The 57,671-nt window shown below is 43.7% G+C and carries 47 protein-coding genes and 2 pseudogenes (2 of these 49 running past the window's edge); 39 read left to right on the forward strand and 10 right to left on the reverse strand.

The window, feature by feature from the left end:
* The 5 genes and pseudogenes from H735_RS16885 to H735_RS16905 all read left to right on the forward strand — a co-directional run.
* Positions 1–2,508: the 3' portion of an ATP-binding protein gene (locus H735_RS16885; protein ID WP_020196314.1), read on the forward strand. Its footprint begins 1,143 nt before the window's first position; 2,508 of the gene's 3,651 nt are visible here — the last part of the coding sequence; the start codon falls outside the window, past its left edge; the stop codon is at positions 2,506–2,508.
* The gene (locus H735_RS16890; protein WP_020196313.1) at positions 2,501–3,655 is read left to right on the forward strand and encodes an EAL domain-containing response regulator; all 1,155 of its coding nucleotides are present in this window, start codon (positions 2,501–2,503) and stop codon (positions 3,653–3,655) included. Before H735_RS16885 ends, H735_RS16890 begins: the two co-directional genes overlap by 8 nt.
* Before the next feature lie 4 nt (positions 3,656–3,659).
* A pseudogene (locus H735_RS16895) lies at positions 3,660–4,259 on the forward strand (response regulator).
* Positions 4,260–4,332: 73 nt separating this feature from the next.
* Complete coding sequence (locus tag H735_RS16900; RefSeq protein WP_051122834.1) at positions 4,333–5,634, forward strand: GGDEF domain-containing protein; 1,302 nt, start codon at positions 4,333–4,335, stop codon at positions 5,632–5,634.
* A 208-nt stretch (positions 5,635–5,842) separates the two neighbouring features.
* Positions 5,843–6,730: a LysR family transcriptional regulator gene (locus tag H735_RS16905; RefSeq protein ID WP_027726705.1), complete on the forward strand. Its 888-nt coding sequence runs from the start codon at positions 5,843–5,845 to the stop codon at positions 6,728–6,730.
* 21 nt (positions 6,731–6,751) lie between these two features.
* Here the strand turns inward: H735_RS16905 and H735_RS16910 are convergent, their stop codons facing one another.
* Positions 6,752–7,360, reverse strand: coding sequence for a response regulator transcription factor (locus H735_RS16910; protein ID WP_009705265.1), 609 nt, complete (start codon positions 7,358–7,360; stop codon positions 6,752–6,754).
* Between the two features lie 427 nt (positions 7,361–7,787).
* Between H735_RS16910 and H735_RS31670 the strand changes: the two genes are divergently transcribed.
* A complete protein-coding gene (locus tag H735_RS31670) occupies positions 7,788–8,345 on the forward strand; it encodes a hypothetical protein (RefSeq protein ID WP_020196308.1) in 558 nt (185 codons plus the stop codon).
* Positions 8,342–9,259 (forward strand): methyl-accepting chemotaxis protein, encoded by a 918-nt coding sequence (locus H735_RS31675; RefSeq protein ID WP_238320687.1) that lies wholly within the window; start codon positions 8,342–8,344, stop codon positions 9,257–9,259. Before H735_RS31670 ends, H735_RS31675 begins: the two co-directional genes overlap by 4 nt.
* Here H735_RS31675 and H735_RS16925 read toward each other — a convergent pair.
* Positions 9,225–9,928, reverse strand: a pseudogene (locus H735_RS16925) (outer membrane protein transport protein). The gene H735_RS31675 and the pseudogene H735_RS16925 overlap by 35 nt on opposite strands.
* A 450-nt stretch (positions 9,929–10,378) precedes the next feature.
* On the opposite strand from H735_RS16925, the gene H735_RS16935 reads away from it, so the two are divergent.
* Entirely contained in the window at positions 10,379–11,356 is a 978-nt protein-coding gene (locus H735_RS16935) for a ribonuclease Z (RefSeq protein WP_020196305.1), read from the forward strand.
* An 87-nt stretch (positions 11,357–11,443) separates the two neighbouring features.
* On the opposite strand, the gene H735_RS16940 is transcribed toward H735_RS16935, so the two are convergent.
* Positions 11,444–11,923 (reverse strand): aminoacyl-tRNA deacylase, encoded by a 480-nt coding sequence (locus H735_RS16940; RefSeq protein ID WP_020196304.1) that lies wholly within the window; start codon positions 11,921–11,923, stop codon positions 11,444–11,446.
* A gap of 111 nt (positions 11,924–12,034) precedes the next feature.
* Between H735_RS16940 and H735_RS30970 the strand changes: the two genes are divergently transcribed.
* From H735_RS30970 to H735_RS16950, 3 genes are all read left to right on the forward strand, one after another.
* Positions 12,035–12,202, forward strand: coding sequence for a hypothetical protein (locus tag H735_RS30970; protein ID WP_155399401.1), 168 nt, complete (start codon positions 12,035–12,037; stop codon positions 12,200–12,202).
* A gap of 113 nt (positions 12,203–12,315) precedes the next feature.
* The gene (gene parS / locus H735_RS16945) at positions 12,316–12,768 is read left to right on the forward strand and encodes a type II RES/Xre toxin-antitoxin system antitoxin (protein ID WP_005426938.1); all 453 of its coding nucleotides are present in this window, start codon (positions 12,316–12,318) and stop codon (positions 12,766–12,768) included.
* A gap of 1 nt (position 12,769) precedes the next feature.
* Positions 12,770–13,240 carry an RES family NAD+ phosphorylase gene (locus tag H735_RS16950; RefSeq protein ID WP_020196302.1) on the forward strand — a complete coding sequence of 157 codons (471 nt, stop codon included), beginning with the start codon at positions 12,770–12,772 and terminating at the stop codon, positions 13,238–13,240.
* Positions 13,241–13,291: 51 nt separating this feature from the next.
* On the opposite strand, the gene H735_RS16955 is transcribed toward H735_RS16950, so the two are convergent.
* Positions 13,292–15,139, reverse strand: coding sequence for an acyltransferase family protein (locus tag H735_RS16955; protein ID WP_027726703.1), 1,848 nt, complete (start codon positions 15,137–15,139; stop codon positions 13,292–13,294).
* A 255-nt stretch (positions 15,140–15,394) separates the two neighbouring features.
* Here H735_RS16955 and nifW point away from each other — a divergent pair, with 255 nt between their 5' ends.
* Positions 15,395–15,670: a nitrogenase-stabilizing/protective NifW family protein gene (gene nifW, locus H735_RS16960; RefSeq protein WP_005441361.1), complete on the forward strand. Its 276-nt coding sequence runs from the start codon at positions 15,395–15,397 to the stop codon at positions 15,668–15,670.
* A gap of 153 nt (positions 15,671–15,823) precedes the next feature.
* Here nifW and H735_RS16965 read toward each other — a convergent pair whose 3' ends face one another.
* Both H735_RS16965 and gloA read right to left on the reverse strand, forming a co-directional pair.
* Positions 15,824–16,924, reverse strand: coding sequence for an alkene reductase (locus H735_RS16965; RefSeq protein ID WP_020196300.1), 1,101 nt, complete (start codon positions 16,922–16,924; stop codon positions 15,824–15,826).
* A gap of 11 nt (positions 16,925–16,935) precedes the next feature.
* On the reverse strand, positions 16,936–17,322 hold the full coding sequence (gene gloA / locus H735_RS16970; RefSeq protein ID WP_020196299.1) for a lactoylglutathione lyase: 387 nt from the start codon (positions 17,320–17,322) through the stop codon (positions 16,936–16,938).
* Between the two features lie 291 nt (positions 17,323–17,613).
* On the opposite strand from gloA, the gene H735_RS16975 reads away from it, so the two are divergent.
* The 4 genes from H735_RS16975 to H735_RS16990 all read left to right on the forward strand — a co-directional run bounded on the left by H735_RS16975 (position 17,614) and on the right by H735_RS16990 (position 19,557).
* A complete protein-coding gene (locus H735_RS16975) occupies positions 17,614–18,129 on the forward strand; it encodes a hypothetical protein (protein WP_020196298.1) in 516 nt (171 codons plus the stop codon).
* Positions 18,130–18,216: 87 nt separating this feature from the next.
* Positions 18,217–18,555, forward strand: coding sequence for a DUF3465 domain-containing protein (locus H735_RS16980; protein WP_020196297.1), 339 nt, complete (start codon positions 18,217–18,219; stop codon positions 18,553–18,555).
* The gene (locus H735_RS16985) at positions 18,552–19,073 is read left to right on the forward strand and encodes a GNAT family N-acetyltransferase (RefSeq protein WP_020196296.1); all 522 of its coding nucleotides are present in this window, start codon (positions 18,552–18,554) and stop codon (positions 19,071–19,073) included. Before H735_RS16980 ends, H735_RS16985 begins: the two co-directional genes overlap by 4 nt.
* Before the next feature lie 46 nt (positions 19,074–19,119).
* Positions 19,120–19,557, forward strand: coding sequence for a GNAT family N-acetyltransferase (locus H735_RS16990; RefSeq protein WP_020196295.1), 438 nt, complete (start codon positions 19,120–19,122; stop codon positions 19,555–19,557).
* A 96-nt stretch (positions 19,558–19,653) separates the two neighbouring features.
* Here H735_RS16990 and H735_RS16995 read toward each other — a convergent pair whose 3' ends face one another.
* From H735_RS16995 to H735_RS17010, 4 genes are all read right to left on the reverse strand, one after another.
* Complete coding sequence (locus H735_RS16995; RefSeq protein ID WP_009705290.1) at positions 19,654–19,833, reverse strand: hypothetical protein; 180 nt, start codon at positions 19,831–19,833, stop codon at positions 19,654–19,656.
* Between the two features lie 45 nt (positions 19,834–19,878).
* Positions 19,879–20,214, reverse strand: coding sequence for an Hpt domain-containing protein (locus tag H735_RS17000; protein WP_020196294.1), 336 nt, complete (start codon positions 20,212–20,214; stop codon positions 19,879–19,881).
* A gap of 3 nt (positions 20,215–20,217) precedes the next feature.
* Entirely contained in the window at positions 20,218–21,762 is a 1,545-nt protein-coding gene (locus tag H735_RS17005) for a response regulator (RefSeq protein WP_020196293.1), read from the reverse strand.
* 122 nt (positions 21,763–21,884) lie between these two features.
* Positions 21,885–24,029, reverse strand: a complete 2,145-nt coding sequence (locus tag H735_RS17010; RefSeq protein WP_020196292.1) for a serine/threonine-protein kinase — start codon at positions 24,027–24,029, stop codon at positions 21,885–21,887.
* A 318-nt stretch (positions 24,030–24,347) separates the two neighbouring features.
* Here H735_RS17010 and tagH point away from each other — a divergent pair, with 318 nt between their 5' ends.
* The 23 genes from tagH to H735_RS17130 form a co-directional block, all read left to right on the forward strand.
* The gene (gene tagH, locus H735_RS17015) at positions 24,348–25,517 is read left to right on the forward strand and encodes a type VI secretion system-associated FHA domain protein TagH (RefSeq protein ID WP_020196291.1); all 1,170 of its coding nucleotides are present in this window, start codon (positions 24,348–24,350) and stop codon (positions 25,515–25,517) included.
* A gap of 9 nt (positions 25,518–25,526) precedes the next feature.
* Positions 25,527–25,982, forward strand: coding sequence for a type VI secretion system lipoprotein TssJ (gene tssJ / locus H735_RS17020; protein WP_020196290.1), 456 nt, complete (start codon positions 25,527–25,529; stop codon positions 25,980–25,982).
* A gap of 20 nt (positions 25,983–26,002) precedes the next feature.
* Positions 26,003–27,328 (forward strand): type VI secretion system baseplate subunit TssK, encoded by a 1,326-nt coding sequence (gene tssK / locus H735_RS17025; protein ID WP_080641593.1) that lies wholly within the window; start codon positions 26,003–26,005, stop codon positions 27,326–27,328.
* 14 nt (positions 27,329–27,342) lie between these two features.
* The gene (gene tssL / locus H735_RS17030) at positions 27,343–28,635 is read left to right on the forward strand and encodes a type VI secretion system protein TssL, long form (protein WP_020196288.1); all 1,293 of its coding nucleotides are present in this window, start codon (positions 27,343–27,345) and stop codon (positions 28,633–28,635) included.
* A 14-nt stretch (positions 28,636–28,649) separates the two neighbouring features.
* Positions 28,650–32,168, forward strand: coding sequence for a type VI secretion system membrane subunit TssM (gene tssM / locus H735_RS17035; RefSeq protein WP_020196287.1), 3,519 nt, complete (start codon positions 28,650–28,652; stop codon positions 32,166–32,168).
* The gene (gene tagF, locus H735_RS17040; protein ID WP_020196286.1) at positions 32,150–32,845 is read left to right on the forward strand and encodes a type VI secretion system-associated protein TagF; all 696 of its coding nucleotides are present in this window, start codon (positions 32,150–32,152) and stop codon (positions 32,843–32,845) included. The genes tssM and tagF overlap by 19 nt, the downstream gene beginning before the upstream one ends.
* A gap of 10 nt (positions 32,846–32,855) precedes the next feature.
* Positions 32,856–33,650 (forward strand): PP2C family protein-serine/threonine phosphatase, encoded by a 795-nt coding sequence (locus tag H735_RS17045; protein WP_020196285.1) that lies wholly within the window; start codon positions 32,856–32,858, stop codon positions 33,648–33,650.
* Positions 33,643–34,782: a type VI secretion system protein TssA gene (gene tssA, locus H735_RS17050; protein WP_020196284.1), complete on the forward strand. Its 1,140-nt coding sequence runs from the start codon at positions 33,643–33,645 to the stop codon at positions 34,780–34,782. Before H735_RS17045 ends, tssA begins: the two co-directional genes overlap by 8 nt.
* Positions 34,783–34,797: 15 nt before the next feature.
* Positions 34,798–35,328: a type VI secretion system contractile sheath small subunit gene (gene tssB / locus H735_RS17055; protein WP_020196283.1), complete on the forward strand. Its 531-nt coding sequence runs from the start codon at positions 34,798–34,800 to the stop codon at positions 35,326–35,328.
* Positions 35,328–36,821 (forward strand): type VI secretion system contractile sheath large subunit, encoded by a 1,494-nt coding sequence (gene tssC, locus H735_RS17060; protein ID WP_005426776.1) that lies wholly within the window; start codon positions 35,328–35,330, stop codon positions 36,819–36,821. Before tssB ends, tssC (H735_RS17060) begins: the two co-directional genes overlap by 1 nt.
* Before the next feature lie 81 nt (positions 36,822–36,902).
* On the forward strand, positions 36,903–38,414 hold the full coding sequence (tssC, locus tag H735_RS17065; protein WP_020196282.1) for a type VI secretion system contractile sheath large subunit: 1,512 nt from the start codon (positions 36,903–36,905) through the stop codon (positions 38,412–38,414).
* Between the two features lie 9 nt (positions 38,415–38,423).
* Positions 38,424–39,221, forward strand: coding sequence for a type VI secretion system accessory protein TagJ (locus H735_RS17070; protein ID WP_020196281.1), 798 nt, complete (start codon positions 38,424–38,426; stop codon positions 39,219–39,221).
* Positions 39,222–39,229: 8 nt separating this feature from the next.
* Positions 39,230–39,694, forward strand: coding sequence for a type VI secretion system baseplate subunit TssE (tssE, locus tag H735_RS17075; RefSeq protein ID WP_005426975.1), 465 nt, complete (start codon positions 39,230–39,232; stop codon positions 39,692–39,694).
* The gene (tssF, locus tag H735_RS17080) at positions 39,691–41,514 is read left to right on the forward strand and encodes a type VI secretion system baseplate subunit TssF (protein ID WP_020196280.1); all 1,824 of its coding nucleotides are present in this window, start codon (positions 39,691–39,693) and stop codon (positions 41,512–41,514) included. Before tssE ends, tssF begins: the two co-directional genes overlap by 4 nt.
* Entirely contained in the window at positions 41,511–42,473 is a 963-nt protein-coding gene (gene tssG / locus H735_RS17085) for a type VI secretion system baseplate subunit TssG (RefSeq protein ID WP_020196279.1), read from the forward strand. The genes tssF and tssG overlap by 4 nt, the downstream gene beginning before the upstream one ends.
* A gap of 10 nt (positions 42,474–42,483) precedes the next feature.
* Complete coding sequence (gene tssH, locus H735_RS17090) at positions 42,484–45,048, forward strand: type VI secretion system ATPase TssH (RefSeq protein ID WP_020196278.1); 2,565 nt, start codon at positions 42,484–42,486, stop codon at positions 45,046–45,048.
* Between the two features lie 207 nt (positions 45,049–45,255).
* Positions 45,256–45,735, forward strand: coding sequence for an Hcp family type VI secretion system effector (locus H735_RS17095; protein ID WP_005426862.1), 480 nt, complete (start codon positions 45,256–45,258; stop codon positions 45,733–45,735).
* A 50-nt stretch (positions 45,736–45,785) separates the two neighbouring features.
* Positions 45,786–47,621, forward strand: coding sequence for a type VI secretion system tip protein TssI/VgrG (tssI, locus tag H735_RS17100; RefSeq protein ID WP_020196277.1), 1,836 nt, complete (start codon positions 45,786–45,788; stop codon positions 47,619–47,621).
* A 12-nt stretch (positions 47,622–47,633) separates the two neighbouring features.
* On the forward strand, positions 47,634–47,924 hold the full coding sequence (locus H735_RS17105; protein WP_020196276.1) for a PAAR domain-containing protein: 291 nt from the start codon (positions 47,634–47,636) through the stop codon (positions 47,922–47,924).
* Positions 47,925–48,755 (forward strand): hypothetical protein, encoded by an 831-nt coding sequence (locus H735_RS17110; RefSeq protein ID WP_020196275.1) that lies wholly within the window; start codon positions 47,925–47,927, stop codon positions 48,753–48,755.
* 8 nt (positions 48,756–48,763) lie between these two features.
* Entirely contained in the window at positions 48,764–53,014 is a 4,251-nt protein-coding gene (locus H735_RS17115; protein ID WP_020196274.1) for an RHS repeat-associated core domain-containing protein, read from the forward strand.
* Positions 53,015–53,498: 484 nt separating this feature from the next.
* Positions 53,499–54,638 (forward strand): exonuclease SbcCD subunit D, encoded by a 1,140-nt coding sequence (locus H735_RS17125; protein WP_020196272.1) that lies wholly within the window; start codon positions 53,499–53,501, stop codon positions 54,636–54,638.
* 9 nt (positions 54,639–54,647) lie between these two features.
* Positions 54,648–57,671, forward strand: the 5' portion of a protein-coding gene (locus H735_RS17130; protein WP_020196271.1) for an AAA family ATPase. 33 nt of this gene lie beyond the right edge of the window; only the first 3,024 of its 3,057 coding nucleotides appear in the window; its start codon is at positions 54,648–54,650; its stop codon lies off the right edge, out of view.

The raw sequence follows: 57,671 nt of genomic DNA on the forward strand, positions 1-57,671 counted from the left end.
CAGGGGGTGGTGAATCTAGATTCATGGAAAGAAGAGCGTTTCACTCGCTATGACGATTTAAAGCAATTGCTGAGCGATTTGAAATCAGGGGAGATCGATGTCGCCTATGTCCCGGACGACATCGTTCACAGCATGATTGCGCAAGATAATATCGATGGGCTGCTTATCAGTGAAAAGGACGTCCTTACGCTTTCTATTGCTTTTGCTGTAGCAAACCACAACACCAAATTAAAGAAGATCCTCGACAGCATCATCGACACGATCGATGCCAAAGAGATAGACAAACTCAACCGTACATACCGTAATTTCAACTTGGTCTATGGATACGACGAAGAGCATATCTTTACCATCGTGCTGTTTGTCGCGGTGGTGTTCGTCATCTTGCTTGCCATTGTTTACTTCGTTCTGGCTCATCTTAAGTTAAAAGTGAACCTGGCTGAGCTCAACGCGACCAACGAAGAAAAAGAAAAACAGTGGCTGATGGAGATAATCCAAGAGATCAACAGCATTGTCTTTATCAACGGTGAAGATAATCAGATCCAAATGAGCAACTGTTCTTTGTACCGCAATAATCGCTGCAAAGGCTGTACGATTCAAAGCCGAAAAGGGGCGAAACCGCTGGTGGATAACGTACGCGAACTGCGCCAAGTGATTGCTGGAAAGCGTATATCGGATACGACGGCATCTAATGCTTGTAAGCTCGGTATTCAACATGTTTATCGAGAGCGCAAATCAATTCTTTCACCGAGCAGCAAGAAGAAGTTCGTTTTAACCGTTTTACAAGACATCACCGAGCAGAAAGAGCGAGAGTTTGCGCTCATTGATGCCCAAGAGAAGGCACAAACTGCGGTTCGTGCGCGAGAAAACTTTTTGGCGACAATGAGCCACGAACTGAGAACTCCCCTGTCTGCAGCACATGGCTTGTTGGACTTGTTGACCCGTCAGACGAATCGAGAGTCTAGTAAAGAACTCATCACCCAAGCGATACGTTCTCTCAATCACTTGAACCTACTTGTGGATGAGGTACTCGACTACTCCAAGCTTGAAGCGGGTCAATTAAAAGTCACGCCGACTAAAACCAATGTGGTGACCACACTCAGTGATGTTGTGCGTAGCTTCGAGCCAAAAGCCGTAAGCAAAGGTTTGGATTACCGTGTGACTTTCAAACCGTTTGTGAATCCTTGGTTGAAAGTTGATGCCGTGCGTTTGGTTCAGATCACCACAAACTTACTATCTAACGCGGTGAAATTTACCACCGATGGTGAGATCAGCGTTAGCGTAGCAATGAATGAAGGGCAGTTGATCCTGAAGATTGCAGACACAGGTATCGGCATGACGGAGACACAGCTTGATGGCATTCTTCAACCGTTCGTGCAAGCCGATGACACGATCACACGTAAGTACGGTGGCACTGGGCTGGGCTTGAGCATTGTTGACCGTCTTGTGGAATGCATGGGCGGGGATCTCTGTATCGATTCCCAATTCGGATTAGGCACTACAATGGTGGTGAAGCTACCCGTGATTTTCTGCGAAGCCGAACCACAAGCGGCCATTCGTTATACCTTCTCACCAACCTTACCTGCGAATGTGCGTGATTGGTGTGTAGTTTGGGGAATGGAGTCTACGGATGTAGCGCCATGCTTGACGGGTAAGTTTTCATCTCAAGGCAAATTCCAAGGTCTCAATTTGGTGTGTGGAGAAAACCGCGAATGTGAGCTTTCTCCTTCTGATGCCAAGTACCCCGACACACTTTTGGCGCTGTTAACACAAGATTGTTCATTGAAGCCAAAGCAAACTAAAAAACTTAGTGATGTTTATTGGAAGCACGGTTCGGTTTTGGTTGCAGAAGATAACCCGATTAACCAAAGCGTAATTACGATGCAACTGCGAGAGCTTGGCATCGAAGCTGTGATCGTCAGTAACGGGCTAGAAGCGTGGCAATACGTTAACCGTGACGATCAAGTGATCTTAGTGCTGACCGATTTCCATATGCCAGAGATGGATGGCTTTGAGCTAGTGAAGAAGCTTAAAGCAACACCTGAGCACGCTTCGGTCCCTGTGATTGGCGTGACAGCTGAGGATTCTCGCTTAGCCAATGAACGAGCCAAAAACATCGGGATTGATGACATCTTATACAAGCCGTATGACTTAGAAAAACTCAAGTCGAAGCTGCTGCCTTACCTTGGTCAAGAAAAAGAGGCGAAGTGGCCTGAGTGGATCGAGAAGTTCAGAAAGCAAGATGCGCAAGAGATTGCGAATGTGTTTAAGAGTTCGATGACACAAGACGTTTCCAACTTAAAACAAGCAGAAAGCAAGTTAGAGAAAAAACGCATTATCCACGGCATTAAAGGAGCACTCGGTGCCATTGGCGTTAGCATCTTAGCCGAACTGTGTGTTGAAGCAGAGCAGGCGAGCGACGCCGACTTTGAATCACATGTCACTGGCCTGATCGACCGAATCGAACAAGAAATCAACCTCGCAGAACATTGGATAAAAGCTCATGAATAAACTACTTAACGCGATGGTGATTGATGACCATCCACTGCAAATTACGCTGTTAAAGCAAATGTTGCTGCGTCACGACGTAGACGTTGCCTCATATGATGACGTCGATAAAGCCATTGCACACGCAAAGTTGACGAACATCGACATTATCTTTTGTGATCTGCAAATGCCAAACAAAGATGGCATCGACATGATGGAAATGCTTAACCAGATTGGTTATCGCGGCAAAGTCGTGCTGGTCAGTGCGATGGAGCTGACAATCGTCACAGCTGTGCGCGCTATGTGCGAGACGTTCAGTTTTGAAGTACTGGGTAAGTTACTTAAACCTTACGATGAAAGCCAAGTAGTCGAAATGCTGAGAAGAGCAGGGCTTGAACCGGTTAAAAATACACATTTCCAACAGGATATCTGCGTTCAAGACCAAGAGTTTTTGTTCGCATTGGCTGAGGGTAAAGTCAAAAACTATTACCAACCTTTAGCAGATGCCAACTCCGGAGAGATTATCGGTTATGAGGCGCTTGCTCGTTGGTTTCATCCGATTTATGGCGTGCTTGCACCGCATCATTTCCTTTCGATTGTCGAACGTTGTCACTTATCAGCAGAGTTATTTGATGCAGTGTTTAGTAACGCGTTATACGACATGAAAAATCGCGGGCTCAAGCAACATGTCTCGCTCAATGTTGATCATGACAACCTAGAAGATGCGGAATTTGCGAACCAATTTATTGCCCGTTGTCAGGAGTATGGCATCAGTCCAGACCGATTTACGATAGAAATAACAGAGCGAGACACATTTCAAACCAGTCCAGCGCTCTATAAGAACCTACTTAAATTTCGAATGAATGGAGTGACGATCAGTATTGATGATTTCGGTACCGGATCATCCTCGTTAGAAAAGCTTGCTCAACTGCCTTTCAACGAGCTGAAAATCGACCGTTCATTTGTTCAAGGGTTAGTGAATGACCCGAAAAAGAAAAACATAGTGTTAGCGATATGCGCACTAGCAAAAAGCTTAAACATTAGCGTCGTCGCAGAGGGGGTGGAAGACGAGGTGACGCTAGAGGCCATGCGCCAATATACCGTTGATGTGTGCCAAGGCTATTACATCGATAAACCTATGCCATTAGAAGCAATAACGATATTTAATTAAAAGGATGATGAATAAAATGAACTGCTTGATCTTTGATGATCACCCACTGGTTCGTATTGCAATTAAATCCTTGGTCGAAAGCCTAGGCATTGCAAATGAGGTTATGACGACAACAAGCTCAAAAGACGCACTAAAAACACTGAAAGAATCGGATATCGGTTTGCTCATTTTGGATGTCAATCTCGCGGACTGTGATGGGTACGATTTTTATAAGCGTATTAAATCTCACGGTTTTAGTGGCAAGGTCATCTTCTTCTCTGCTGAGACTAGCCACATGTATAGCTAGATGGCGTTTCGCTCGGGTGCTGATGGTTATGTGTGTAAGTCCGAAAACCATGAAATTTTGAAAGGTGCGATAGAAGCCGTAGCGAAAGGGTACTCGTTCTTCAAATTCAAACAAACGGTAGAAGAACACCGAAATGTGCCAATGTTATCCAGCCGTGAAAGCGCGGTAATGAAGTTACTACAGCAAGGAAAGAGTAACCGAGATATCGCGGATGTCCTGTCTACCAGCGACAAGACCGTTAGTACCTACAAGCGAGGCGTTCTGGATAAGTTCAACGTAAAAAACATTGTTGAACTGGCAAAAGTTGTGAGCACTTAACAGGAGAAAGGATGAATTCAAAAAAAACATCTATTTGTCTTTTTTCTTTGCCACGCTTTTGTTTACAACCTCAATGACCATGATTGGCGCTATGCTGATCTCTCATGAGGTGAAACAATTTAAGATCTACACTCAGGGAATTTCTAAGACCAAGCAGAAGGTAACCTTGCTTGGTCTGCTCATGGAATCTGAATTGGCTCGTTACGAGGGAAAAACGGCAAAGGAAATTGGAGAGCTTACGGAGTTTAGCTTCCAAGATGCAGTTTATGCGCTTGAAACAGGAAGTGAGCTTGATTATGTGGAATCAGTCGCGCGTAAAGTTTTACATGAAGCCGAAGGCTACCTATCAAACGTTTATGAACGAATTGACGTGGTGCTTTACTTTCGTTCCTATACCGCTAACAAGTTTATTCTTGAAAATCCAATCGAAGAGCTCGAGAACTTAGCAGCACCATTTGATGTTGATTGGTGTAAAGAAACTAACTCGTGCGTCTTGGCGGCATGGAAAGATCAATTAGCCGATCGGATTTTGATTTCACAGCCGTTTAAAACCACTTATTCGGACAGTAGGGCATTCAGTGTCATTAGCCCTGTGTATTACCAAGGACAGATTGTCGGAGAGTTTGGGGAACAGATATTTCTTGATTCTTTGAGAGCGGAGGGTAAAGCACTCACGGTAGACATTAATAATGGTAACAAACACGTTGTGGTCTATTTCCCGCATTACCCATGGCCAGATTTTGCTTACACGCAGACCTACGTTGCGGATAACAATAACCTCATCGTTTATAAGTATCCGTTTAGTAAAATACTGATCGATTTTGGGTTCTTGTACCTGATTATGTTCGCGGTGATATTTGGTTATTACTCCAAGGCGCAGGAATCTAAAGAGAGTAAGATTCAGCTAGCAAATGCAATTAGCGATGCAACCAAAGACGAGCTCCCCGAGTTGTTTAATCGTAAGGTCTTTAAAGAGCGGGCATTCAAGAACAAGATTAAGATGACCACTTTCACTGTCATTGCGATTGATGGCGACAGAGTAAAACGCATCAACGATAAATACGGCCACCATGTTGGTGACGAGGTCATCTCGATAATTGCGGATGCGATGAAAAAAGTCTTTAGAGCGACGGATTATCTGATTCGGACAGGTGGCGATGAGTTTATCGCGATTCTCCCTGGTTGCAGTGAAAGTAAGTCGCTAATGCTGGCCAAGATACTACGTTCAGTGGTGAAGGAGAACCGTTTAAAGAGCTTAGATATCGACGTTAGCGTAAGTACTGGTATTGCCATGAGCACCGAGCACGAGACCTTGAAAGATGTCATCATGCTTGCTGACGAAGATTTGTACGAGTGTAAGCGCAAGAGATGTTAAATTGAGACAGTGTCTTATGTCTGCAAATTGTAGTAAATGACTTAAATGTCAGTAAGTGGCGATGTGAGAGTTTGATAAACTTGACCAAAACGTGACTTTGGTCTTTTATAATAAAGCAGCATATGCAAAGGCTGCTTTATTTGTATTTGGCTGAAGGTAATTATAAAAATCACAATTTTAATCTTTGATTCTATTTGGTAACCGCGCTGTGAATAAAGATCTAGACCTAAATCTCCTCAAAATACTGGTGCTGCTAGAACGACATCGACAACTAAAGCCTGTTGCGAAAGCGTTGGGTAAAAGCGAAGCATCTATCAGTAAATATCTCACTCGTTTGCGAACACAACTGGAAGATGAGCTTTTCATTCGTCACGCTCATCACTTTGAACCGACAGATTATTTGAAACGAAAATTGCCAGAAATCACAGATGCCCTCGACCAGCTTGAGTCTTGTCTCGTAAGACGAGAGTTTGAGCCCCTGTCTTATGAAAAGAGCATCACTATTTGCTTACCGCAATCCGCGCAACAATCTTTTGGTCACTTGCTTTTACGTGACTTAATGGATTTGTTTCCAAATGCTTACGTTAATTTGGCAAGCAGCACCGATAATACGATTGACGATATTCTTGAAGACAAAGTAGACATGCAACTGCACTATTTTAATGAAGAATACCCAAAATCCATTCATCAACAGTTTATCGGTTACGCGCCAGCCGTTATTGTCGTGCCTGAAGAACTGGGCATTACCGATCTAGAAAAAGCGTGTGAGCTTAAGTTCATTCTGCTTGAGCTCGCAGGTTGGAAGGATAGGGAGCAAGTCACCAAGCGAGCGCTTGAGCAGGGCGGATTGAATATTGACCGGGTTGCGACTATTGGGAATATCACCAGCTTACTCCAGGTGATCAGAGCAAGGGCTGCAGCGACAATTTTGCTGGAGTATCAAAAACCGATTGATGGTTTTCATTTTATTCCTGTACCTGAAACCTTCTACCCTGAAGGGCGCCCAAAAGTGGTGGTACAAATGAAGCAAACTCATCGCTACAACTCAATGCACCAGCTATTAACTGATGCTATCGCGAGATACGTAATTACCTAACCAGACTACTTGGAAGCTAAACTAGCAACAAAGACTGCCACACTCTTCTTGAGGAAGGGTGTTGAGAAGTTCTACGACAGACTCAGCATGATACTTCTTCAAGATTCGAGTTTTGTACGTACTGATGGTCTTAGCACTCAGTGACAGTTGCTCAGAGATCTTCTTATTTGAGTAACCTTGGGCAAGGTAGTGGAACACCATTGCTTCACGATTAGATAAAGTGACGTTACCCGATGATTGGTTATGTGTCGCTTTAAACATCGAATATCCACGTGTCACACTGACGATGGCATCCATAATGGTGGCTTTCGCTTCATTCTTATTTAAAAAGCCGTGTGCGCCCATTTCAAATGCGGCTTTAGATAAACTTGAATAATCACGAGAAGAAATAAACAAGATTTTACCTTGATAGCCTGTCGCTAATATGTTCTTAGCCAAGCGCATGCCATCTCGGTCACCTAGTACGACGTCTAATATAACCAAATCTACAGGTTGGTTACGAATGATTTCCATAACTTCAGCGCTGTCTGTTGACTCCACGACGTTAACAGATTGGAAAGCGGTTTGAACAAGAGAAGCGAGTGCTTCGCTATATAACGGTTGGTCGTCGATAATAAGAACGTTATTCATATTTGTGCCTCGCCTTATATTTCAATTTACTTGCCGCTTCCTTTCAGCACTTATTTAATGAGGTAGGATTGTAGGAAAAATCCGTGAGGAGTGGGTGAAAATGACAATTTCATTATTTGAAAAGGTGCGTCTCGTATATGAGAAAGTGTCACGCTAAAAATAATAGAATCAATTAGATAGCGCGTGAGAGAATGACGGTCTTACATTGACGTATCAATCTTTGTTTTTCGTCGGGGAAAAAGCTGACATTATGAAATAAATTCAATGATAACAACTAGGTAGGGCGTTTCGCTTTGATTGGCAAGTTTGCACCTGAATCCATGGGTTTTTAGTATTTCATTCTTGCTGTTCTCACGGAGTTAGGCGGAATGCTAAACAAGATTAAAAAATAAAACATAAGTTTTACCTGATTTTAAGTGCCGTTATTTTGGTGCTATTTGCAATCACCGCGGTTGGTATTGTTACCACCAAACACATCAACAATAATTTTATTCATTTTCAAACCATCAATACCACTGCGTTTGAAGCAACCGAAATCGAAACGAACCTTTTGACTGCTCGAACCAATGCATTGACGTATCGGACGAATCGCGATCCACAATTTTTCTCTCAATCGATGGAAGCGTTAAAATTCGCCCTTCAAGAAGCCCAAAAGCAGGCTGAAAATGCCTTCGATCCAGAGCGTAAAACTCGATTTGAAAAAGTGACTTTTGAATTGGTTCGCTACATGGAAAATCTAAATGACGTTTCTCGCTTAATGAAAGAGCGAGATCTAAAGGTTGCCGAACTTGTCTCTTTTCAAAAGCAAGTGGAATCAAAATTAGAAAAACGTCTTTCTGAAGCGACCGATGTAACGCAATATCGTGCGGAACTTGCTGACGCCACCTTAGTGTTTAAAGCGCTAACACAAGAAGCGACAGAATACTTATTGACCAATAATGAGAGCAGTTTGAATCAAAGCTTGACGAGTGGAAATTGTATTTGACGCAACTTGGTTATGTTAATCAAGAGCAGTTAAATGCATTAACCGACAGCTTTGCGAGTTCTTTGTCTCAGGTAGCTGTGTTAATTCGAGAAAGAAATGCTCGATGGGACGTGTTAAAAGAGATTGGTTTTGATATTTCAGAAAAGATCAACGGTATTAAAACAGACGCCGTCAATGACCAGAACGTACTAAAAGAAGAGATACAACGGACCACTGAAGAAGCCACGATTAACGTAGCATTAGCGCTGTTCATCGGATTTCCGGCTTTGTCTTTGCTGTGCGTGTTTATATCTCGCGATATTACCAACAATGTCTTGTTCGCAAAGCAAGTCGCTGAGAAGTTGAGCCGCGGTGAAATCTCTGCAGAGCAGCAACAAGTGAAGGGGAGCGACGAGGTAGCAGAAATGCTTGATGCTCTACATCACATGGAAGAGCAGTTGTATAAAACCGTTTCTGAGGTCATTTCATGCAGTGATCTTCTTGCTTCCGCTTCCGAAGAATTATCAGCCGTAAACTCTGAGATATTAAGCAATGCGCAATCGCAACAAATGGAAACTGACCAAGTCGCAACTGCGGTTAACGAGATGACGGTGGCGATCGCTGAAGTTGCACAAAATGCGAATGGTGCGTCTCGTGAAGCCGAAGTGGCATCGGAGTTGTCTGAACAGGGGCAAGTTGTCCTGCAAAGTGCGACTGAGCAAGTAGGTGGATTAGCAAGTCAAATGGGCACTATGAGCCAGAAAGTTGCGACATTGTCCAATGGTACGGCCGAAGTCGCAGACATCACCCAAGTCATCCAAACCATCGCAGAGCAAACCAACTTACTTGCATTAAACGTAGCGATTGAGGCTGCAAGGGCTGGTGACCAAGGACGTGGATTTACAGTCGTTGCGGATGAAGTGCGCCGAGGTTAAAACCGTAACCCCAGCCATCACCATCGAGTGATTTCGCCACGTCGGTACGAGCAAAATTTGCGCCCGTATCAGCATTAACCGCATCGGCAAGAATACCCAACGTACGTGTGAGCTTGGCTTTACCATAAACAACGCTAGCGCCAGCGCCGACACTGAACTCATCGTTGATTCGGTAGGCGATGGTGGGGTTAAAATTAATCGTTTCTAAACTGGTTTCCCCACCAATCGGTCCGGCTAAGTAGTCATCAGGGTATTCGGTTGCCAATCCAAAGTCAGTGAAGATACCAAGCCCCCAGGACCACGAGTCATTGATTGGGGCTGCGATATAAAAAGATGGCACAACCACATTGTCGACGACGTCATTGTTGGTTAGCTGATTATTGAAGGATTCTGAAGGTCCGTTACCGGTTACGCGAACCTCTGGCATGATGTAAGCAGCACCTACGGACAATTGATAAGAATCGAACAGCGTAATGGCTGCAGGTTATGTGCGACTACCGATGCACCGTCTGCTATGGCGGCTTCGCCTGCATTAGCGCGCCCTAGGCCAGCGGCTGAATGTTCGGATAATTGAAATCCAGCGGCGTATAACTTAGGGGAGCTGAGCGCTATACCTATTGCAAGCGCGAGTTTTGCATTCCTTGTCTTCATATCACTCTGAAACTCCATGTGTTTTTAGGATGCGTTTTAAATAAAAGTGCCTGATAACCTATACAGGGGATGAGTAGGTTATTTGCTAAACACTCAGCTCAAGCATAAAAATAATTAACATATTCGTAACGTTAAATTTCAGGATTTGTTATTACCATCTCATATAACTAATGGTTTGTATTTTTTGGTGTAAATATCTGTAAATGTTATAGTTAAGCTCGATTTATACATCGTGGATTTTTCACGAAATAGCCCTATGGTGTTTGATGTCCACTCAAAAAGTACGGCTTAAATGTTATAGAATGGCGAGTGGTAATTAGTGTATTTTTGTACGCTTGTTTTAAATGGGTGTTTAATTGATATTTAAAGCTTAGTGTTAAAATCGGTCAGAATCATGCAATTTATCACTGAATCGAATGCTAAACCTTATGAGTGATTAGAGCTTTTACTTAAGGAATGGAAAGTCATATGGAGCTGTATTTCTTAGGAACGTCCTCTGGGGTTCCAACTAAATCCCGTAATGTTTCTGCGACTGCTTTGCTGGAGAGCAAGGGGAAAGGGTGGTTTCTGATTGACTGTGGAGAGGCGACTCAACACCAATTGCTACACACTCCGTTATCACTGAATTACTTGCGAGCTATCTGTATTACTCATATTCACGGCGACCATTGCTATGGTTTACCGGGCTTGCTCGCCAGTGCAGGCATGAACAACCGCAAAGATCCTCTGACGGTCATTGCGCCAGAGGGGATTAAACAGTGGTTTGAAGCGACTCAAGCGTTCACCAAACTCTATCTGCCATTTGAGCTTCATTTCATTGAAGTCGAGCAGTTTGATTCGATTGAAATTGGTCAGTTTACGTTTACCGCTACCGCACTTTCCCATCGTGTTCCTAGCTTTGCTTACTGTTTTGAAGAATCAACTATTCGCATGTATCCAGACATTGATAAGCTTGAGCAATCGAACATTCCGAGGGGACCTATCTGGGGAGAACTTGTGCGGGGTAATGATGTGGAGTTCCAAGGTCAAACCTTAATGAGTAAGGCGTTTACTAAGCTTGCACATCCACCGAGAAAAGCGATCATTTGTGGTGATAACGACAAACCAGAGAAGCTCGATAGTCTAATTGAAGGCGCGCATCTGTTGGTACACGAATCAACGTACTCAGAAGCGATGAAAGAGCGAGCAGGAGAAGTCGGTCACGCCTATTCCTCACAAGTTGCCAGTTATGCGCAGACAAAGCAAATTCCGAGCTTGATTCTCACTCACTTTAGTCCTCGCTATCAATTCAGCCCTGAAGCGGAAGTGTCGATCGAGCAGATTCGGAAAGAAGCTCAAACCGCTTACTCTGGTCACCTCTTTCTTGCTCACGATCTCGCCCATTATCGAATTGACAGGGCGGGTTTGGTTGAGGAGGTTAAAGACGCTAAAGATAAGAACGAATAAAGGCTCTTGTCGCGAAAGCAATTCAAAATGAAATCGTCACAACAAGAGCCAACTTGTTCTAGGCACTGCATTCAATGCAGCTTAAGACTAATGAAATACCTGACTACTAAAGCGTAGAAAACGACTTTCTCCCATCAGTTCACGGAACGCTTCTTTATCCAACTTAATCAAGGTTTTGTGATCGCCTGCTTCCAAATACACATGCTCTAAATTGGCGAGCATTTCATCGCAAATGGTTGCCATGTGATAACCGCTACCCACCGGAGGTATCGCGCCGTTATCGCAATCGGTAAACAAACGATAGACTTCTCTTTCTTTGATTAAATGGAAAGAGGCATTGAGCTCGTCATTCAATCGAGACAAGCTGATTTTATTATTCGCAGGCAAGACAGCCATCATATGACGACCTTGGTGATCTTCCAAAGTCACGCTTTTTGCCAAGTTATTGAGAGGGACACCCGCTGCAACACCGCTTTGCAGCGAGCTATTACTATGACTGTGGTTCACGGTTTGAAAGTGAATATGGTGCTCAGTCAAATAGTGGTCGAGCCGGGTTGACATGGTCATGTTAGCCTCCTGAGTTTTGAGACCCACATAAAGTATAGGTAAATCGCTATTCCCCTGACGCTTTACTTGAGCTGTTCTACGCTTACTGAAAGCCAACCACGGAGTATGGCATTGAAAAAGGGAAGCAAAATTGAAGCCTCGGTTGAGCTGATGCAAGTGATGGCAAGGGCTTGTGGACACGATGATCTCAGCAAGTTTAATCAACACGATCTCGCCACTTGGAATCGCGATATGGCGTTGCTTTCTAGGGTGAAATACGCAGGCGTAGACAAGCCTTAACGTTTCTCTTGCTCTGATTCGTGCCTGTTTTACTGTGGCTGCATTTTGTACGATTGATAATTGAGCTCATATGGACCATAATATTAAGACCATTTGGTCTATAGGAGCTCAGTATGGCAACAGCAACATTAAAAAGCTTTAAACCGAAGCTGCCTCATAAGGCAAACTTTTGGTTTATGCTGGGCATTGAAGATGCCGAAACCGGCCGTACCGATGCGGTTCATAAAGGCTTTGAGCCAAAGGTATACCGTAATATCGTCGAGCGTGTGAAGCTTTCTCAAAGCGAATTCCAACACGTTACATTGATCCCGGTGAGCACCATCAAACGTCGACTCAAAAACGAAGAGCGCTTCAACACGCAAGAGAGTGATGCCATCTATCGTTTAGCGATGCTACTTAAGCTAGCAACAGAACTGTTTGATGATGAAGAACGCGCACTAGGTTGGATGCGTGAGAATGTTTATGGTTTGGGTGGCAAGCGCCCACTAGACATGGTTTCAACCACGGTTGATTTTGAAATCGTCAAAGATTTGATTGGACGACTAGAGCACGGGGTATTCTCGTAATATGAAGCTCTATCGACTGACTCAAAAGAAGTTCTGTGAGTCTCCATTTAGCCCAATCGGTGCCAAGCTATTCGGTGGGCGATGGAACTCGAAAGGAACCGAAGCACTGTACTTTTCTCAATCCGAATCTCTTTGCTCGTTAGAAGTTTTCGTTCATGTAAACAACGATCCGGCGATCACCAAGCTTTACGATTTGTATCGTATCGAGATGCCAGAGTACTTAATTGCTGCACTGGATGAAGAAGACTTACCAGTCACTTGGCGCTCCATTCCTGCTAGTGAATCCACACAATACATCGGCGACCAGTTTCTCAACGATCCACATCCTGAGTTTGCTGCACTGCAAGTACCTTCGACAATTTCTCCTCGTGACAACAACTACGTCGTCAATCCAAACCATCCCAAGATGAAAGACATCCTGAAGAAAGCAGAGAAGCTTGATTTTGCTTTCGACCCACGAATCTTTAAATAAAAAAGCTCAGCGTTTGGATTAGCGCTGAGCTCTCTTTCTTTTGTCATTGGGTTAATGCTGAGCAGTGAGTTGTTGATTGTCACTCAACGCCTTCTGATAGCTACTCAATACAATTTCTGCGCCTTTGTAAGAGAGGTGGCTTGCATCGGTGTACATGGCATTGTTGCTGCCCACTTTCATTGCGCATTTGCCCTGTTGGCAGATGTAGTTAGTAAGGTCGACAAACTCCACATGTTCAAATTGGTCAAAGTACGCTGCCAGCGTTGCTACATGATGCGGGTGTGACTGCTTCGGTGCAAAGTCACATTCATTGCCTTTGTTATCACCAAACAATTGCGCTTTCCATAAGCATTCGCCAATAGCATGCGGTGCAGAAGGTGTCGGACCAAAGACAACGATCTCTCTGTCTTCTAACTCGTTCAATAGATGGGTGAGCGACGCTTGGTAATCTTGCTTAGAGAGCTCTTTATTGAAGTTAGAAGAAATCACCACACGTCGAATCGAAGGCGTATCCCGAATAGTTTCGACTGCATCGGTGAAGAAGCTTCGACACGATAGATTATTGACTCCTGCAATCATGTCGACATAACCCACTGCACAAGAATCTTGCGTAAGTTGGACAACCCCCGTAGGTGTGTCATTTGAGAGTTGCTGAACAAAGACCATGCTGTGGCTGTTACCCAATACTGCGACAGTAGGCTCTGAAGATGAAGAACAAGTGTCGTTGATGGTTGTATTACCATTACATGCAATGCCGTAACCATTGTTTACGCGCATAGCTTCAAAAAATGCGCTACGGTCTGGAAAGCCTCCATTTTTATGACCGACGACACCAAAAGCAAGCAGCGGCAGGGTGACTAACACAAGTGAAGCAGCAAGTGTGCTTATGCCGATTTTCTTGCGGCTACGGAAAGGCTTTTCAACAAAGCGCCAAGTAAGGTAAGAAAAGGCAAATAGAGCCACTAGATAAAACGCGAGGCTGAACTCTTGTCCGGCAGTAAGTACGTAGCGATAAAAAACCAAGAAAGGAATGTGCCACAAATAAAGGCTATAGCTGATCAACCCAATAAAAACCACCGATTTGAGACTTAAAGCTTTACCAAGCGTATTGTCTTTGGATGAGAACAAGATAATAAGTGCGGTGCCAATCACAGGGATTAATAGCATAAGCCCGGCGCCATCTTTTGATTTATCAAACAACAAAGCAGAGGCGAGAACTAGCGTTAAACCAATCATAGCTAAGGTGTTGTTGGGTTTGATAACGGTTTTGCGCATCACTAGGGCAATCAGAGAGCCCGCTGCCAGTTCCCACGCACGGGAGAAAATCATGTAAAAGGCGAAATCAGGATCACCACTGGCGTACCAAATAGTCATCAGGCTTAATGCAAACACCGCAATGAAGAAGGTGAGGTAAGACATGAGCTTGCCTCGTGCCAGAAGCATAAGCAGAAGAGGGATTACAATGTAGTATTGTTCCTCCACACCTAAGCTCCAAGTATGAAAGAGCGGATTGGCTTGTTCTTCCAGCCCAAAATAATTGTGCCCTTTGAGGTAAAGCAAAACATTAGAAGCGGACAGAATGGAAGACACAGAAAACTCGCCCACCTCTTTGTGTGCATGTGGAAGGAACAACCACCAAGAGAGTAGGTAACATACTGCAATAACCAGCAGCAGTAAGGGCAGAATCCTACGAATACGGCGCTCGTAGAAATCAGCAAGGCTGAATTGGTTCTTATCCAAATCGTTTATCACAATTGTGGTAATTAAATAGCCACTGATCACGAAGAACACGTCTACGCCAATAAAGCCACCAGCGAACGCTTCGATGTCTGCGTGGAAGAAGATCACCAATATGACGGCAATCGCTCTTAATCCATCTATTTCTGCTCGGTAAGTCATCATCATCTCTCCCTAGTCAACAAACTCACTAACGCAAAATGCGCACCAAAAATTAGGCTCATAAAATCAGTGAGTTAAATAGCATTCTGAAGATGAGAAGAGTTTTGCAGGATGACTTCTTATATTGATTTTCATTTTGAAAATTTAAAACTCAGCGGTTTCTAGCAAAATGACGTGCTACGGATGTAAATCAAAGAACGGTTGAACGGAAGTTTTTATACTCGGAACTAAGTGAACAAACTCAGAAACGAGGCTATGAGCCAAAACGATATTCAAGCCAAGATTGCCAGCTTTACTTGTATCGAAGAAGCTTTGGATTACTTCGATATTGGTTTTGACAGCCGCTTTATTGATAAACACAGAGTGGAGTTAGTAAAGCGCTTCAATGGCTATTTGATTCTGACTAAGCCTGAAGATTGGTTTGCGGCTCGCCGTGCATTAAAGAACGCATACTGCAAAGTGCAGCGAAGTTTGTTGGATAAAACCACACGCTCGGCTTGTCGTGGTTGCACTTCTTGTCAGCGTCGTTAGAACCCATTTCAATACCCAAGCCATAATGTCAGACAACACTGGGCGCAAAAAAAAAGAGAAACCCCGCAGATGCATTCAAACTCATCTGCGGGGTTTTTGTCTATTCAACTTGCCTATTCAAATAAGTCGGCTGAACTAGGCAAGCTCAACGGTTTAGTTTGCTTGGTAAGTCGGGTAATCCAACAGACCTTTTTCGTTACCACCAAACAGCGTCGCAGGATCGTGAGCCGTTAACGGGTAATCGTTCTTGATACGGTTCGGTAGGTCAGGGTTCGCGATGAACGGACGTCCAAAGCCAACCATATCTGCCAAGCCACTTTCTAGAGCTTCAGCCGCTTTCTCTGTGTTGTAGCGACCAGCATAGATGATGGTGCCTTTGTAAGCTTCACGAACGGCTGTTTTGAACTCAGCAGGCGTATCTGGTGCGTCATCCCAGTCTACTTCTGCAATGTGCATGTAAACAACGTTTAGCTTATCAAGCAGTGCCGCAGCAGCTGTGTAAGTTTCTACTGGTGTTTTATCTACAGTACCGTTTAGTGACGTAAACGGAGCAAGACGAACACCAACGCGATCAGCGCCAATCGCTTGAGTCATCGCTTCAACCACTTCACTCAAGAAACGTAGACGGTTTTCAACTGAACCACCGTATTCATCTGTACGGTTGTTTGCTTCAGAATCGATAAACTGGTTTACAAGGTAGCCGTTTGCTGCGTGCAGTTCGATACCATCAAAGCCCGCTTCAATCGCATTCAATGCCGCTTGACGGTACTCTTCGATAACCACTTTGATGTCTTCTTTCGTCATCTCACGTGGTTCTACCACGTCAACGAAACCAGGCTCATCTGTGCCGTTATCGATAAACACTTTCACGTTTTCTGCTTTTAGTGCAGAAGAAGAAATTGGCTGCTCACCACCGATGTTGTCAGGGTGAGTTACACGGCCTACGTGCCAAAGCTGAGCGAAGATCGCACCGCCTTTTGCGTGTACAGCGTCAGTGACTTTTTTCCAACCTGCGATTTGTTCTTGGCTGTAAATACCCGGAGTCCAAGCGTAACCTTGACCCATAGGTGAAATCTGTGTGCCTTCCGCAACAATTAACCCCGCAGATGCGCGCTGTGCGTAGTACTCAGCCATCATGTCGTTTGCGACGTTGCCAGGTTGGCTTGCACGAGAGCGAGTCATTGGTGGCATAACGATACGGTTCTGAAGCGTTAGAGAACCAAGTTGTACAGGTTGAAATAATGTATCTTTCATGACTAACCTCGTTATTTGCTTGTTTGAATCAATTCGATTTGGTAACCGTCAGGGTCTTTAATGAATGCGATATGAGTTTCACCGCCTTTCATTGGAACTGGTTCACGAGTGACATTGCCACCAAGTGCTTTGATTTTGTCGCATGCAGCGTAAATATCTTCACAACCTAATGCCATGTGACCGAACGCATTACCTAGGTCATAGCTGTCTGTGTCCCAGTTGTAAGTCAGTTCAATCGTCGCGCTTCCAGGTTGGTCTGCGTTACCGACAAACACAAGAGTGTAGCGGTATTCTGTGTTTTCGAAGCGATCAAGCTCGCTCATACCAAGAACTTTGGTGTAAAACTCGACGGACTTATCCAGGTCAGTCACGCGGATCATAGTGTGAAGAAATTTCATATTTAACCTTCTTATCTCGGCTTGTGAGGCAATGTCGGAGTGACAAAGGCATTTCAACAAGCAACGTTGTTGAAGCTAAAGATAAAGGTATTACATGCAAACATGAAATTATCATTGATTATTGTTTGTATAATATTCTGTTATCAAAATCGTAGGGTATTTGATCATTTTGGTGGCTCATTAATCGAAGTAAAAGCGCGAGGCACTTTAACCTTTTATTTTTAATATAAATTACTTACAGTGATTGATTATTGGATTGAATGCATACTCATAGAAACAAAAGGACAGCGGATGAATGAATCAGTGTATCGTGCAATGTCTTGGCTGAAAGGAATACTGGATAAGCAAGATATTCGTTACCAGATTGTCGGAGGTTTCGCCGCCCACCTTCATGGTGGTTCTCGGCCTATTGCTGACATTGACCTCTATATTGAAAGAGAGGATGTACATGAGCTTCTACCGTTCTTTCAACCTTTTGTAAGTAAACCGCTTAAACACTACTGTGAAGAAGGGTGGGACTTAGAATACCTTCAGCTGATTTATGAAAACCAGAAAATCGAAATTGGATTGACTCCGGGGACGAAGATTTTCAGCACCTCAAACCAACAATGGGTATTGCTTGATATTAATTTGGCCGAATCCGTACAGCGCGATTTTCATGGGCTCACTTTGCCGGTCATCAATGCAAGCTCTCTTGTTGAGTACAAACGAATTCTCAATCGAGAAGTCGATCAAATCGATATCAAAGAGCTAGAAGAAATCCAACAAGCGGATAGTGCTCAATCAATGACTCAAACCAGAATTTAGAGAAATACAAGGCAACAAACTATGAAGAAAAGTAAGTTTCTATTGGCATTAATACTCGGCAGTTTGGCTGTAATACCGAGTGTATCAATGGCGAATGACCAAGTATTGAAGCAAGCTTATCAATCGCAGCAAAGCGATGTACAAGTTCGAGGTTCAGGTGTAGTCATTCGTGTGTTACGAGATGACAACGTTGGCTCGAGACATCAAAAATTCATCCTTAAGCTAGAATCTCGCCAAACGCTTTTGGTTGCTCACAATATTGACTTGGCTCCAAGAGTTGCGAATCTGAACGTTGGTGACCGTATTGAATTTAATGGTGAATATGAGTGGAATTCAAAAGGTGGTGTCTTGCACTGGACGCACCACGATCCACAAGGACGCCACGAAGGTGGTTGGTTGAAACATAATGGTCGAACGTACCAATGAACATTGTTCCGGAGCTAGATTTAAGCCCCGCCGAGCATCTAGCCATCAAGCATTTGCGAAATGCCGCATTTCCTGAGCATCGGTCAGACCAATCTTATTACAAGCAGTTACCTCATTATCGTGCTCTTGAGTTTCAGGGTACAAAGCTGATTGGTTATATGGGGCTGGACTATCGCGTGATGAACTTGAATGAACAGCCAACCAAAGTGTTGGGGATCATCGATTTATGCGTTGATACTGACTTCCAAGGGAAAGGTGTCGCTTCAACAATGCTTACTCGTGTTACAGAGTATGCCCAAGACAAAGACGTTGATTTCATCATTCTCGTGGCTGACGATCCATCGCTTTATCTAAAAAACGGATTTCAGTGTTTTGAGGCAGAGGCGGCCTGGTTGAGAGTGCACGAACACAAAAATTATGGCGTCGCGGAAGAAAGGCTCAATGACCTTTATGTGAAACCATTGCGTGGTCAAATAGTGACAAAGGGTGCACTCGATTGGTTGGGGTATATGTACTAACCATCATAGAAAATATCGAATTAGACATGATTAAGGAAAGGATGCCATGAATGTCTCTCTGAGAGAGGTTACGAAACAAAACTATGAACTCGTCTGCGACTTGGATGTAACGAAACCACAAGAAGAATTTGTAGCACGCAACATGTGGTCGCTGGTGGAGTCTTTCTACAACGAAGGCCATGTAGTTCGTGCAATCTATCTAGACGAGGAAGCCGTTGGTTTTTTCATGTGGGTTCATGAAGCAAGTGATAAAGTTTCTATTTGGCGTTTTATGGTCGATGCCAAACACCAAAACAAAGGAATAGGGCGAGTTGCATTAAAACTGGCAATCGAAGAGATCAAACAAGCGCCCAATCTCAAACATATAGAGATCTGTTACAACCCGACTAATCCAGTCGCTAAGCCTTTCTACAGTCAGTTAGGTTTTGAAGAAGTTGGTATGGATGAAGATGGTGAAGATATGTTGGCAATCATCGAACTCTAACGCACATACCATGAAAAAGGTGTCAGCACAGCTAACCCCTCTGATTCAGAATTTGAAAACCCGTAATGGCCGCGTTTAGCTCCCTCTATCGGTCTTTCATTTTGCGTTAGTTACAGCAAGCAGTAATTCGAGCTCTTCAGGTGTCAGTAAGTCTTTGTTTTTCAGGACTTCACTTTCTTCTAAAGAAAGCCGCGTCTGGCTTATTAAGTATTTTTTTTGAGTTGGCGTCAGATCCTTAAGCGAATCTATCAACTCTTTAAAATTTGTGTTGTTCATAGCCTAGCATTTCCAATTAACGTAATATTTTTTATTGTTTTGTCACTAATCCATGTTGGATAAGTAATCAGTTATCTGTTGGTTTATCGTAACCAACTCTTTATTAACTATAGCCAGATCCCCGCTATCTGGTGCGATATTATCTCTTGTATGCTCCTCTATATTGTTAAGTGCTGATACTGCTGACTCCTCTCCAAAGCTTGAAAGGATGCCTTTTAAACTGTGTGACAATAGGAACAACTCAGGCCAATTTTGGTCTTGGTTAAGTTGATTAATACGCTCCAATCCATCTTCGTAGTCTTCCATATAGGTTGAGAAAACAGCAAAGATAATATCGACATCGTTATCCATATAAGTATTGAGTACTTCGAAATTGATCATTGCTCATCTCCACTGTGTGGCTTGTAGGTTAAAAGGGGTTGGCAACTGGGACGAGTAAGAGCCGGATAGGTAATCTTTGAGCCAGTTAGACCAATTGGGTGGTAAAGGACGCTGAGAAAGAAACTCAATGCTCTCGTCCAATATAATATCTGTTGCATCAATGCTGTTATCAGAGAGTTTTTTGAGGCGCATTTCAGTTGAGAACGGGTATCTATCCCTCAAGCGCTTGTCGTTGTTGTCTCCTTGAGCGCTTTGCTTCATCGGCACTCCAGACTTTGCCGCGAGTAGTGCCAGTAAGCTCTGTTTAATTGCGAATTCACCGAAGAAATCCATCAATGGAATCGCTTGTTTCAACAAGGGCAACGGGGTTTTATTTGGTGTTGCATAGTAGTAGCTGAGAGACTTCATCAGCTTTCTGTGCGCGTATTCTGGTCGCGCTTCAAGCAACAACAACTTGCATTGCATCATTTGCTTGAAGGCCGCTAAATCGACTTGCTGATTTCGGTTCAGTTGTTTCTCCGCCAGCAAGCAAAAGTCATTCAGTTTTATAAGTACTTTTTTCTTCTCGTTGGCGCTCGAAAGCGTCTTGAAGTGCTCACTAATCAAATCAACATACGAATTCATTGCAGATAACCAGAGCGTATCAGTTGAAGAAACGTTCGAAGCATATAGATACCCAACCTCGTATAGCCTGTCTATCTGCCTAAGCTTGGATACTATTCGAGAAACAGTGACCATACGTGCACTACTGCTTGGTGTAAGCTCAAACGCTCGGTTTGCCAGAATGGACGCATTATTGTGCTGGCCAAGTGTTTCGTATAAGCCAACGAGATTATCAATTGCTCTCAAACAAAGAGGGTTATGCGTAACATAGTTTGCTAACACATCCACCGCTTCTCTGAGCTTCCCTTGTTTATGGAGTAAAAAGGCTTCAGCGCAGATACGGCTCGCGTGTTCTTTGTCATTACAGAAGGGAAGGAAGTTCTCAAGCACATCAAACTGCTGAGTCTCGACCAAGGTATCGATAAGCAGTGATTCTACACAAACGCTCGTCGCATACTTTTTATGTAGGCGTGCTACTTCAGCGAGAGTGAGTGTACTGCATTTACCCAGTGATTGACGTACTTCCGCAAGGTTATGCTGCTCTTGTAATGCAGCAAGCATCTTGTTTTTCAAGGCTTTGGTTTGGAGTGGTTTGGTAAGTAGGTGTCTTACTCGGCCAGAAAGGGCAGTCAGTACCGTTTCCTGCGTTGCATCACCAGATATCATAAGAACCGCAGTGGTGTCCGAGATTAACTTGGCTCGGCTCATCAAATTGATCAAATCGAGCCCAGTCAACTTAGTCGATAGGTGATAGTCCATCACAATAAATGAGTAAAAGCGTGTTTTCACCGCGTTCAATGCTTCTTGAGCGCTATTCACACAAGTGATGTTCGACAATTTTGCCCCGAGCGAAACCAGTTGATGCTTGATCAACGTCGCTGATGTTGAGCAGTCATCAATGACTAAAATGCTGATGTTATCGACTTCGATCTTCCCTGCGGTCAAACTTCTACCTATTTGTACGGATTAGCACACTCTAAAATAAAGTTAGTCATCAGTTTGCATAAAGGCAAGTGGTTTTTGCGACAAAGAAGGGGCGATATGCCCCTCATCAACTTTTGTAGTCATTAACTCTGTTCTGCGTCACTTTCTAACCGTTTTAATAGCTCGTTCGCCTTTTTCATTGCACGCCTTGCACTCTTGGATTTTCGTTTATTCAGCAAGATATCGGAAAACTGAAGGTATTTATCAGCAGTTTGGAACCTAAGGTCGTTAATGTCTTGAAAACCGGGCGGAAAGTTCTCGGCAAACGCGTCAATGTCTTTTACTAACTTATCGAGATTTACAGTCGTGCGAGCCTGTTTTAGGCGGTAGTGCAGCCCTTCAAACTCTTCTTGATAGAGAAGGCGCGCGGCATCCGATGGGAAAGCAAGTGGGTTAGTGCTGTCTTTGGCAGTCTCATACAACTTCATTTCTAGCACGGCATCTTTCATCGCATTGCTGAAAGCCAAGTTTTCTTGATGTTCTTCAGATTCAGAAAAGAACGTATTTCCAACCTTAATCAAGGTAACCAAAGCGGCAGCATCTCTCAGTTGAAGTGCGTCATTCAAATGCTGCCCAAATACTTCACTAGCCAGAGAGCTTGGTGTGAAAGGGTATTCTTGGTGGATCTCTTGCAGCTCTTTCTTGAGATCATAGATCGATTTCTCACCTTCAACCTGAGCATAAACGGATTTTTCTAAGTGGCTGTTTATCTGACGTGCAATCGAAAGAAGCGTTGAATGTTTACTTGATTGAATGTCCAATGCCAACACTTCAATTTTGTGTGAGTCAGGGTAGTAAACCTTTGCTTGTTGCAAGATGGATTCAATTTGATCGTAATTTGGGTAAGTGGTGACATCGGAATTCAGTACATCATCAATTTTCGACTCAAACTCGCCCAAGAGGTGAGGCTTATACAGGCGTAGGAAGCCCGCCTCAATCACAGGGTGTAGCCCTTGTTTGTCATCTATTAATGCTTTTGTGTCTTCTGGTAATGTATTGAGTAACTGTTCGGCCAACTCGATCGTTTGCTCTTTCTCTGCCAGTGCTAGGTTTAGTTTGGAGATCGTACCTTGTTGCTGTTGATAGAACATGCCAAGTGCCGCCAATAAAGCGATAGTAGCTGCAATACCAGAGTACAAAGGCCAACGGTTTGTATTAAGTCGTGTTTTTATATCAACACAGTTCAAGCCTTGAGGTACGGTTCCTGTTGTAAAAGCATTAGCGAATAGACTCCACTTTGAGAAAGGTAAATTGGCTGGCTTCCTCACTTTAATACCTTTTTTCAACGCTTCACCGGCAGGAGTTCGACCATAAGGATGCTTGCAGCTTAAAAGTTCAAAAGTAATGCAGAAGAAGGCAAAAAGGTCGTCACTGAATTTTGGCTCCTTACCCGACAAAATGTCTAGTGACGCATAATTTGGTGTATAGCCAAGTGTGTCTGTATCTTGAGACTTCCGTTTAGCTGCGTATTGGTCATGTCTTAATTGCTGAGTTTTCGATACACCAAAATCTAACAGCTTCACTTTTCCCTCAGACGTGAGGATGACGTTGGCAGGTTTTAAATCGGCATGAACGACGCCGAGTGAATGCGCATACGACAACGCGTCCAGCGTTTGATTAAGAATCGATAGGGCAGCGTTGTATCTTAACCCGTCCGGTCGAGAGCGTTGAATTATCCCTTCCAAAGTTTCACCATCAACGTACTCCATAACAAGGAAATAAATGTCACCATCAACACCAAAGTCGTAAACGCGGATAATATTCGGGTGGCTTAACTTCTGAGTTTGTTGTGCTTCACGAATCAGCATGCGTGCGGTCTCAGGCTGCGAGGCATACTCATTCTGGAGAACTTTAAGTGCGACATATGGAGTATCGGAACCGGACGATTCGAGGATCTTGTCTTTCGCTAAAAAGACATCACACAAACCACCATGACCAATTAAAGACTCGATTTCATACCGGTTTTTGATTGTCTCACCGAGTAAAGAATCAGGACGCTTTTTATGAGCGCTGTTCTCGAAGTTAGAGTGAGGGTTACCCACTGGTGGAATAGTGTTTTGATTATGAGACACTTTTGTATTTGTCTCATTATTATTTTGGGCTGAGCCTTCATTATTTATATTACCCATCTTGTCGTTTGTATTTTCTCTTTTTTGAGTCTTTACAATTTTTGTTTTATCACCATTCGAATCTTTATTTATAGAATTGTTTTTACTTTGGTCGTCCATCACGAGGCTCCATATAAAATGATGGTGTGAATATATAATTCATCAACTAATGAAAAATAGTTAAATGTTGATTTCTCGGTAAAGCTAACATCGGTTTTTTGACGAATGAAAAATTTAGCGTCAAAAATTTGAACCTCGTTGTATATTTTGTTCTGGGTAATAATCCTCGATTGCTTTGCTGTAAATTTAATTCATTATTCCGTTCGTGAAATCTAATTATTATTTGATTAGGCATTATTAACTTTAGTGTTAATAAGATGTCGCCTAACTATTAAGAACTAAATTTATATATTAAGCAGTTCCTTTGGCGAGGTTTACATGACGTTGGTTTTAACCATTACGAGCTTTCATAAGTTCACACCAGAGATAGACAACGAATTCGTTTTTGACGCGACAGGCGAGCATGAGAAAGTCAGTTTTGGTCGCTCAGAACAGTGCGATTGGACGTTGCCAGACCCTGAAAGAGTCATTTCAGGTAAGCATGGAGAGCTGATCAAGTTTGGTGACAAATACTTGATTAAAGACCTCTCCACTAATGGCACTTTTGTAAACAACGCGGTCAGTCCTGTTGGTCAAGGAAATGAATTAGCACTGAATCATGGTGATGTAGTGACCCTCGGCGATTATCAAATTCAAGTTAACCTTGAAGAGCGTCGCATTGACGATTCATTAAGTGAGGCTAATAAAATCAATGAAGTAGGTGAGAAAGTTGCTATTGAAAACTTGGCTCACGACAACTTTGGTTTGAATGCCTCAGATCTATTAAAAGAGAGCGTTTCTTCCGAGTTTCAACTAGATATCGGGCTTATGGATGACTTTTTAGACGCACCTACATCTCACTCTCAAGATGACCGAGAAGAAGAAAAGCTGCCTTCCCATACTCCAATCTCACATGAGTTCGATGAGAAAAACGTACAGGCTTTTATTAGAGGTTTGGGTATCAACCCAAATATGGTCCCAGATGAAGGCAGTGAGCAATGGTTTGAGCAGTTAGGTCAATCGTTTTCCCTGATGCTATTAGGCTTAATGGAAACATTACACAATCGTGCCGAGTTTAAACAAAATAATCGTTTGAATCATACGGCGTTTAGAAAATCTGAAAATAACCCGTTAAAGTTCTCTGCTAATTTAGAAGACGCAATTCATAATTTATATAATCGTCAATCGGCAAGTTTTATGCGCGCTGATATTGCGATAAAAGAAGCGTTCTTTGATATTGAAAATCATGAGCGTGCCTTAATGAAAGGTGTCGAAGGTACTGTATCAAGTGTTATGTCATTAGTAGAGCCAGCAACGATTTATTCTGATGCGATGTCCAATGATAGTGTCTTAAATAAATTAATTCCTGCGAGAAAATATGCATGCAGTTGGAAAAAATTTGAAGGTATTCATCATCAATTGACAGATGAAGTAATAAATAAAGAATCGCCATTTTATTTAGAAGATTTTGCAAAGCATTATGAAAGCGCGCTAAAAACTAAAATTTAAGGGATGATGATGAAAGCGATAATGAAAACTCTAGTTCTACTTTTTACTGCACTGCTTACGGGCTGCTCCGCTGCAAACCTTGTGGTTGCCCCTTACGCTGATTTAGAGCTAGCTGCAAAACATAACATCAACCCTGATTCGAATGGTAGACCTTCCCCAGTCGTAATTTATGTGTTTGAGCTCACTTCTTCGACGGTGTTTGAAAGCCAAGATTTCTTTTCAATATACGAAAACTACGACACGGTTTTGGGGCCAGATTTAGTGAACAAGTATGAGATATCGCTAACGCCTGGCCAAGAAGAGGTTTATCACGCAAGTATGTCTGCTAAGACGAAATATCTTGGCTTAGTTGCGGCTTTTCGAGATATAGAAAACTCAAATTGGCGACAGGTGATTAAGGTTGATCAAACCGGGTACAACACCTACCAAATTCAACTAGACGATTTGTCTTTGTTCGTTAACTAATCTTGATTGGCGATAAAACCATGACACATTACTCCCGCACAGCATGGTGTGAGGGGATGTTTTTACGTCCTCAACATTTTCAACAAAGCGAACGTGCGATAGAACACGAATTCAAGGGGTTAAATCGCTTTCAACACCCCTATAATTGGGGCGTTTACAAAGTCCGTGTTAACTCAAACAGCCTTAAAGAAGGGCTGGTGGAAGTTGAGAGTATAGACGCAATTCTACCTGATATGACGGTCGTCCAACTACAGAATGCGAGCGCTGAGCTCAGTCCTTTGAGCATTGAAAAAGGTACGCAAGACACGCTCGTTAAGCTAACCGTGCCGGCGAAGAGCTTGAAAGAGAAAATGGTCGCTGATGTTAGCGAAGGCTTGGTGTCGCGATATTTGTTGAAAGATATTGATGTTATTGATGTTCAGACAGGTCAAGACGAAGAGTGTATTCAAATCGCATCATTGAACATGGCGTTGAAAGCGAATAATGAAAAGCTTTCTGGTTTTGTTGAATTGCCCATTCTAAAAGTTAAAGAGGTAACAAGTGAAGGCGTCGTTATCTTGGATGATGAATTCACGCCACCGAACCTAAATGCGCTTAATGATCAAGCCATGATGAACTGTCTTAAAAACGTCTCCGCAATGACTAAGATTCGTGCAGATGTTTTATCTCAACGCCTGCTTCAAGGAAAGATGGCTTCTGCATCAGCGGTGGATTTCATCATGCTACAAATGCTAAACCGATATGAGATGGTTCTTAAGCACCTAGGAAAATTAGATCAAATTCATCCGCTCGAGCTTATTACTTTATTGAAGGGCTACGTCGGCGAACTCTCGACATTTTCAAGCAAGACGAAACGTGTCCCTGCGTTGTCTGATTATGATCATACAAACCTAACTCCTGTTGTTCAGGAACTTAACCAAGTGTTAAGCCAATATTTAAGCGTTGTACTCGACCAGACCGCTAATAAGTTACCGTTAGAGGCTCGCCAACTCGGTATACACGTCACACCATTACCAGACAAGCGACTACTTGATTCCAGTCAGTTCTTATTGGCTGTTAAGGCTGATACGAGCATCGAAGAGATTAGACGATTGGTACCTGCGCAACTTAAGTTTGGGCCAGCAGAACAAATTCGTGACCTCATTAACAACCAGATCAATGGTATCAATGTTGCGCCACTCAATGTCGTTCCGAGGCAGATCCCTTATCAAACCGGGTACGTCTATTTTGAAGTCATCAAAAAAGGACCTTTCTGGAATAGGCTAAAAGAGAGTGGAGGCATCGCTCTACAGTTATCTGGCCAATTTCCAAATGCAGATATTGAGCTTTGGAGCATTAACCAATAACGGGTGACGTCACTATGGAACAGACAATTATTAAGCCAACGCCAGGCGGAAGGCCAGTAAGCGCTAAAGTATCTCAGCCACAATCGGCAGACAGTACCGTGGTGATTTCAAAAAGCACCGAGGTTGTGAACAATGACACGGTAGTCGCCTTTGGCACTAACCCAATACTGGCGGAAGCTAATGGCATCCTTTCTATCATTGGTCAGATAAGAGCAACGGCGATGCACTCTGATGTGTTCTTTTTAAAAGAAACGTTAGCGCAGAAATTAAGAGATTACGAGAATCGACTACGTCAGAAAAATATTAATTTAGAAACGATAGATACGGCACGTTACTGTTTGTGTTGTGCAACTGATGAAGCGGTGTTGAATACAAATTGGGGTAGCCAATCTGCTTGGAGCCACGATTCATTGTTAACGTCGTTTTATTCGAGCAGCCAAGGTGGTGAGGCATTTTATCAACACCTTGAGAAGTGTATGTCTTCTCCTGAGTCTCATTTAGATCTTCTTGAATTAATGTATGTTTGCTTGTCCTTGGGCTTTGTCGGTCAATATCGACTAGAGAAGAACGGACTCGAAGCACATCGTCGTTTGAGAAAGCAGGTGATGGCGACGCTAAAGAATCATGGCCGAGGTCTACAGCAAGGCATGAATGATAATGTCGAAGCCCGTCTTCTTGATGGTGCGCAAATCTCTGAACGAGCGCCTTTGTGGGTTGTTTGCTCGGTCACACTTGCTTTGTTGGTGTGTATTTTTATGTACTTTAGTTATGACCTTAACAAAGCCTCCAACCAAACCTTCACCAACTTGATCAACTTGATCGCTCCGGCACAAGTTGAGTCAACGGTTCAAACTGATTCTCAAGTCACCGATATCGCTGAACGTATCTCCATGTATCTCGCAACAGAAATAAGTAAAGGTTTAGTCACGGTCGACGCGCTTCCAGACCGAGTTCGAATCTCCATCAAAGCTCAAGATCTCTTTGAGTCTGGAAGTGCCGAGGTTGTTGAATACATTCAGCCCGTGATATCCAAATTGGCTCGAACCTTAGAGGCGACAGAAGGGAAAATCTTGGTCGCAGGACATACCGACGACAAACCAATTTTTACCAGCAAATATCCTTCTAACTGGCACCTCTCTCTGGCTAGAGCCACCGCGATGTCTGAGCAGTTAATCGCGAATAGTGCGTTAGAAGGACGTGTGTTGCCTGAAGGGTTAGGGGATGCGAGGCCTTTGGTCGATAACACTAGCGACGAGAACCGAGCGCTTAATCGCCGAATCGAAATTGATCTAATGGTTGCGAACTAAGGAAAGTGAGATAAATGAGTATCCGAGAAGTAGGCAAAATCTTTACTCAACGCTGGTTTATCGGCTTAGTTGGTGTCGCAGCTTGTTCAATCTTTATATGGGCTGTTGGGCCCCTAATTACCGTCGCAGGTTATGAACCGTTAAAGACGGATTTTCAACGTCTCGTCAGTATTTTAGTGTTGGTTTTCGTTTGGGGGATCTTCAATCTTACGAAACAACACAAGCAAAAAGTAAAAGAAGACGAGAGTATTCAGACTTTGTTAGAAGTTGACTCTCAATCGGATAAAGAAGCCGCTTCTGAAATCAATGTCTTGCAAGACAGGATTGAAAAGGCAATTAAACTCGTGACTAAAACGCATAAAGGAAAGCGCAGCCTTTATGAATTGCCTTGGTACGTTTTGATTGGTCCTCCTGGTACGGGTAAAACAACGGTTCTCAAGCAGTCTGGCTTGGAGTTTCCTTTGGCTGAGTCAATGGGTACAGATTCGGTCGCTGGGGTTGGGGGCACTCGACATTGCGATTGGTGGTTCGCGAACAAAGCGGTGTTAATTGATACTGCAGGGCGCTACACCACGCAAGACAGTCAGGAAAAGGTCGACTCAAAGGCTTGGCATGGGTTCCTTGGACTACTTAAAAAATACCGAACTCAGAGACCAATCAATGGCGCTATCGTGACGGTGAGTTTGGCCAGCATGATGTCGCAGACTCGCACTGAGCGCAGCTTGCACGCAAGAGCAATTAAGGCTCGTTTACAAGAGTTGAAAAATCAATTAGGCATGCAATTTCCAATCTACGTACTGCTTACTAAGATGGATCTCGTCGCGGGGTTTAATGAGTTTTTTTCTGACTTGAGTAAAGAAGAACGAGACGAGCTCTTTGGTTTTATGTTCCCTCAAGATTGCGAGGATGAGAAAGGCGTTATTTCTCTTTTTAATAAAGAGTTTCATCACCTATTAGAACGTCTTGATGCTCGAATGTTGAGGATCCTTGAAACTGAAGATGATCTTGATAAGCGTGCGCTTATCTTCGAGTTTCCGAAACAGTTGCGTGTACTACAGGCAAACTTAGACGAGTTTCTAACCGATATTTTTGCTCAAAACAGCTTTGAAGAGCCGGCTCTCATCCGTGGTGTGTTTATGGTGAGTTCGGTTCAAGAAGGGATCCCTGTTAGCCGTTTAATGAATGAAGCCACAAGTGGGTTGGGACTTGGCAAGCTCGGGCTATCAATGAACAGTCGAAGTTCTGATAGTTACTTTGTCAAAAACCTATTTGATCGAGTGATTTTCAAAGAGCAATTGCTTGGTACGGTGAATCGTCATTATCAAAAACAGTCTAGTTGGCTCCACCGAGGCGTTTACATCGGATGTGCAGTGGCACTGGCAGGTGCCTCGGGCGTTTGGTTCACCAGTTACCAGTGGAACGTGAACCTTATTAATCAAACCAATAAGCAGACTGACCATATCAACGCAATGATAGGCGCGGATAGCTTGGACTTTGATTCAGATATTATCAGTGCAATAGAAACGCTTGATCGCATCATGATGTTACCGCTCGGTAAACAAAGCGATTATGAAGACGAAACGGCGATCAAAAAGTTTGGCCTATATCAAGGGGGTAAGGTCTCTCAAGCGGCGAACAACGCTTATACCTCTGCGTTAAATAAGCACTTTGCTCCAATGGTGCTTCAGAGTCTTGTCTCAGAAATGGAAGGGAACCAAGAGCATCGTCAATATCTATACGAAACACTCAAAACTTATTTGATGCTGTTTAACCCAAATAAATATCAGCAAGAGGAAGTTCTGAGTTGGTTTGGTTTCTACTATGAACGTCATTACCCAGGTGTACTTAATGAGGTGCTAAGAGAGCGCTTAATGACGCACACTCGAAACTTGCTGGACAGCAATGAGCGAGGGCTTTCTTACGACGAATCATCGGTAGCGGAGGCTCGAGAAGTCTTAACGCAAATGTCTTTGCCGGAACGTGCTTACCAACGTATGAAGTTGCAGTTTGCGAAAAGTCATGTGCCTTCATTTAGGTTGACTGACGTTCTGGGACCGAAGGGTTTAGAGCAGTTCGAACGAAACAGTGGTAAGCCACTATCGCAAGGTATTTCCGGTTTTTACACTTACAACGGATTCCATAGCATTTTTCAAATTCAAATTAACCGCACGGTAAAAAGTTTGATGGAGGAAAACTGGGTCTATGGGGACGATTTAAAAGCGCATGAAATTGACCATGCAAGCGCTATTCGAGGTGTACAAGAGCGTTATTACCAAGATTATATCAATGAGTGGAAAAACTTGATTGAAGACATCCAGCTTAAACAGGCGCCAAGTTTAGAGTTGGCTTCCGCTCAGGCGAGGGTGCTATCTGGTGTTGAAAGGCCAATTGAATCACTACTGCGTGCTATGCAAAAAGAAGTGGGCTTAACGAAAGTGGTTTTGTCAGAAAACCAAAAAGCCGCCTCTGAGGTTGCGGGAAATGTAGCAAAGGTGAAGTTTTCAAATACGGCTGACAAGCTCGATCTGTATTTACCTGAAGAAAATGCATTTAACGTAGCCTTGCCCGGGAAAGAAGTGGAGCAACACTTTACTGAAATTCTACGTTTGGATGAGCAAGATTTTGACGACATTCAGCAAGCAATGGTTAATCTGCGTTCTTACTTGTCTGATCTATCAAGCTCAGGGAACAATCAAAAGATTGCTTACAAGAGTATTCTGGATGGAACGGTTACCCAAGATGTAGCAGCTTCTTTTGAGCGGGCGCGAGAGTTGCTACCAAAGCCATTTAATCAATGGTTAGGTGAGTTGTCTCAAGAGTCAGTGAAATTTGCTGAGAGTGGTTCTAAAGATCACCTAAACCAACTTTGGCAAACGCAAGTAGTAAAACCGTATCGTCGTTCTATCGCGGGACGTTATCCTTTTGTTTCAAATGCGGCCAAGGAAGTGCGACTTAAAGATTTTAAACGTTTCTTCGGCTATGGCGGAACGATGGACTCTTTCTTTAAAGAGTATCTCGAACCATTTGTGGACACCTCCTCTAGACGCTGGAAACTTGAGAAAGAAATCGGTGTGAGACCGGAAACATTAGCGGTGTTTCAACAAGCAAAGCGCATTAGACAAACCTTCTTTGAATCTGATAACTCGCTGAGAGTCGAGTTTGGAATGAAACCAGTCTATCTAGACCAACATATCACTCGCTTTGTATTGGAGTTAGGTGAACAAGACCTCGTTTATAAACATGGTCCAGCACGTGCTAAATCGTTAAGTTGGCCAGCAGGTCAAGATCAAACCCGAATCGTATTTACGCCGCCGGAATCAAAGCGAGAAATTGCCCATACATATGAGGGTGAATGGGGCATCTTTAGATTGCTAGACCAATCACTTAAAGCACGTCCCGAGTCACGAAAAGACAACATCGTGATGATTGATCTCAATGGTAATAAAGTTCAGTTGGAGCTGATCCCTTCGAGCACGGTAAACCCATTCTGGTCAAATGAAATGGAGAGGTTCCGATGTCCACAAACGCTTTAACTTCTTCTTGGGGATACATAGGGAAAATGCCGGCTAAAGGGGATTTCGTTAAAGACGGTTTGTCCCAAGAATTTACTGGTCGTTGGCACGACTGGCAGCAAGCGGTGATTGCCGTTAGCCGTGAGCAACTGGGTGAAAATTGGAGCGAGTATTTTTTGACAGCTCCTATCTGGCATTTTGCGCTTGATGTTTCTTACATGGAAGATGCAACTTATATCGGCAGTGTCATTCCCAGTGTGGATTCGTCAGGTCGTTATTTCTTTTTTACCGTGGCGCGCGCAGTACAGGGACCTGCGGTGAACTACTGGCAACAGAGTGACTGGACACAACATAGCCAAAACCTTGCAGTTGCCGTATTGAGTGATGAATTTGTTTTCGATGCATGGGCACAAGGGCTGACAGACTCTGACAATCTACCAACCGAAGAAGCAGGCGTAAGCCAAGTTCCAACGATGGTTTATGAAAGTGAACTGTCCGTCATTTATCAGCGTTCGTCGCAGCTATCAGTGAACAGCCTTTTGAATCGAATGATTGGTAAGGACCACAAAACGCCTTGCTTTTGGTGGACAGACGGTTCGGACAACATCGAACCGTGCATGTTGGTGACATCTGGCTTGCCCTCGATAGGACAATATTCCGCAATGCTAGACGGCAACTGGCAAAAGTGGAACTGGTAGGAAGCGAAGAATGAATTGGAATTACTTTACTTTTGCTAAGACGCATCCAGGCAAAGTGCGACCTTATAACGAAGACGCTTTACTTGAGATGTCTGAAGCTGGGCTTTGGGTTGTGGCGGACGGAATGGGTGGACACAGTGCGGGGGATATTGCGAGTCAGATGTTAGTGGATCGTATCGCTCGCCATATCAAAGACAGCAAAACGACGAATATCGATGAACTAAGAACGGTTGTCCAGCAAACAAACAAAGAGATTTTTGATTACGCACAAGCCCACTTAGAGGGCAAAACCATGGGAACGACTCTCGTCTTATTGTTTATGCAAGATGGCTACTTCCATTGTTTATGGGTAGGAGACAGCCGCATCTATCAACTCAGAGAAGGTTGCTTCTCCCAAAAAACCAGAGATCACAGCCAAGTCATGGATTTGGTTGAGCAAGGTCTATTGGCTTTTGAGGATGCAGAGTCACATCCACTGGCTAATGTCATTACACGAGCGATTGGTGTGGACGAAATAGTCACGATAGACCAAGTATCAGGCCAGCTTGCAGACGGTGACCAATTTCTTTTGTGCAGTGATGGACTATCAAAAGAACTTACCAACGATGAGATGCACAAGACACTTCATGCAGACTCGGTGAATCAGGCGGGCTTAGCTTTGATGCATTCTGCATTAGTGAGAGGTGCGAGTGACAATGTCACGTGCGCTTTGATCAAAGCTTGCTGTGAGAGAAGCGAGCTAGACGGACGAACACAAGAGGATGCCACGATCCCAGTATTCTTGAGGAGCAAGGCGAATGGTTGATTCAAAAAGTGTATCTGACTCTAGCAGGGTATTCGATTGGTTGGCTCCGGTTCTATTGCCAGTATCAGAAGAGCGCCCAACAGGTGTAGATCCGCGTGAAGACGTGTCACCTCAATCAGCATACTACCGTTTAAAAGACAGTCGAATGGCGGCACGCAATGCTGAGCGCAATGCGATTATCGAAGAAGAGAGCATATTAACGCACACTAACTTGTGGCGTGTCTTTATTGACGAGGTTCCGGATATTCTTTCTCGCCAATCAAAAGACTTAGAATTTGTTGCATGGTTAATTGAAGCCCTCACGCGTCTTTATGGATTTCGTGGCATGGGAGTTGGCTATGAAATTGCCTCAAACTTCATCGACAATTTTTGGGAACAACTGTATCCAATGCCTGATGAAGACGGTATGGAGACGCGTATCTCTTCCATTATTGGCCTAAATGGCATCGATAGTGAAGGTACGTTGATTTTTCCTTTAGCATCCATTCCCTTGACTGACATAGGTGTAGAGCAACCGTACGCATTTTGGGAATATCAACAAGCGATTGAGTTAGAGAGACTTGATGAAGACAAGCGCCGCTACAAGGTTGAGCAGGGTGCTGTTGAAATGTCCAAGATTAACGACACGGTGAAATCTACATCTGATGAGTTCTATCGTGAACTTATCTCTGACCTTGAGTTTGCGATGGCTGCGTTTAGCCAATTTAGTCAAAAGCTTGATGATGCGGTTGGGGACGTTACACCGAGCTCATACATCTCCAAGAAACTAGATTCAATACATTCGGCATTAAAGCATCTGTTGGGCGTTCGTTTTCAAGCTCCATCTGAGGTGAATGAAGTTATCCAGCTCGAACCGACTGAGGATGAGGAAGCACCAACGGTACAGAACCAAAACGGCGCTTTATTGATGACAAACATGCAATCGCGTGAACAGGCGATTGAGCAGTTACAAAAGGTGGCAGACTTCTTTAGAGAAAGTGAGCCTCATTCACCAGTTTCTTACTCCATCGAACAAATCATTCGTTGGTGTGGAATGCCTCTGCCGGAATTACTGGCGGAATTGATCTCCGACGGAGATGCAAAGAGAAGCTATTTCCGTTTAGTTGGCATAGCAGAACAAAATGAAAATTAAGAAAGGGAGAACGGTATGACGAGTATCCACTCGAAACTGTCACGAGTAAGGAAGCCTCGTGTTCACATTACCTATGATGTTGAAACTGAAGGAACAACGCTGAAAAAAGAGCTTCCTTTTGTTGTTGGTGTAATGGGCGATTTCGCAGGACAAAATACGGAAGCGCTGAAGCCACTCAAAGACCGTCGCTTTATTCAGATCGACAGGGATAACTTCGATGACGTTCTTAAGAAAATGAACCCGTCAGTGAAGTTTAAGGTAGCCAACAAACTCGCGAAAGATGACTCTCAGTTTGAAGTTGATCTGAGCTTCAAGTCGATGCAGGACTTCGAGCCAGCAGCGATCGTTAATCAAGTTGACCCACTACGCCAGTTAATGGAAACACGCAATAAGTTACGCGACCTAATGACCAAGGTGGATCGCTCAGAAGAGTTGGAAAATATCCTTGAAGATGTCTTAAACAACACGGATAACTTAACCAAGCTAGCAGGCGAGCTGAAACTTGGTGACGCTCACCCGACGGACAATCCAAAGGGAGTGAAGTGATGACAACGCAAATTGAAAAGCAGCTTGATCCTACCGTTGGTGAGCAGACTTCCTCTTTCCTAGAGCAAGCGATTGGCGCAACAAAGCAAACAGAAGCTTCACGTGCTGAAGAGCTGATTAAGACGTTAACTGAAGAAGCAATGAAAGGCACGGTCTCATGGAATAAAAACCTAACCGTGACTTTCCGTGAAGCGATCAACTTACTCGATCGTCAGATTTCTGAACAGCTGTCTGAAGTCATGCACCATCCAGAACTGCAAAAACTTGAAGGATCTTGGCGTGGTTTGAACTACTTAGTCATGAACTCAGATACCAGTTCGACACTGAAAATTCGCATGATCAGCATGACGAAGAAAGAGCTTCATAAAGATTTGAGTAAAGCGGTTGAGTTTGACCAAAGCCAGATCTTCAAAAAAGTTTATGAGTCGGAATTCGGCAGTGCCGGTGGTGAGCCTTATGGTGCACTGATCGGTGATTACGAATTTACGAACCACCCAGAAGACATTGAATCACTTCGCTTAATGTCTAATGTGGCCGCGTCTGGTTTCTCTCCATTCTTATCTGCGGCTTCACCTGCATTGTTTGGTTTTGATGAGTGGACAGAGCTTTCTAAACCTCGCGATTTGGACAAAGTTTTCGAATCACTGGAATATGCTCAATGGCGTTCTTTCCGTGAAAGCGCAGACTCTCGTTTTGTAAGCTTAACCATGCCAAAAGTATTGGCGCGTTTGCCTTATGGACAAGCAACTTCGCCGGTGGAAGAGTTTGGCTTTGAAGAGTTTGACGTTGACTCAGTGTCGGGTATTGCAACGAATGCTGAACATAATGATTACTGTTGGATGAACTCTTCTTATGTGCTGGGCGCTAAGCTTACTGATGCATTCTCGAAATATGGCTTCTGCACCGCTATTCGTGGCGCAGAAGGTGGTGGTCGAGTAGATAACCTACCGACGCACTTCTTCATGAGCGATGACGGTGACCCGGATATGAAGTGCCCGACAGAAATTGGCATTACGGACCGACGTGAAGCGGAACTAGGTAAACTTGGTTTCCTTCCTTTGTGCCACTATAAGAATACCAACTACGCGGTTTTCTTTGGTGCACAAACCTGTCAAAAACCAGCCAATCACGATTCTCCTGATGCGACTGCGAATGCGGCCATTTCAGCACGCTTACCTTACATGATGGCAACGTCACGTTTTGCTCATTACTTGAAGGTCATGGCACGCGATAAGATTGGTAGCTTTATGGAAGCTGAAGACGTGGAGTCGTGGCTAAACCGCTGGATCTTAAGCTACGTGAATGCCTCAGAAGGTGGCGGTCAAGAAATCCGTGCGAAATACCCACTTGCCGATGCTCGTGTTCAGGTGAAAGAAATTCCGGGTGCGCCAGGTTCCTACAATGCTGTGGCATGGTTGAAGCCTTGGCTGCAAATGGAAGAGTTGACCACGTCATTGCGCTTGGTCGCAAAGATCCCTCAATCGGGTGGCTAAATAATAGGTGGTTGGCCATTGGGTCAACCACTCCTTCCACGCTTAGGGGTAGAGATTGAGTATTAAAAGTGACGATTTGGAATGGCTAACGATATGACATTGAATTTCTTAGACCCAAGTGAACTGAAACACGAGTTCAGTCCACTTGGGTGTGCGGAACTTGATAGTCACTGGGTTACCCAGTTTGTTGAGTCAGTAGATTCAATACATTCGGCAAAAATTTGGCTAGAGGGAACAAAAAGTTCAACTGTTGATGACTTTCGATATAGCGTGTTGATGGCCATCGATCAGATTGACCAAATATTGGAAGAGCAATTGAATGAGATTATTCATCATCAAGCATTTCAAGCATTGGAAAAATCATGGTTAGGTGTTCGCTATCTGTGCGAGCAAACTGCCAGCCAATCCAGTGAGCCTGTGAAGATAAAAGTTCTTTCGGCAACATGGGATGAGGTCAGCAAGGATGCACTGAAAGCCATCGAGTTTGATCAATCTGCGCTGTTTAAATTGTTGTATCAGAATGAATATGGCATGCCGGGTGGTGAGCCTTTTGGGGTGGTGGTCGGTGATTACGAACTAAGACATGACCCAGCGAAAAATCACTTTGATCGAGATTTAACGGTGTTAAGTAAGGTTGCGCAAACTGCGGCAGCGGCATTCAGTCCATTCATTCTGTCTGCTCAGCCAAGTGTGTTTGGTGTTAATCGATTTTCAGAGCTGTCATCGACCACTGATATCGGTGCTCAGTTTGAACAAGTTGAGTACATAAAATGGCAAAAATTACGAGAATCGGAAGATGCTAAATTCCTCGGTATTGCTGCACCAAACGTGCTGTTTCGCTTGCCTTATACCAGAGACGGTTCTCGTATTGAAGGGTTTGATTTCGAAGAAGCGATCAATGATTCTGAGCGCGAATTGCAGTGGGGAAGTGCTGCGTTTTGTTTCGCTGCGATTGCGATTCGAACGTATCAAGAACATGGCTGGTTTACTCACATGAGGGGCGTTAAGCAAGGCGATTACACGCAAGGAACAATCTTAGCGCCCACGCGAAGTTCAGTGCATTTCACTAGCAAAAATACCCGTGATAGAAGTCCTTTGAACTTAAAAGTTTCAGAGCGCAAAGAAAAAGAAATATCGGATTGTGGGTTTATCACCATGTCACCGGTTGCAGAAACCTACATGGTGGGGATGACATCCAGCGTGTCCATTTATAAGCCAAGACAGTTCGAAGAGCAGCATATCACTATGAACGCCAAGTTGACCTCGATGCTGCAATACACGCTTTGTGTTTCACGAATCGCCCATTACATAAAGGTCATGGGACGAGACAAAATCGGTGGTTATCAAGATGCAGATTCAATCCAACGAGACTTCCAAAAGTGGCTTCATCAATACACAACAGCCTCTGACGAAGCTTCGGATGAACTGAGGGCAAAGTACCCTTTAAACGAGGCAAACATCAGCGTTAAAGAAAAACGTGATTCCCCCGGACACTATTATTCGGTGGTTCATTTACGGCCTCATTTTCAACTCGACCAGATGGTGTCGGCAGTCAAACTTATTACGGAATTATCACCAGAACAAGTGGTGTAAGGGAAGACAATGAAAACATGGAAAAATGCGCTTTCTGAGGGCAACTTACAACAGGCTATAACACTGATTATCGAAGACATTAAAGCTTCACCAAAAGATGCAGGGTTACGCAGTTCTTTTATTGAACTGTTGTGTATTGACGGTGATTTTGAACGTGCTGACGATCAGCTCATACAGTCGATTAAATTGTTCCCTGAATATTTATCTGGTGCGAGTCAGCTACGCCATATGGTGAAAGCGGCACAAGCGCGAAAAGACTTTACTGGTGGGGCTGCTACTGCACAGTTTATTGAATTTGATCAGCAGGCCAATGAACTTGTTGTAGACCTTAATTTAGCCATCAAAAATGAAGAGTTTGACCATGGCTATGAACTCGCTCAGTCACTGGAAAACATGCGAGAGCAAAAGCCTTTCCTACAAGGAACTCGAGAGTTTGAGGATGTGAGAGATATTGACGATCGTTTATCCGGATACATCGAACTTTTCTCGACGGCAGGTAACTACTTTCTGGTGCCGATCAAAAACATTAAGCAGCTAGACATAAAACAAGCGAGCTCGATGCTTGAACACGTTTGGCGACCTGTTGAGTTTGACATTGAAGGCTTGGGTGAAGGCGAGGGGCATATGCCTCTGACTTACATTGATTCCATTACCGACGCGCAAAAACTTGGCCGAGAAACAGATTGGAGGCAATTAGGTGAAACTGAACTGTTTGTCGGCCTAGGTCAAAAATGTTGGCTTGTCGGTGATAAAGCACTGCCTATCTTTGAGCTGAACACCTTGGCAGAAAGCAAGGCATTGGCATAGAGGTTTTTATGCCATTGGTCGCTTCTTTACTCGACAAGCTTATCGATAACGATCCACATCTTAGAGAAGACAAGGATTTTCCGTTGGGTCAGCAAGCATTGGTCGACAATCTTCTAAGAGATTTGGAGTCCATGCTGAACAGCCGTATCGGTTGGACGGAAATTTCGGATGATCTCAGAGAAGTAAAGTCCTCAATTTTAAATTATGGATTACCTGACTTTTCGTCTATGCCATACAGCAGCAAGCAGGGGCAAGATCAACTGTGTGAGATCGTTCGTGATGCGATTTTAGAGTTTGAACCTCGCCTAGAAAGCCCGAACGTTAGCATTCTAGATGAAAAGAGCGCAGTAGACAGAACCTTGAGACTAAAGATCAGCGCGACTTGTCTGATTGGCAATAACACACACGAAGTGACATTTAACTCAGAAGTAGAACCCGTAAGTTTAGGCATGAAGTTGAGCAGAATGAAATGAGTGACGAGTTTCTTAAGTATTACAACCGAGAGTTAGCTTACTTACGTCATAAAGGGCAAGAGTTTGGCGAGCAGTACCCCAAAATTGCTTCTCGATTGGGGATCAGTGAAGAGCAAGTTGATGACCCTCATGTGGAGAGGCTTCTTGAAGGCTGCGCTTTCATGACAGCTCGTATACGTCAAAGTCTCGATAACAGTTATCCGCAGTTTACGGAATCTTTGATGGGGCAATTGCATCCGGATTTTCATGCGCCAATCCCTTCAATGTCGATCATTAAAATGAAATGTAATGAGTCGACCTCTGCTCCCTTTGATGTTTCTAAGGGGGAAAAGGTGATGGTTGGCGCGCCGGGTTACAAAGAATGTGAATTTAGAACGTGTTATGAGACAAGAATGTATCCCTTCGATATATCGGCAGGAACCTTTGAAAATGCCCCGATACAGCCGATTGGCTCTCCTTGGGAACGTTCGTCTAAATCTGTACTTAAGGTAAAGATCAATGCTAATGATGGTGAGTCTGCATTAAGTGAGATTGGCGTCGAGACGCTCAGATTCTACCTCAATGGCCAAGCACAGCTTACTCAGCGGTTATATCAGCTATTGTTCCAAAGCCTAATCGGGATCTCTGTCTCGGTGAATGGTTGTGAGCAGGCTTCGTACACTCCACGTCACTGCCAAGCTGTCGGTTTTACCGATAGTCAACAAGTCGTGCCCTACAGCAAGCGAAGCTTTTCTTCTTCGAGGATGTTGGTGGAATATTTACACTTCCCCGAGAAGTTTATGTTCTTTGATGTCGTTGACTTAAATCTCGAAAAGCTAGGTATTAACGAGGAGTTGGAACTCAACTTTTACTTTGACTGCAATGATGACTGGCTCCCAAAGCAAGTTGACAAAGACAGTGTGTTATTAGGCTGTGTTCCCATCATCAATCTGTTCAAAACAACAATGGAGCCAAAGCGACTAGAACCAGCCGAGTACGAATACCAACTGTCTCCACAATACCAAGAAGCAGAGAGCAACGAAGTGGTGTCTATTTCGAATGTCACGCTTAGGAATTGGAATAAAACATACGAGAACTTGCCCAGTTATTTTGCCGGTGAACACACTCATTACATGAACAAAAGCGAGATTTTTTGGGTCATGAGGCGAGAGGATAAGAATTGGGCAGGTGGGTTCGATGAACCGGGCCGAGAAAGCTACATTTCATTCGTGGATAAAAAGCACCGATTGTTTGCTCCTGAAAGTCGTGAAAACTGGCTGATGTACGTGCAGGCGGAATGTTGCAATCGAAACTTACCACAGAAACTGCCTTTTGGTGGCGGCCTGCCAGAGGTCTCGCTACCGAGTGTCAATGACAATTTTGCTGAGCTTCGATGCCTTGTTTCTTTGTCAGAAACGGTGAGGCCGGAAATGGATGAGAGCACGCGTTGGCAACTAACCAAACTGCTTACCCTGACTCATTTTACCGATGAGGACGGACTCTCTACGCTCAAGCAATTACTCAACTTGTATGCGTTTACAGGTACAGCGGAAACGAAATCGCTGATCGATGCTCTCGTAAATTTCGAGTATCAGCAAACAACGGGAAGGGTCAACGAAAAAGGTAAAGTTGGATTTGCTCATGGTCTAAAGCTCATATTGACCGTCTCTGATCAAATGATATCTAAAGAGCAAGTCTTCCTTTTAGGTTGCGTCTTGTCGGTGTACTTCTCTCAGTTTGCGGAAGTAAACATTTTTACGCAGTTAGAAGTAAAACTTAAATCGACAGGCCAGTTATTTCATCGGTGGCCAGCACTGATCGGAAACAAAGCTCTGTTATGAAACCAGAAGAGTTCTTAATTCAGCTGAAAAAGCGACCGTTGTTCGAAGCGATTCACCTAATCGAGCAAACGTTACTTCGTTCGCAAGCTCAACTAGGTTCGGATGAGTTACCCAAGAAAGAGAAGCTTGAGTTAAAAGTAAACGCCTCATTGGGTTATGAGAATGCACAACTGGTTAATGCGACACTTTCTGAGCATAAATTTTTCCTAGAAACGAACTTGCTTGGCTTAACGGGTGAGCAAGGTGTTTTACCAAGCTACTACAGTGAATTGGCTATCGGGCGTGAAAAGGCCGGTGATGGTGCAATGGTTGATTTTTATAACATTTTCAATCATCGCTTGTTGTCACTGTACTACCGAAGTTGGCAGTTGAGTCAATTTGCGGTGCAAGCACGTGAGCACAATAAGGGCAATCGAGCACCTCTATTGAGCAGTCTTGAAGCGGTAACTGGGCATGAAAAGCGCCTGAACAATTACTATGCAGGATTGTTTGCGCAGAAAGGTCGCGGTAGAGGTGCGCTAAAAGACTTAATTGAACACCTAACAGACTGTGAAGCCAGATTACACGAGCTTCAGGGGCAGTGGATGAGTGTATCGCAAGATGAGCAAACTAAACTCGCTGGGGGATCATCGCCTGAAGGGCAGTTTGCTCAATTGGGACGAGGAGCTTCTATCGGTGCTAAGGCATGGAATATCAATGCAGGAATTACGATTGAGCTGTTTCCGACGAACACATTACAGGTTGAGCAATTACTGCCAAATCAATCGAGCTTAGCAACCGTAAAGTCAATTGTGCAGGACTATGTTGGTAAGCATAAGCGCATTAATTGGAAGCTCACAACACGTCATAAACATTTACCTCAAGTTCGTCTTGTTAAAGGTTCTGGTCAATTAGGGATAGGAACCGTTTTGGCAAAACATAAACGAACCAAAGATCGAAAAATAACAATTACCATTTAAGGGAATCAAAATGGCTTTACTCTCACTTTCAGCGTTGGTCGAAAGGTTATCACCTGTTGCACGAGAAACACTTGAGCAAGCTGCCGCTATGGCCAGTTCGCGTACTCACCATAGTATTGAAATGACGCATTGGTTACTCACCATCGTCCAAAATCCCAATCAAATCTATGCTGAAGTCTTCGATAAATTTAATGTCGACGCGCAGGTAGTTGAATCACAGCTACTATCTCAACTAGAAAAGTATAAAACAGGTTGTGAGTCAGTTCCGGGGCTTTCAGCACATACAGTTTCGGTGATGCAAAACGCCATGATGGTCTCGACGATTGAGTTTCAAGCAACGGATCTTGATTGTATCCATCTGCTAAGTGCTTATTTGTCCGATGAAAGCTTGGCGAACGTGATGAACCAAGTAAGCACAGAGCTAGACAAAGTAGAGGCAAGTGCACTCCTTGGATTTTCAGAGGGGAGTTCACCACATCAAGCTGGCGTTACTGGAACTAAAGGGTCGCACGCGGCGTTGGATCAGTTCACCGTGGATCTCACTGAACAAGCAAAGGCAGGGAAGATTGATCCAGTAGTTGGACGAGAGAATGAAATCCGTCTAATGATTGATATTTTGCTTAGAAGGCGTCAAAACAACCCAATTCTGACGGGTGAAGCTGGGGTCGGTAAAACAGCGGTTGTCGAAGGACTGGCTCAAAAGATCGTCGACGGAGATGTCCCTCCAGCGCTAGAAGGCGTTTCAATTAAGTCTCTTGATATGGCTCTGCTTCAAGCAGGAGCGGGCATGAAAGGCGAATTCGAAAATCGGTTAAAAAACGTAATTAAAGAGGTTAACGAGTCTTCCACGCCAATCATCCTTTTCATTGATGAAGCTCATGGTTTGATTGGTGGTGGCGGACAAGCTGGTCAAGGTGACGCTGCGAACATTCTCAAACCTGCTCTGGCAAGAGGTGAGCTGCGAACAATAGCAGCAACGACCTGGGCGGAATACAAAAAATACTTTGAGAAAGACGCAGCCCTGACAAGACGATTTCAAGTTGTCAAAGTGGAAGAGCCAACGCCAGCGGTTGCCGTAAACATGCTACGTGGACTATTGAGTGTTATGGCTGAACACCATGGTGTTTACATAACCAGCGATGCTTTAGAGGCCGCTGTACAGCTCTCCTCGCGTTACATAAATGGAAGGCAGTTGCCAGACAAAGCCGTTTCAGTTTTAGATACCGCATGTTCCCGCGTGGCCTTGAGCCAAAATGCCATTCCGGGGTTGCTCGATAGCAAAAGGAAATCTGTTCAACTTAAACAAGACGAGTTGAAGCAGCTTGAGAAAGAGTTTCAATTTGGCTCGGAGAATACTGACTCAGTCCAGCGCATAAGACGAGATATTGATGAGTTATCTACTCAGGTCTCTGACTTGGAGTTGCAATGGAACAAAGAACAAACGTGGGTTGAACAAGCGATAGCGTTACGCGAAAAAATTGCTCTAGAACCATTAAGTGAAGATAAGAAAAAATTAATGGAAATCGAAAGCGACCTAAACGCGAGTGCGCAGCCTTTAGTGTTTTCCCATGTTAGCGAGGCTTTGATTGCTGAAGTGATATCAGACTGGACAGGGATTCCATTAGGCAAACTGCAAGATGATGAAATAAAAGCTGTTCTAAACCTAAAAGAGAGTTTAATCGAGAGGGTTGTTGGTCAAGACCACGCGCTAGAAATCATGTCTGAGGTGATCAAAACGGCGAGTGCGCAATTGACTGATGAATCCAAGCCAAACGGAGTGTTTTTATTAACTGGTCCAAGTGGTGTGGGTAAAACGGAATCTGCGTTAGCGATTGCGGAAAAAGTGTATGGTAGTGAGGACAACGTTACCACAATCAACATGTCGGAGTTCAAAGAAGAACACAAGGTCTCATTGTTGTTAGGTTCTCCTCCTGGTTACGTGGGTTATGGTGAAGGTGGTGTATTAACCGAAGCCGTCAGACGTAAGCCGTATAGTGTAATACTGCTGGATGAAATGGAAAAAGCACACCCAGGAGTCCAAGATATTTTCTACCAAGTCTTTGATAAAGGGATAATTAAGGACGGCGAAGGCAGAGATATCGATTTCAAAAACACGATTATCATCATGACAGCGAATACAGGGACGGATACCACCATGTCACTGTTCGATGACCCAGAACTAGCCCCTGATCCAAGTACATTAAAAGACTCACTACATGATGACTTACTCAACGACTTTAAGCCCGCTTTCTTAGGGAGAGTGAATGTCCTTCCGTATGTGCCTTTGGATAAGGAAGTACTGACCCAAATTACACGCCTCAAGCTGAAAAAAGTGTCAGACAGGATCGAAAAACACTATTCGGCTGAACTTCATTTCAGTGACGCCCTTGTAACCGACATAGTGGATAGCAGTAACGCGTCTGGGAGTGGGGCAAGAGTCGTGCAAACAACCATTGAAAATACGCTATTACCGAAAGTTTCTCATGAAATATTGAACGCCATTCTTAATGGTAAGACATTTGAAATAATTAATGTTGAAGGTTCTGTTAAATCATTGAGTGTCTCACTTATTTAACAGTTTTTCTAAAGTAAAAATTATTTGAGAGTCGCTTCATAATAAACATTTTTGATCAGAAATAGCGCTTAATTTAATTCTTAATTAAAGATATAAAAGAGCGTATTTAAAATGAAGTTTTTGATACATCAATCATTAATTATCAAAATAAAATAGATAATTAAAACATTAAGCAATATGTCATTAATAATGCTATAGGAGATTAGCATGCAGTCTAACACGTATCTTAAATATGCAGATATTAAAGGTGAAGCAACTGCTGAGCAGTACAAGGATCTAATTACACTACTATCTGTAGATTGGAGTGTTGGTCGTGAAATTTCATCATTCACTGGTACTGCTATGGACCGTGAAGCAAGTGCAACACGTCTATACGACCTGACAATCACTAAGCTTCAAGACCGCGCGTCACCGGATCTATTTAAAGAAGCGACCATTGGTAAAGGTAAACCAGCTGTATTCCACATCACCAAGCAAGGTGAGAAAGTGGAAGAAATCATGAAAATCGAGCTTACAGATGCAATGATTTCAAACTACTCAGTGTCAATTCAAGATGACCGCCCAATTGAAACTATCACTATTTCATACACTGAAATGATGATGACAGTGACACCAACTGACGATAAGAACAACACATCTGCACCATTAGTATATGGCTACAGCGGTGTGAAAGGTCAACAAATGTAATTGAATTGCGGGAAGTCAACGCTTCCCGCTATTTTATAAAGAAGTATCTAATGAAAAAAGCGACACAGAAAAATAACTTTATTCGTATTTCTACACCATTTGGTACAGATGCCATTATTCTAAATTCATTTGAATATAAGGAAAAAGTATCAGATCTTTTTTCATTACATGCACAAGCTTATTTCAACGGGCAACACGAAGAGCTCAATAATATTATTGGGCAAGAGGTTGTTATCGCTATGGACAATGATCCAAGTGTTAGCTTTCAACCCCGTTACTTTCATGGTGTTGTCTCACGAGCTAAGTTAACAGGATCTCGGGTGACCACAGCTCATCAAGGTGAAAACTATCGAAATATCGATTTACTTATAGAGCCTAAAGTTCGCTTTGCCGATTATCGAGTCCACTCCCGTATTTTTCAAAACAAAGACATTAAAGAAATTGTGTCGGAAGTATTATCTGAACATGACGTAAGCTTTAGCCTAAAGCTTACCAAGTCGTACTCTAAATATACTTATAAAGTTCAATATGAAGAATCTGATCTGGCATTTGTTGAACGACTCCTGTCTGAAGAAGGGATTGCTTACTGCTTCTCACATACAAATTCAGCACACATACTGGAATTGTTTGATGATCTTAACTTTTACATACCTGGTTCAGAGTTTCTTGTCGAACATACGACGGGAACAGGTCAAGCAAGCCACATTTACTCTTGGAATGAAACGCAAATACTGACGACAAAAGCCGCACACAAGTCCGGCTTTAATATGCTCAAGCCTTTATCACCTCCACAGAATCTTACTAGTGGATCTGCACAACTGTTTTCGGTGCCAAATAGTGAGCACTACGAATACTTAGCTGAAGCAGAAACTGACGATGAGTTTGTGTTGCGAAATACACACGCGATCGAATCACTTCAGCAAGACGTTTATCAATGCAGTGGTGAATCGAGTTGCAGAACATTTGCTGTCGGCAAACTTTTTAAATTTAAAAAGCATGAGGATAAGACTCGAGTAGGAAAAGAGTATGTGCTTTCTTCTGTCGCGCTTTCTGCTGCGGTATTTAACCAAACGGGACAGGGCGGTACATCGTCACAAGGTGTGAGGGTTTCGTTTCATTGCGTTGACTCAAACACCATTCTGCGCCCAAAAATGCAGAGGTTTAAACCGCAGATTAGAGGTTTGCAAACCGCAATTGTGACAGGAAACAAAGATGGCGAAATCTACGTCGATAAATTTGGCCGAATCAAAGTGCAGTTCCACTGGGATCGTGAAGGTCAATATGATGCGAACAGTTCATGTTGGATTCGAGTCGCTCAAGCCAGTGCGGGCAATGGCTGGGGGAGTGTATTCCATCCAAGAGTCGGACAAGAAGTTATCGTCGATTTTGTAAATGGAGACCCAGATCAGCCAATCGTAACTGGGGCTCTTTATAACGGTACCCAGCTAACACCCTATCAATTACCTGCTCAAGCTTCCCAAAGCGGCTATAAGTCCCGTTCAGTACAAAAAGGCAGCGACAAGTTCAATGAGTTGCGCTTTGAAGACAAACCCGGCGAAGAGCATGTTTATTTGCATGCTGAGAAGCTCTTTCAAATGGTGGTGGAAGACAATGCCGATATTGCTGTAGAGAACAATAAAAGTGAAAGGATTACCAATGATTTCATGCAAGAGGTTGGTAATAACGCGAGTCAGAAAGTAGGCAAGAACCAAAGGATTGATATCGGTGAAGCTCTTGTCGTTAAAGCAGGTAAGAGCATTGAAATAAAGGTAGGAGGGGCGTCCATACAAATGTCTAGTTCTGGGGAGATCAACATTAAAGGCAACAAGATCTCTATTAATGGTTCAGCCATAGCACTTAAAGCTGGTCAAATTTCTCTTAACTAAAGGTGAGCAGATATGGGTAAACCAGCCGCGGTATTGGGGAGTCACCATGTGTGCCCCAAAAAAACAAACAAAGTCCCTCATGTAGGTGGTCCTGTCGTTGTCGGTTCTCCAAACGTGAAGATTTCAGGTATTCCGGCTGCGCGTCAGGGAGACAAGCTTTCTTGTGTGGGGCCTCCAGACACTATTTCATCCGGGTCTTCGAGCGTCAAAATCAACGGAAAACCTGCGGCTAGGCTGGGAGACTCCACTGCGCATGGCGGTAAAATTGTTGCCGGTAACTCAGCAATATTAATTGGTGGGTAAATGGCGCTATTGTTTCAATCCCAACTTTGTATGCTGGGCGATCAAACGTTTTCTGTAGAGCAATTGGCAAACAATACGCTAAGGCCATCAGAAAAAAACGAACTGATTCCACAAACCAGGGAAAGCTCAGTCCTACCTGCCCATGACAGATTAACTCACTATTCGGAAGCACTGTCTGAATGTGGTGTCGAAGGGCAAGTTTATCTTCTGTTACCAAAGCTATCGGACAAGGTTGAGCTTCAACGTATTACAACGCTGCTTCTTTCGGTGTTTCAACAAGTAGAACCACAACATTTGGCGTTATATCCGTATGGGAGTGCGTCTTTTCTGATGGCACTGAGTCGCATCCAACGAGAAGTAAAACAAACTAAACCATTATGGATTGTCGCTTTACATGTTGCCGATGCTAAAGGGGATCATGACTCATTAGTTGTCGCGCGCTGCTCCGCGCAAAAGCAAGGACTTATATTCAATAAGATCGCAATTGATCTTCAACTCGATAGTAGCAACACCGCGGTTTCACATGTCGTTAAGCAACTCGGAAATTCGTGTGCACAGGAGTTGGATGAATTGATGTTGTCAACCGAAGGCAATGAGCCTGTGTGGTTGGATTCAATTCAATTCCTTTCTCCTTGGGTTAATAGAGACACCTCCTATCGGCTAATAGGTACCACGACTGGCTCTTTGGGAGCGAGTGGAGGGGTATTGAAGGCGATTTGTGCTTGCTTGCAGCCGAAAGAAACACACGATAAAAATTATTCAGGTATTCAGCTTGATATTGAGCGTGGTGGGTATGCCGTTGGTGCCACTTACCGCTGGGGTAGTGAGTAACTTACAAAATGAATATACAAAGGATTGTCAAACTCACATCTTTAAACGGAATCACGTTTTACTTTTCCACGCAGCGACTTAGTACCGGCTCGGAACAAAGCTTTGCAACCGCTCGAAGTGCAGAAGCGTTTATTGAGCAATTTCATTTTTCCGATTTAGAGGAGCTCAGTGAGATTGCGTCATGGACAAGCATGAGTGTGACTTTTTCACATGAATACCAGACAAAGACTAAGTCTGAACTTCTTCAAATTATTGCTCAAGGATTACAAGAAAAAATCCTTTTTGCTATTGAGTTGCCTAAGACTGCACCAAGCACATTTTATCCATCGGCTAACATACCTTCCCAAGTCATAAACCAACTGGCGAAGGTTGAGCGTAATAACTCGAAAGCCACTCATTCAGGTACCAACACTGTCGCAAGTAATAGTGCTCCTCAGGAAGAAAGTAGCAAAAGGCATGTAAAAGCAGGCGATCCTGTTTCCATGGTCACAGGGGAAGAAAACCTCTCATTGTCTGATGTCGGACTGCCGAATGGATTGGTTTGGTCACGAACGTATCGCTCATCGTTGTGCGATTCTGCTACCACGCTTGGCTTTGGTTGGAGACATATTTTTCAATATGAGCTAACAGACGTATTGGATGAAAAATCTAATGTGACGGGGTGGTTGTTCATCGACGAAATGGGGGACACAATCCAATTTCCAAATGTCGCCAAAGGCGGAATTAGTTACCAAACTTATGTAGGTGCGAGTTGCCAGAACCATCATAGCGGTTATCGATTAGTTACGTTACGTAATGAAGCTCAAATCAAGTTTTTCTTAAAGAATGAGCAGTGGGTTGCCACTGAAATCCGTCTAGGTCATATGAAAACGGTAAATCTCGAATACTCTCGAAATCACCGTATCACCCATATATGCGTCAACCGACAGAACCAGCTTGAGCTCCAATACAATCATCAAGGCCAATTAATAGAGATTAGAAACCCAAAGACTCAACATTTGCTGGCCAAGTACGATTTCGATGTTGATGGGCGATTGATAGCTGCTCAGAATGAAAACGGTTTAATCGAACAATACCAATACGATGACACAAACCTAATTGTTAAACGAACGAGAGCTAGCGGACTTTCTCACTACTTTACATGGTCTGGGCGAGGGCCTGATGCGCAATGCATGAAAAATTGGGCGGATGAAAGTGTTTATGATTACTCGTTTGAGTTTGATGGGAGCGAATCCAAATACCGAAATTCACTTGGACACTGTTGGCACTATAAACACAATGAACAAGGCAAGCTGCTTGAGAGTGTAAGCCCTGAATCGAGATGTAGGGCATTTGAGTACAACCCACTCGGTAGATTAGTTTGTACTATCAATGCAGATCAGACATACACCCATCATAGCTACAACCCATTTGGTTTGCTCGAGAAACAGACACACTCGTCTGGGGCTACAGAGGGTTTTGAGTACAATGAATTTGGTCAATGCATTAAGCATCAATTTCCTGACGGTGAAATCGAGTTTAAAGAGTTCAATGCACTTGGTCAGCTCGTAAGGCACCAACACAGTAACGGGCTTCAAGAACGCGCCGTATTTGATAAATATGGCAGACAAGTAGAAAAGAGTGCTGATACTGGCTCTCGTACACAATGGTGGTGGAATGACTCGCATCAGCTGTTAGCAAAAAAAGTCGATCAAAGCTTGATTCGCTATAGCTATGACGAGCGTGATCGAGTGAACGGAGTCGCTTACCCACATGGCCTTATAAGCGGATTTGAGCGCAACGAAAGCAACTTACTCACACGCCTATACTTCCAAAGCTCAGAAGATGGCACGTCTCGGGAGCATCGCTACCAATATGACGAAGTTGGGCGAGTTAAACAGATTCATACGCCAAGAGGGACAACCCAAATTGTTTGGGGGAACTTTGCTCAACCAACGGAAATTGTTAAACCAGATCAAAGCTCTTTTTCCTTCACGTACGATGCGGAAAGGAAACTGATATCTATCAAGCGTTCTGACGGTTGCCAATACGAGTTTGAATACACTCCAGATGGCCAGATCAGCCAGACAATTAGCTTCGATCAATTGCAAACAAACTACACCTATGACCGCGCTGAAAGATTAAGTGAAATCTTGCATTGTAGTGGTCGCATCTCTTTTGAGTATGACGAAGTTGGTCGCATCGCTAGGGTGAAAGCCCATGGTAAAAATCGTAGTGCTGAGGACCATTACCAACACACCTTAGGCGGCAAGTTAATCCGCGCGCATAACCGCTTTTCGAACGTTTCCTATACGTATCTAGGTACAAAATTGGTAAGTGAAGAGCAGGGACGCTTTTCTTTCGTCAATCATTACCAAGATAACGGTTTACTACGCTCTCAACGTTATGACGACGGCACAGAGGTGCTATATGAGCATGACCAATTTGGCACGGTATGTGGGTTAATTATTCATTCAACCGGCTCTGAAAGAGAAGAGTCAATTAAGTTTGAATACGATGAATTACAACGTTTATCGATAATCACTTATAGCGCGGGAAAAGAACGAAGAGAGTTCGATGGAATAGGTCGCTTGAAGCGCCAAACGTGGACTGGTTTCGAGCGTAAATACCATTTCAACGCACAGCATTTTCTTTCGCTTATCATCGACAGTGAGAAGGGAGCTCAACATTATCAATATGATGAGCTCGGCCACTTAGAAAGAGTAAAGACAGAAACCTCTGAAGAGTCATACGTCTATGACAGTTTTGGCAACTTTAATGACGACAGTGCGCAGCGAAAACATGACCGTCTTATTGAATACTATGGTATCAGGTACGACTACGATGCACTAGGAAACAGAACCAGTAGTCAAGGCAATGGGCGAGAGCAGTACTGCACTTACGATGCTAAAGGGCAACTGATTGTTGTCGAAAGCGAAGGGCATTTATGTCAATTTGAATATGATGCGCTAGGTCGAAGAACGAAGAAAATCAGCGAAAACGGGACCACCGAATTTATTTGGCAAGGAAGTCATCTAGTCGGTGAGTATTCTCGTTCGGGTTATCGGTGGTATCTATATCAACCAAACAGCTTTGTTCCGCTTGCTCTTATTGAAAACGGCGAGTGTTATTTTTTCCAATGTAATCAAATCGGAACCCCAGAACGTTTGGTGGACTCGAATGGGCAGGTAGTTTGGCAAGCAACATACGATACATTTGGATTTGCTCACGTTGAAATCGAGACGGTTAAAAACAACCTTCGCTTACAGGGGCAGTACTTCGATATTGAGACTGGTCTGCACTACAACTTAGCACGTTACTACGACCCTCAAATAGGTCGATTTATCCAACCCGATCCCATAGGGCTGCTTGGTGGAACCAACCACTATCAGTTTGCGCCAAATCCAGTGTCTTGGGTCGACCCCTTGGGGTTGTGTGCAAAAGAAGACACTCCTGCAGTTCTTGCGGGGCGCAATGATAATGCGCCTGAGAAGTCGGTGTATTACGCAATGGGGTCGGGGAGTTATGAAAAGTTATCTCAGCATAAAAATTCTCAATATTTATTGATGAATGCTCCTTGTCCAAGCGTTTATGACTCTTCCAAACCGTTTGATATTAATGGCCTGTTTGAAGATTTTACTGTTGATAACTATATCGCAGTAACGAGCAGTTTTGGTTATGCATATCCCAGTGAGTATGCGATAAGACCTGTTGGGGCTACAGTAAGTCCAGAAACTATTTCGCAAGTTAAGAACTTAAGCATAGCCGCAGTTTCTGCAGTCTCACCAACTATGTTGCGGACAAACGGAGGTCCTCAAAGCAAGTTAAATTCTAACCAACTTAAAAAGCAGATAACCAAAAATATTGAATTAAGTCACCAAGCTAGGAGAGCATCAAACTTTGAAGTTTTTTTAGCTAAGTCAGATCAGTTAAAATGGGGCTATAAGTCAGACCAATGGGAAAGTCGCAATTTAAAAGAAGGTGATCTTCTCGTTGGAGGATTGCCTGGGCAGTCTTCATATTACACTACCCTTAGTACTTTAGATTTGGCAAAGGGCAGTCGAAGGTTACTTTTTGAAAGCCTACAGGTAGCGCCACACCCTGAGTTTGGTTATCGCCCGAAAGTTGGTGTTTATGTAGTAACAGAGAATCTAAACAAAGTACCTTTTGGAAAGGTTGCAGCAAATATCAACCTAGGTAATGGTGGTGGGGAGCAGTTTTGGTTAAGAGATTATTCTAAAGTTATAAAACTAATAGATGAAATTGATTTAGGGATGTAGACATCATGAAGATAAAGTGTGACAAGATTGATAAGATGATAATTTCACTTGAAAAAAGTGGGAACGCAGTTCGAGATTGTGTTGCTCATTGGGGGAAATATGAGCAAGTCATATTGATGGAAAAAAAACTTGAAAACAACATTGTACTAGAAATACAAAATCACTATCCCTCGTTAAGGTATTGGCATGTAGAAGGCACGCCACATAACCGCCCTGAACAAGGGTTTACATGTGAAGAGTGTATGGTGTCAATTTCATTTCCTATTTAACGTAATAGGTTGTGATTTACAGCTGCTAACTTAATCCTTCACATAAACCGTTACTCTTCTGTCACATATATCAAGCGCTATACAAAATAGGCTTTTAGGTAACGGTTTTGTTTAAACGTTGTATTACCACACAAACCACATGAAAAGCTTACGAACTCACGATATCCTAGGGGATAATAAGATAACGCCATGTAGATGGCAGAAAGTGAATTCGAATGAAGTTTATCCATACCTCAGATTGGCATCTTGGCCGACAGTTTCATAACGTCTCTTTGCTTGACGATCAGCAAGCCGTTCTTAACCAGTTAATCCAATACATTGAAAACAACCCTGTTGATGCGGTTGTAGTTGCTGGTGATATTTATGACCGTTCTGTCCCACCAACTATCGCGATTGAACTACTTAACAAAGTAGTGAAGCGAATCTGTGGTGAGCTAAATACGCCGATGATTCTGATTTCTGGCAACCATGATGGTGCTGAGCGCTTGGGTTTTGGTTCAGAACAGATGAAAAATGCGGGCCTTCACATTATCAGCAACTTCGAAGATATGCTTAACCCTGTTGTAATCGAAACCGAAAGCGCAGGGCAAGTGGCTTTTTATGGCATGCCTTATAACGACCCTGAGCAAGTCCGTTTTGCCTACCAAGAACCCGTTTCGACCCACGATCAAGCGCACAAGTTACTTGCCGAGAAAATCGCTGAGCAGTTCCAATCAGAGCAACGCAACGTTTTAGTCAGCCACTGCTTTGTCGATGGTGCTATTGAGTCTGAATCTGAGCGTCCACTTTCGATTGGCGGTTCCGACCGCGTCAGTCACGAGCATTTCCTCAACTTTGACTATGTAGCGTTGGGGCATTTGCATCAACCACAGAAAAAAGGCGAAGAATACATTCGTTATTCTGGTTCACTGATGAAATACAGCTTTGGTGAACAAAACCAGAAGAAAGGTTTCACGCTGGTGGAAATCGACCAAAACGGGTTTGTCTCGGCCGAGCATGTTGACCTTGCTGCACCTCATGAGATGCGAATCGTTGAAGGTGAGCTTGAACAAGTGATAGAGCAGGGCAAAACCGATCCGAAAAACGAAGACTACTTGTTGGTACGTTTGATGGATAAGCACGCAATCTTAAACCCAATGGAAAAGCTACGTACTGTTTACCCGAATGTTTTGCACCTAGAAAAACCGGGCATGTTAATTGGTGTCGAGCAGGAGATGGCGCAAGCGAAGTTGGCGAGAAGTGAGATAGACATGTTCCGAGACTTCTTCACGGAAGCGCAAGACAGCCAATTATCGCAAGAACAAGATCAAGCGATCAGTGACATCATCAAACAACTTTCTCAGCAAGCTCAGTAAGGACCAAACATGAAACCCATTAAACTGACAATGCAGGCTTTTGGTCCGTTTGCTCAAACAGAAACGATTGAATTCGACAAGCTGGGAACTAACCCTCTGTTTCTTATCAACGGTCCTACTGGTTCGGGTAAAACCTCGATTCTCGATGCGATTTGTTTTGCGCTTTATGGTGAAACAACGGGTAACGAGCGCCAAGGTATTCAAATGCGTTGCGATATGGCAGCGCCAACGTTATTGACCGAAGTGACGCTAGAGTTCTCTTTGCACGGCAAGTCTTATCGAGTGATTCGCTCACCAGAACAAGAAGCACCAAAAGCGCGTGGTGAGGGCATGACGGTGCGTAAGCATACCGCAGCTTTGTATGAGATTACGGACGAAGAAAAGCTCATCACCAGCAAAACAACGCAAGTAAAGACAGAAGTGACCAATATTATTGGCTTGAACGAAACTCAGTTCCGCCAAGTGATGGTGCTACCACAAGGTAAGTTTCGAGAGTTGTTACTTGCGACGTCCAAAGAGCGGGAAGAGATCTTTGGTCAGTTATTCCAAACGGATATCTACAAGAAGATTGAATATGCGCTGAAAGACAAAGCGAGTGCCATTAGCAAAGCCAAAGACGAGTTTGATAACCAAATTCGAGGCGCACTGCAGGTAGCTGGTGTTTCTTCCGAAGTGGAGTTAACAGAGCAGCGTGAAGCGTTATCTTCTCAATTTGAATCTGTACAAAAGCAAGAGCAAGAATCACTGGCTCAATTAAATGCGGTAAAAACGGAACTGCAAAAAGCAGAGGCGCTGAGTAATGAGTTCAAAAAGCGCGAGCACGCCGAAATTGCTTTGAAGCAACATTTGGAAAAGAGCGATGCTGCCTCATCACGTCAATTGCAGTTAGACAATGCGAAGAAGGCAAGCAAGGTTGAGTTGCCTTATGTCACGTTACAAAATGCCTCAAAGCAAACGCAAGAACTTGAGCAAAAGGTGGCTAAGCTTTCTCAAGATCTTACTGTGGCAAATGACGCGGTAAAATCCACAGAAGGCGCATTGCAAACCGCGAAAGAACAAGCTGCACAATTGCCAAAACTGACAGAGCAGCAATACCAACTTGAAGGCATGAAAGGAAAGTTGGTTGAAAAGTCAGAGCTAGAGAAAGCCATTAACGCAGGTTTGACGCAAAAGTCGGAGTTTGAGGTAACGCTTAATAAATATATCGCTCTGAAAGAGAAGTTAACGCTAGAGGCGCAACAGGGTCAGAAATCACTGGATCAAGCTCGAGTTGATGTTGCAAGTATTGGCAGTGTAGAGGCTGAGATAAAACAGCAACAACGTTTGATGCAAGATCTACAGAAGCTCACTGGCTTAAACCAAGAGCTAGCGAAATTGGATGCGTTGACGCCTAGCAAACAAGCTTCGGTTGACCAAGCAAAAGCGCGATACGTAGAACTTCAACGCTCAGCAGATACACTTGAATTGAGCTGGCACAATGCTCAAGCCGCTGTATTGGCTCAGCGCTTACAAACCGGTGAAATGTGTCCGGTGTGCGGTAGTGTAGAGCACCCTCAACCCGCTCAATTTGTTGGTGAAGAGGTAACAAAAGAGCAAGTTCAGCGTGCTCGAAACACGGAGCGAGAAGGGCAAGTTGTACTTAACCAATTGAACAATCAGTTGGAGCAGCACAATATCGCAGTCGGACAATACAAGCAGCAGATTGAGCAACTATCCGTTGAACTCGGTCATAACGCGTCAATGGATTTAAGCGCTTTACAAGCGTCCATGCAGCAGCTCAATGAACGTCTACAGCAATTGTCATCGATTAACTTGGTTCAGTTGGAACAAAGCGTCAATGAGTTAAACCAGCGTTGTGTTACTGGGGAAGGTAAGATCAATGATCTCCAAAACCAGATGGCAGCGAATGAATCGACGATAAAAGTGAACCAAGAGCAACTGGCTAAACTGTCTGCTTCGTTAGATGCTAAGTACTCATCTCTTGAAGTTCTTGAACAAGACATTGTTGCGATTCAAAAGCAGATTATGGATTTGAATACTTCATTAGATACTGCACAAAATCATTTGCAACAAGCTGTACTAGCGAAGACCAATATTGAAAGCCAACTGACAACTAATCAACAGTGGTTGAATGAGGCACTAGAGCGTTTGAACACAGCCAAAACTGATTGGGCGCAAGCGTTGCAGGCTAGTGCATTCGAGGACGAAGCGCAATTCCTAGCATGTAAAGTGGATGAAGCCGAGATGCAGGTTTGGCAGCAAGAAATTGATGCGTTCAAACAGACTCAAATCAAGCTAGAACAAACATTGGCAGATTTAAGTTCAACATTGAAAGACTTGGCGTTGCCGGATTTAGAAGGGCTTAACGTTAAGTTAAACAGCACTCAGCAAAGTTACGTTGAAGCACGTAATCAGCTTGATAGCACGCGCTCTTTGTTTGAACGTCTAGAGAAAGTCCGCAATGACATCGCTACGTTGCATGATAAGAACACTAAGTTAGAAGACGAATATAAAGTGTTTGGCACCTTGTATGACGTTGCAAGCGGTAAAACGGGTAGCCGTATTAGTCTGCACCGATTTGTCCTTGGTGTGTTATTAGACGATGTACTGATTCAAGCCTCACAGCGTTTAAGTCTGATGAGTAAAGGCCGCTATATCTTGGCTCGTAAAACCGAAGGCTTTAAAGGTGCAGCAGGGCGAGGCTTGGATTTGGTAGTAGAGGATAGCTACACAGGTAAAACGCGCGATGTCGCGACATTATCAGGTGGCGAATCTTTCATGGCAGCGTTGGCATTAGCGCTCGGTCTATCTGATGTTGTGCAGTCTTACAGTGGTGGTATTCGTTTAGATACACTGTTTATTGATGAAGGTTTTGGTAGCTTAGATCCGGAGTCTTTAGATCTTGCGATTCAAACCTTGGTCGACTTACAACAAACGGGTCGCATGATTGGCGTGATTTCCCATGTATCTGAACTGAAAGAGCAAATGGCGCAACGCATTGATGTTGAACCGTCGCGACTTGGTTCCACGGTT

This window comes from Vibrio owensii CAIM 1854 = LMG 25443 (assembly GCF_000817815.1).
In the GTDB taxonomy this organism is placed as follows: Bacteria; Pseudomonadota; Gammaproteobacteria; order Enterobacterales; family Vibrionaceae; genus Vibrio; species Vibrio owensii.

Excerpts from the sequence above, each read along its gene's own strand:
- H735_RS16890 (WP_020196313.1), top strand. The coding sequence starts at position 2,501 with ATGAATAAACTACTTAACGCGATGGTGATTGATGACCATCCACTGCAA.
- H735_RS16900 (WP_051122834.1), top strand. The coding sequence starts at position 4,333 with ATGACCATGATTGGCGCTATGCTGATCTCTCATGAGGTGAAACAATTT.
- H735_RS16910 (WP_009705265.1), bottom strand. The coding sequence starts at position 7,360 with ATGAATAACGTTCTTATTATCGACGACCAACCGTTATATAGCGAAGCA.
- H735_RS16935 (WP_020196305.1), top strand. The coding sequence starts at position 10,379 with ATGGAGCTGTATTTCTTAGGAACGTCCTCTGGGGTTCCAACTAAATCC.
- H735_RS16940 (WP_020196304.1), bottom strand. The coding sequence starts at position 11,923 with ATGACCATGTCAACCCGGCTCGACCACTATTTGACTGAGCACCATATT.
- parS (WP_005426938.1), top strand. The coding sequence starts at position 12,316 with ATGGCAACAGCAACATTAAAAAGCTTTAAACCGAAGCTGCCTCATAAG.
- H735_RS16950 (WP_020196302.1), top strand. The coding sequence starts at position 12,770 with ATGAAGCTCTATCGACTGACTCAAAAGAAGTTCTGTGAGTCTCCATTT.
- H735_RS16955 (WP_027726703.1), bottom strand. The coding sequence starts at position 15,139 with ATGACTTACCGAGCAGAAATAGATGGATTAAGAGCGATTGCCGTCATA.
- nifW (WP_005441361.1), top strand. The coding sequence starts at position 15,395 with ATGAGCCAAAACGATATTCAAGCCAAGATTGCCAGCTTTACTTGTATC.
- H735_RS16965 (WP_020196300.1), bottom strand. The coding sequence starts at position 16,924 with ATGAAAGATACATTATTTCAACCTGTACAACTTGGTTCTCTAACGCTT.
- gloA (WP_020196299.1), bottom strand. The coding sequence starts at position 17,322 with ATGAAATTTCTTCACACTATGATCCGCGTGACTGACCTGGATAAGTCC.
- H735_RS16975 (WP_020196298.1), top strand. The coding sequence starts at position 17,614 with ATGAATGAATCAGTGTATCGTGCAATGTCTTGGCTGAAAGGAATACTG.
- H735_RS16980 (WP_020196297.1), top strand. The coding sequence starts at position 18,217 with ATGGCGAATGACCAAGTATTGAAGCAAGCTTATCAATCGCAGCAAAGC.
- H735_RS16985 (WP_020196296.1), top strand. The coding sequence starts at position 18,552 with ATGAACATTGTTCCGGAGCTAGATTTAAGCCCCGCCGAGCATCTAGCC.
- H735_RS16990 (WP_020196295.1), top strand. The coding sequence starts at position 19,120 with ATGAATGTCTCTCTGAGAGAGGTTACGAAACAAAACTATGAACTCGTC.
- H735_RS16995 (WP_009705290.1), bottom strand. The coding sequence starts at position 19,833 with ATGAACAACACAAATTTTAAAGAGTTGATAGATTCGCTTAAGGATCTG.
- H735_RS17000 (WP_020196294.1), bottom strand. The coding sequence starts at position 20,214 with ATGATCAATTTCGAAGTACTCAATACTTATATGGATAACGATGTCGAT.
- H735_RS17010 (WP_020196292.1), bottom strand. The coding sequence starts at position 24,029 with ATGGACGACCAAAGTAAAAACAATTCTATAAATAAAGATTCGAATGGT.
- tagH (WP_020196291.1), top strand. The coding sequence starts at position 24,348 with ATGACGTTGGTTTTAACCATTACGAGCTTTCATAAGTTCACACCAGAG.
- tssJ (WP_020196290.1), top strand. The coding sequence starts at position 25,527 with ATGAAAGCGATAATGAAAACTCTAGTTCTACTTTTTACTGCACTGCTT.
- tssK (WP_080641593.1), top strand. The coding sequence starts at position 26,003 with ATGACACATTACTCCCGCACAGCATGGTGTGAGGGGATGTTTTTACGT.
- tssL (WP_020196288.1), top strand. The coding sequence starts at position 27,343 with ATGGAACAGACAATTATTAAGCCAACGCCAGGCGGAAGGCCAGTAAGC.
- tssM (WP_020196287.1), top strand. The coding sequence starts at position 28,650 with ATGAGTATCCGAGAAGTAGGCAAAATCTTTACTCAACGCTGGTTTATC.
- tagF (WP_020196286.1), top strand. The coding sequence starts at position 32,150 with ATGTCCACAAACGCTTTAACTTCTTCTTGGGGATACATAGGGAAAATG.
- H735_RS17045 (WP_020196285.1), top strand. The coding sequence starts at position 32,856 with ATGAATTGGAATTACTTTACTTTTGCTAAGACGCATCCAGGCAAAGTG.
- tssA (WP_020196284.1), top strand. The coding sequence starts at position 33,643 with ATGGTTGATTCAAAAAGTGTATCTGACTCTAGCAGGGTATTCGATTGG.
- tssB (WP_020196283.1), top strand. The coding sequence starts at position 34,798 with ATGACGAGTATCCACTCGAAACTGTCACGAGTAAGGAAGCCTCGTGTT.
- tssC (WP_005426776.1), top strand. The coding sequence starts at position 35,328 with ATGACAACGCAAATTGAAAAGCAGCTTGATCCTACCGTTGGTGAGCAG.
- tssC (WP_020196282.1), top strand. The coding sequence starts at position 36,903 with ATGGCTAACGATATGACATTGAATTTCTTAGACCCAAGTGAACTGAAA.
- H735_RS17070 (WP_020196281.1), top strand. The coding sequence starts at position 38,424 with ATGAAAACATGGAAAAATGCGCTTTCTGAGGGCAACTTACAACAGGCT.
- tssE (WP_005426975.1), top strand. The coding sequence starts at position 39,230 with ATGCCATTGGTCGCTTCTTTACTCGACAAGCTTATCGATAACGATCCA.
- tssF (WP_020196280.1), top strand. The coding sequence starts at position 39,691 with ATGAGTGACGAGTTTCTTAAGTATTACAACCGAGAGTTAGCTTACTTA.
- tssG (WP_020196279.1), top strand. The coding sequence starts at position 41,511 with ATGAAACCAGAAGAGTTCTTAATTCAGCTGAAAAAGCGACCGTTGTTC.
- tssH (WP_020196278.1), top strand. The coding sequence starts at position 42,484 with ATGGCTTTACTCTCACTTTCAGCGTTGGTCGAAAGGTTATCACCTGTT.
- H735_RS17095 (WP_005426862.1), top strand. The coding sequence starts at position 45,256 with ATGCAGTCTAACACGTATCTTAAATATGCAGATATTAAAGGTGAAGCA.
- tssI (WP_020196277.1), top strand. The coding sequence starts at position 45,786 with ATGAAAAAAGCGACACAGAAAAATAACTTTATTCGTATTTCTACACCA.
- H735_RS17105 (WP_020196276.1), top strand. The coding sequence starts at position 47,634 with ATGGGTAAACCAGCCGCGGTATTGGGGAGTCACCATGTGTGCCCCAAA.
- H735_RS17110 (WP_020196275.1), top strand. The coding sequence starts at position 47,925 with ATGGCGCTATTGTTTCAATCCCAACTTTGTATGCTGGGCGATCAAACG.
- H735_RS17115 (WP_020196274.1), top strand. The coding sequence starts at position 48,764 with ATGAATATACAAAGGATTGTCAAACTCACATCTTTAAACGGAATCACG.
- H735_RS17125 (WP_020196272.1), top strand. The coding sequence starts at position 53,499 with ATGAAGTTTATCCATACCTCAGATTGGCATCTTGGCCGACAGTTTCAT.